Origin of the sequence: Streptomyces sp. NPDC051561 (assembly GCF_044454195.1) — a bacterium.
Classification (GTDB): domain Bacteria; phylum Actinomycetota; class Actinomycetes; order Streptomycetales; family Streptomycetaceae; genus Streptomyces.
Window position 1 is genome coordinate 57,672 of sequence record NZ_JBITDM010000024.1, and the last position, 57,671, is coordinate 115,342.

The following is a 57,671-nucleotide window of genomic DNA, read 5'->3' on the forward strand; positions in this document are numbered from 1 at the left end:
GGGCGCCCCTGCCGAGCCGGGGTCCGGCGAGCCAGGTGTGGTCGAGCGGGCCGATCGAGGTGTTCGACACCAGCGCCAGGCGGCCGTTCGACTTCGACATGAACCAGCCGCCGCCGGAAGAACCGCCGGTCATGGAGCAGCCGATGCGGTGCATGGCGGGCGTGTTCGGGCCGACGGACAGACGGTTCGGCCGGTCGACGCACTTGTACATGAGTGCGCCGTTGTAGGGCGGGCCCTGCGGGTAGCCCCAGGCGCCCATCGCGCTGATCCGCCGGGTGTCGGGAGCCTGGAAGTCGACGTCGATGGCCGTGCCGACGGTCTCCTCAAGGGACTTGCCGCTGCCGTTCTCCGGCTTCACATGCAGCACCGCGTAGTCGTACGCCGCACCGGTGCCGCCGGTGGGGCCGCCGTCACGGATCCACTCGCCGGAGGTCGCGGCCCAGTCGGCCCAGTAGGAGCCGTACGGCGCGTGCTCCGGGAACGGGGCCTTCTGGAGCGCCGCGGGCGACTTGCCCTTGTTGTTGTACGCGGGGACGAAGGTGAGGTTGCGGTACCAGCCGCCCTGGGCGCCCGCGTGCACGCAGTGCCCGGCGGTCCACACCAGGTTGGACCTTCCGGGGTTGTTCACGTCCTTGACGACCGTGCCCGAGCAGACCATGTGGCCCTTGGGGGAGTCGAAGAAGAGCTTGCCGACCGGGGCGCCGTGCTTGGTGTACGGAGTCTTCTCGGGCACCGCACGGACCGGCGGAGGTGCCGGGTCGGAGACGCCCTGGCCGCTGGAGAGGTCACTGGCCGTCATCGTCTTGGCCGGCTCGGAAGCGGTGCGCATCCGCTCCGGGTTCCACAGCCCCGCGATGACCGGGTTGACGAAGTCCTTGGCCTCGCGCAGCCACTTGTCCTTGTCCCAGTTCTGCCACTCGCCGTTCTTCCACTTCTCCGGGTCGAAGCCCTTCTCCTTGAGCTTGTCGGCGATGTCCTTGGGCAGCGCCAGGTCGCCCTTGCCCTGGTCACCCGCGGGCTTCGGAGTGGCGGGCGCGGGAGCCGACGGCTTGTCCGCGCCCTTGTCCTCGGTCGGGCCGCAGGCCGTGGCCGTCAGCGCGAGGGCCGCCGCCAGACCGGTGGCGGCCAGCAGTGGTCGTATGGATCGCATGGAAGGTTTCCCCCTGATGTTCGGGTATGTCATGAGCGTGTCATGCAAGAACGTGCGGGCGCGCCCGGCGCAGAAGTGCGGTGCGGACGCGGCGTACAGGAAGTGCGGTGTGCAGTGCGGAACGTAGCAGGGGGCCTTTGGCGAGTGTGCCGAAGGCCCCCTGCCGGGACGCTGGTTACTTCGCGCCGGCCTTGTCGTAGATGGCCTTGGCCTCGGGGCCGAAGCGCGGTCCGGCCAGCCAGCCGGCCGAGATCGGGCCGATCGAGGTGTTGGAGACCAGGGCCGGCTTGCCGTCCTGGCCCAGCGCCACCCAGCCGCCGCCCGACGAACCGCCGGTCATGGTGCAGCCGATGCGGTACATGGTCGGCTGTGCGGCCTTCAGCGAGAGGCGGCCCGGCTTGTCCTTGCACTGGAACATGCGCTCGCCGTCGAACGGCGGAGCCGCCGGGTAGCCGGTCGCCTGCATGCTCGCGATCTTCGGCACGGCCGGAGCGTTGAATTCGACCGGAAGGGCCGAACCAACCGTCTCCTCAAGGGACTTGCCGGTGCTGACCTCGGGCTGCATGTTCATCACCGCGAAGTCGTAGGGCGCGCCGTTACCGCCGGTCTGGGTGCCCTCGGCGATCCACTGGTCCGAGGTGTGCGCGCTCTTGGCCCACCACAGGCCGTACGGGGCGAGCTCCGCGCGCGTCGGCTTCGACGCGGGCGACCTCGCACCGTCGTTGTAGGACGGCACGAAGGTGAGGTTGCGGTACCAGCCGCCCTCCGCGCCCGCGTGCACACAGTGGCCCGCGGTCCACACCAGGTTGGACTTGCCCGGGTGCGCCGGGTCCTTCACCACGGTGGCGGAGCAGGCCGCCGAGCCCTTGGGGGTGTCGAACAGCAGCCGCCCGGACTCGGGTGCGGCGGAGTGGTACGGGGCCTTCACGGCGCGCGCCGGCACACGCGCCGGGGTCGGGTCGGTGACCCCGTTGTCGCCCGAAATGTCATTGTCGACGGGCTGCTTGGGCGGCTTCTCCGCCTCCCGCATCCGGTCCGGGTTCCACAGGTCCTCGATGATCGGGTTGACGAAGTCCTCGGCCTCGCGCAACCAGTCGTCCTTGTTCCAGTTCTGCCACTCGCCGTTCTTCCACTTGTCCAGATCGATCCCGCGCTCCTTGAGCTTGTCCTTGAGCTCGTCCGGAATCGTGATCTTGCCGTCGTCGGTGCCGCCCGCGGCACCGGCCGAGCCGGCGGCCGGAGCGGACGGGGTCCCCGACGCGCCGTCCTCGGTGGGACCGCAAGCGGTCACGGTCAGGGCGAGTGCGGCGGTGAGCCCGACGACGGAAAGCAGTGGCGCGCTTCTGCGACGTGCGCTCCTCCTACGGGTTGCGGTGCAGGTCGGGCGTATGGGTCGCATGTCTTGATCCCCCTGGGACTTCGAACGTGACGGGTCGGACGGGTCGAGCGGTGACTGCTGGCGCGATACGCGGGCGAGCGCGACCGCCGTTGCGCGGACCCACTATGCCGGTGCCGATGGGGACGGCCAACGGCAGGGCCGCGGTTCCGCCGCCGGAAGGATCTTCTGATTGCCCGTGATCCTTCGGGGTCAAAGTCGTTGATACGTACGAGGGATGTCGGGACGTCGTTCAGTCCTGCGGGGCAATGCGCACACACGTACCTGCAACCAGGGCTTTCACAGGGGGAGGACCAGCAGTCGTGGCCGTGACCGAACCTGCTCCGGCGGTGGCGTCGGCTACGCAGCCGACCGTCGCGCACGAGGGCATTCTGCGTCGACAGTCGCTGCGCGAGTCCGCGGCGAGAACGTACGCGCGATCGCTGCCGATCGTTCCGGTACGCGCGCGGGGCCTGACCATCGAGGGCGCGGACGGGCGGCGCTACCTCGACTGTCTGTCGGGGGCCGGGACGCTGGCGCTCGGCCACAACCACCCGGTGGTGCTCGAAGCGATCAAGAAGGTGATCGACTCGGGGGCGCCGCTGCACGTCCTGGACCTGGCCACTCCGGTCAAGGACGCCTTCACCACCGAACTGTTCGCCACCCTGCCGCGCGAACTCGCGGACAACGCCCGGGTGCAGTTCTGCGGCCCGGCCGGGACCGATGCCGTCGAGGCCGCGCTGAAGCTGGTCCGCACCGCCACCGGCCGCAGCGGGCTGCTGGCCTTCACCGGTGCGTACCACGGCATGACCTCCGGAGCGCTGGACGCCTCGGGCGGGGCGCCGGACGTGCGGGTGACCCGGCTGCCCTACCCGTACGACTACCGCTGCCCCTTCGGGACCGGCGGGGAGCAGGGCGCCGAACTCTCCGCGCGCTGGACGGCGAATCTGCTCGACGACCCCAAGGGCGGAGTGCCGCAGCCTGCCGGGATGATCCTCGAACCGGTACAGGGGGAGGGCGGGGTGATTCCCGCCCCGGACGCCTGGTTCCGGGGGATGCGGGAGATCACCGCAGCCCGGGACATCCCGCTGATCGTGGACGAGGTGCAGACCGGGGTGGGCAGGACCGGGGCCTTCTGGGCGGTCGAGCACAGCGGGACCGTGCCCGATGTGATGGTCATGTCCAAGGCGATCGGCGGCAGTCTGCCGCTGGCGGTGATCGTCTACCGGTCGGAACTGGACGCCTGGCGCCCGGGCGCCCATGCCGGGACCTTCCGCGGCAATCAGCTCGCCATGGCGGCGGGTGCGGCGACCCTGGCCTTCGTACGGGAGAACGGGCTCTCCCAGCGGGCCGGGGCGCTCGGGGAGCGGATGCTCGGGCAGTTGCGGCAACTGACCGCCGGGCACCCGGTGATCGGGGACGTCCGCGGGCGAGGGCTCATGATCGGGGTCGAACTGGTGGACCCGGAGAGGGCACCGAGCGGCGGCCCGGCCGACGGACCTTTGCCCGCGGCCCCCGCGCTGGCCGCCGCAGTGCAGCAGGAGTGCCTGCGGCGCGGGCTCATCGTCGAGGTCGGAGGGCGGCACTCCGCCGTCGTACGGCTGCTGCCCCCGCTCACCCTCACCGACGAACAGGCGGACGCCGTGCTGGACCGGCTCGCCGACGCGTTGGCGGCCGCGGAACGTTCGTCCTTCCGGGACGAGCATCGCCGTCCCGGGCCGCCCCGTCAGGAGCAGCACCACCAGGAACCGACAGGGACGCCGTGCTGATCCCGGCCGGCACCGGAACCACCTCACAAGGAAGCCCTCCGTGAACCCCACACCCGCACCCGACACGTATGAGAGCAGCGCAGTCGAGGCCAGTGCAGTCGAGGCAGCGGCGGTCGAGGCCGGCGCGGTCGGGACAGCCGGCTCCCGGGCCGGCGCCACCACCGGGACGACCGCCGCACGGGACCACACCCGGGCCGGAGCGCCGGCCGAAGCGATCGGCGGTGCGACCGCCGATATGACCGAACCGGTGACGGTGCCCCGGCAGTTGTGCCACGGGAGCCAACGTGCCCCGGAGGCCGGACTGTTCCAGGGCCTACCCGATCCCCTCGACCACCCGGACCCGCAGAGCGCGGCGGACGCGGCCGGGGTGGAGAACCTGCTGCGCTGCTGGGTGCGCGAGCGGAACCTGCCACGGCCCGCGGGATCCACCCTGCGGATCCCGCTCGACCACAGCGGCACCTCCCTCCTGGTGCCGGTCCGCTACTGGTCGCCCTGCGGCTGGCACCGCTTCGGTATGCCGGTGCTGGCGAGCGGCCCCCGGCTGGCCCCGACCGTCGACGCGGTCACCCTCGCTGCGCTGCTCGGCCGCGAAACGGCCCCCTGCTCCACCTCCGTCCCGGACTCCTCCCCCTTGGCGGCAGATCAGGCACGTCCGGCCGGTGCCGAGCCCACCCGTGGTGAGGGCGCGGACCTGGTGGGCCGGGTCGCCGACTCGGTGCGCCGCACGGCCGACTTCATCTCCGAGCGCAGGCGCAGCCCCGAGCCCGCCGCCGGCAGTGACCTCTTCCTCACCGCAGAGCAGTCCCTCCTGCTCGGGCACCCCACGCACCCCACCCCCAAGAGCCGCGAGGGCCTCTCGGAGGCGGAGGCACACCGTTACTCGCCCGAGACGCGGGGAAGTTTCCCGCTGCACTGGATGGCCGTCGACCGTGCGCTGCTAGCCCAGGACTCCGCCTGGACCGAGCGCGGCCGCACTCTTCCGGCCGAACAGATCGCCTCCCGCCTGGCCGGCGACCTCGAACTCCCCGACGGTACGGCCGCCCTGCCCGTCCACCCCTGGCAGGCACGCGAGTTGGCACTGCGACCGGGTGTCGCGGACCTCCTCGACGAAGGGCTCCTGCACGACCTCGGCCCGTCCGGCGCCCCCTGGTACCCCACCTCCTCGGTGCGTACGGTGCACCGGCCGGGTGCCGCCGCGATGCTCAAGCTCTCCCTCGGCGTACGTATCACCAACTCCCGCCGGGAGAACCTCCGCAAGGAACTCCACCGGGGCGTCGAGGTGCAACGTCTGCTGCGGGGCGGCCTCGCCGAGGAATGGCACGCCGCCCACCCGGGCTTCGACATCGTCCGCGACCCGGCCTGGCTCGCCGTCGACGCCCCGGACGGCACACCCGTCCCCGGCCTGGACGTCGTCCTGCGGCACAACCCCTTCGGGCCCGACGACGACGCCGTCTGCATCGCCGGCCTCACCGCGCCGCGCCCCTGGCAGGGACGTACCGCAATGCACTCGCGCCTCGCCGACCTGGTGGCCAGGCTGGCCGCCCGCACCGGAAGGCCCACCGGGGCGGTCGCGGCCGAATGGTTCCTGCGCTATCTCGATCAGGTCGTCCGCCCGGTTCTCTGGCTCGACGGACAGGCGGGCATCGCCCTGGAGGCCCACCAGCAGAACACCCTGGTTCTGCTCGACCACGACGGCTGGCCGGTCGGCGGCCGCTACCGCGACAACCAGGGCTACTACTTCCGCGAGTCCCACCGCGAAGCCCTGGAAGCACGACTGCCCGGCCTCGGTGTCCGCAGCGACACCTTCGTCGCCGACGACGTCACCGACGAACGCTTCGCCTACTACCTCGGCATCAACAACATCCTCGGTCTGATCGGGGCGTTCGGCGCCCAGCGTCTCGCCGACGAACGCGTCCTGATCGCCGCACTCCGCCAGTTCCTCGCCAAGTCCACCGGGCTCGGGTCGGCCCTCCCTGCCCAGCTCCTCGAAACCCCGACCCTGCGCTGCAAGGCCAATCTGCTGACCCGGCTGCACGGCCTGGACGAGCTGGTGGGCCCGGTCGACACCCAGTCCGTCTACGTCACCATCGCGAACCCCCTTCGCCCCTGATGTTCCGCCCTGTCACCCCACGTCCCGTTTCCCTCTGAACGTCCCTGCCGTACCCGGAAGTTCCCGCCGGGCCGAACCGGCCCACCGAACTGCTGAGAGGAGAGCACCGACCGTGCCTCCCACCGATGCGAGCACCGAAGCCGAAGCCGAAGCCGAAGCAGAGAACCGGACCGAAGGCCGAGCCGGGACCGAAGGCCGAGCCGGGACCGAAGGCCGAGCCGGGACCAAGGCACCCCCCGCGCCCCTGTCGGCCTGCGAAGAGACCCTGGAGCTCCGCCTTCCCGACGAGTTCGTCGCGCGCTTCCGGACCGAGGAGGCCGGGCCGGCCACCGGGACCGGGCAGGCTGCGGAGACCAGACCGCCCACGGGGGGCGCGGAGGCCGCAGGGTCCAGGTACGCCAGAGACCTCCTGGACGCACTCGCCGACTGGCCCTCCACCCCCACCGCCGCCGGTGAATTCCGCCTCGTCCCCGTGCACCCCGTACACGACCTGGCACTCCTCACCCGCTGGATGAACGACCCCGCCGTCGCCGAATTCTGGGAACTGCCGGGGGACGAGGACGTCACCGCCGCCCATCTGCGCCCCCAACTCGAAGGCGACGGCCGCAGCGTCCCCTGTCTGGGCGTGCTCGACGGCACCCCCATGAGCTATTGGGAGATCTACCGCGCCGACCTCGACCCGCTCGCCCTTCACTACCCGGCCCGCCCGCACGACACCGGCATCCACCTCCTGCTCGGCGACGCCGCCGATCGCGGACGAGGCCTCGGCACCACTCTCCTGCGGGCCGTCGCCGATCTCGTACTGGACCAACGCCCTTCCTGCGCCCGGGTCGTCGCCGAACCGGACCTGCGCAACGCCCCGTCCGTCGCCGCCTTCCGCAGCGCGGGATTCCGTCTCAGTGCCGAAGTCGAACTCCCCGACAAACGCGCCGCGTTGATGATGCGCGAGCGCACCCACCACCGCCGCCCGTAACCACGCCTGGCCCCAGGTAGACCCACCTGCCACAGCAGACCCACCTGCCACAGCAGGGCCCACCTGTCGCACCGAGCCCCAAAGCCTCGAAGTCCCGAAGGTTCGAAGCCCCAAAGGCTCTAAGTCCCAAAGGCTCGAAGTCCCAAAGTCGCACCCGCTTCAACCGTCCCACCCGCCGCCCCACTCGTCCCGCACCGGTCCCACTTCGAGGAGTCACCGTGTCGAACCCGGCCCCGACACCCGTCCCCGCCTCTGCACCCGTCCCCGCCCAGGCGCCCGTCCCCGCGCAAGGCTCCGCCACCCACGGCCGCCTCCCTGTCCCGCCGGTCCTCGCCGACCCACCCGAACTCACCGCCTACGGCTGGGAACGGGCCTCCCGCCGCCTGCTCGCCAAGACCCTCGCCGAGTTCGCGTACGAGGAGATCATCACGCCCACCCCGCAGCCCGAATCCCCGCAGCCCGAATCCCAGCAGCCCGAAACCCCGCAGCCCGAATCCAGCCGGTCCGAACCCCCGGAACCGGGCATCGGCACCCTCCACACCCCCTGCACCCTCCACACCCTCCGCCTCGACAACGGCGAAATACTGTCCTTCCGCGCCCGCCGCGGCTCCTACGACAGCTGGCAGATCGCCCCGGACACCCTGGAGATCCAGGGCCACGACGACACCGCCCGCCGCCCCTTCCACGATCCGGTCCAGTTCCTGGTCCTCGCCCGCCGCCTGCTCGACCTCGACGGCGCCACCCTCGGTCACCTGGTGCGCGAGCTCACCGCCACCCTCGCCGCCGACGTCCGTCTCGATCACACCGCCCGCACCGCCGCCGAACTCGCCGACCTCGGTTACGCGGAGCTGGAGGGCCACCAGACCGGACACCCCTGGCTGGTCCTCAACAAGGGCCGCGTCGGCTTCTCCGCCCAGGACGCCACCAGCTGGGCCCCCGAGGCCCGCACCCCCACCGCACTTCCCTGGATCGCCGTCAGCACCGCCCTCGCCCGCTACCAGGGCGTCCCCTCCCTGGCGGTCCCGGAGCAGCTGTACGACCGCGAGATCGACCCCACCACCCGCGCCCGCTTCGACGCCGCCCTACGCGAGCGCGGGCTGGCCCCGGCCTCGTACCTCTATCTGCCTGTGCACCCCTGGCAGTGGGACGAGTCGATCCTGCCGCTCTTCGCGCCCGCGATCGCCCGCGCCGAGATCGTCCCGCTGCCCGCCGACGGCGACCTGCGACTGCCCCAGCAGTCCATCCGCACCTTCCTCAACGTCAGCCGCCCCGAGCGGCTGACCGTGAAACTGCCGCTGTCGGTGCTGAACACCCTGGTCTGGCGCGGCCTGCCCACCGAGCGCACCGTGGCCGCTCCCGCCGTCACCTCCTGGGTCCAAGGGCTCTACGCGGCCGACGAGTTCCTCCGGGACGAGTGCCGGGTCGTACTGCTCGGCGAGGTCGCCTCCGTGGCGGTCGAGCACCCCGTCTACGACCACCTGCCGGAAGCCCCGTACCAGTACAAGGAACTCCTCGGCGCGATCTGGCGCGAACCTCTCGACACCCGTCTCTCCCCCGGCGAACGCGGGCGGACCCTGGCCGCCCTGCTGCACACCGACCCACAGGGCCGCGCCTTCACCGCCGAACTGGTCGCCCGCTCGCAACTGGCGCCCACCGCCTGGCTCCGCCACCTCTTCGAGGCATTACTGCCGCCCCTGCTGCACTTCCTCTACCGGTACGGCACGGTCTTCTCCCCGCACGGCGAGAACGCCATCGTGATCTACGACGAGAGGGACATCCCGGTCCGTCTGGCGATCAAGGACTTCGTCGACGACGTCAACATCAGCTCCGAGCCGCTGCCGGAGCACGACGGCATGCCCGAGGACGTCCGCCGCACCCTGCTCACCGAACCCCCCTCGTTCCTCACCCAGTTCATCCAGTCCGGCCTCTTCATCGGCGTGTTCCGCTATCTCGCGCCGCTCTGCGAGACCCAACTGGGGGTACCGGAGGCAGAGTTCTGGTCACTCGTACGGGCCGAGATCCTCCGGTACCACGCGCGCTTCCCCGAGCTGAAGGACCGCTTCGAGACCTTCGACCTGCTGGTACCCCGGCTGGAGCGGCTCTGCCTCAACCGCAACCGGCTGCACACCGATGGATACCGCGACCGCCCGCACCGCCCGCACGCCACCGTGCACGGCACCGTGCCGAACCCGCTGCACCGGCCGTGACCGCCGTTGTCAGTGGTGCGTCGTAGGGTGGTCGGGCTATGACGAAGCCCTCACTCCCCGAACTCCTCCACGCCGCTGTCGCCTCCGTCGGCGGCGTGGAAAGGCCAGGCCAGGTCACCATGGCCCAGGCCGTCGCCGACGCGGTCGACGACAACTCCCACCTGCTCGTCCAGGCGGGCACCGGCACCGGAAAGTCCCTCGGCTATCTGGTGCCGGCTCTCGCGCACGGCGAGCGGGTGGTGGTCGCCACGGCGACGCTGGCCCTGCAGCGCCAGCTCGTGGAGCGGGACCTGCCGCGCACGGTGGAGGCGCTGAAGCCTCTGCTGCGCCGCACCCCGCAGTTCGCCATGCTCAAGGGCCGCTCCAACTACCTCTGCCTGCACCGGCTGCACGAGGGCGCCCCGCAGGACGAGGAGGACGGCCTCTTCAACCCGATCGAGAGCTACGAGGCCTCGGGGCCCAGCAGCAAGCTCGGCAAGGACCTGCTGCGGATGCGCGACTGGGCCGACGAGACCGAGACGGGTGACCGCGACGACCTCACCCCCGGCGTCTCCGACAAGGCGTGGGGGCAGGTCTCCGTCTCCTCGCGCGAGTGCCTGGGCGCGAGCAAGTGCGCGTACGGCGCGGAGTGCTTCGCGGAGGCGGCGCGGGAGCGGGCGAAGCTCGCCGACGTCGTGGTGACCAACCACGCACTCCTTGCCATCGACGCCATCGAGGGAGCCCCGGTCCTTCCCTCGCACGAGGTACTGATCGTCGACGAGGGACACGAACTGGTCTCGCGGGTCACCGGTGTCGCCACCGGCGAACTCACTCCGGGCCAGGTCAACCGAGCCGTCAAGCGCGCCTCGAAGATCGTCAACGAGAAGGCCGCGGACGCGCTGATGACCGCGTCCGAGACCTTCGAGCGGCTGATGGAGCTGGCCCTGCCCGGCCGCCTGGAGGAGATCCCCGAGGACATGGGGTACTGCCTCATGGCGCTGCGCGACGCCGCACGCACGGTGATCTCCGCGCTCGGCTCCACCAAGGACAAGTCCGTCACCGACGAGGACGCCGTCCGCAAACAGGCCCTCGCCATGATCGAGAACATCCACTCCGTCGCCGAGCGCATCGCCAACGGCTCCGAGTACGACGTCGTCTGGTACGAGCGCAACGACCGCTACGGCACGGCCTCCCTGCGCGTCGCCCCGCTCTCGGTCTCCGGCCTGCTGCGCGAAAAGCTCTTCACCGAGCGTTCCGTGATCCTCACCTCGGCCACCCTCAAGCTCGGCGGTGACTTCAACGGTGTCGGCGCCTCACTGGGCCTGGCCCCCGAGGGCACCCAGGGCGAGGACCTGCCGGTCTGGAAGGGCCTCGACGTCGGTTCGCCCTTCGACTACCCCAAGCAGGGAATCCTGTACGTCGCCAAGCACCTGGCCCGCCCCACCCGGGACGCCGGACGCGAGGACATGCTCGATGAACTGGCCGAGCTGATCGAGGCCGCGGGTGGCCGCACCCTCGGGCTCTTCTCTTCCATGAAGGCCGCCCAGACCGCCGCGGAGACCCTGCGCGAGCGGCTCGACATGCCGATCCTGCTCCAGGGCGAGGACACCCTCGGCGAGCTGATCAAGAACTTCGCCGCCGACCCGCAGACCTGCCTGTTCGGCACGCTGTCGCTCTGGCAGGGCGTCGACGTGCCGGGAGCGAGCTGTCAGCTGGTCGTCATGGACAAGATCCCGTTCCCCCGCCCCGACGATCCGCTGATGAGCGCCCGCCAGAAGGCCGTCGAGGAGCACGGCGGCAATGGCTTCATGGCCGTCGCCGCCACCCACGCGGCCCTGCTGATGGCCCAGGGCGCCGGCCGTCTGGTCCGCGCCTCGGGTGACAAGGGCGTCGTCGCGGTCCTCGACCAGCGCCTCGCCACCGCCCGCTACGGCAGCTACCTCAAGGCCTCCATGCCCGACTTCTGGTTCACCACCGACCGCAATCAGGTGCGCCGCTCGCTGGCCGCGATCGACGCCGCCGCGAAGGCCGCGGACGCGGGCTGAGACTGCGCCAGGCACTGCTCGCACCCCGCCCCCGCAAGGCCCGGCCTCGTGGGGGGCCGGGCCGAGCCCGCGAAAAGGGCAGGGCTCCGGAACCGTGGTTCCGGAGCCCTGCCCAGGCCGGCGGGCATGGTCAGACCCGCCGGAGCACCGCGACGACCTTGCCGAGAATGGTCGCGTCGTCTCCGGGGATCGGCTGGTACGCCGCGTTGTGCGGCAGCAGCCAGATGTGATGGTCCTCGCGCTTGAAGCGCTTCACGGTGGCCTCGCCGTCCAGCATCGCGGCCACGATGTCGCCGTTCTCCGCGACCGGCTGGCGGCGGACCGTGACCCAGTCGCCGTCACAGATCGCGGCCTCGATCATCGAGTCGCCGACCACTTTGAGTACGAACAGCTCTCCGTCGCCCACCAGCTGCCTCGGCAGCGGGAAGACGTCCTCCACGGACTCCTCCGCGAGGATCGGCCCGCCGGCGGCGATCCGGCCCACCAGCGGCACGTACGAGGCGGCGGGCTTGCCCGTGGTGTCGGTGGTCTGGGTGCTCGGCTGGTCGGAGCCGCGCACCTCGTACGCCCGGGGGCGGTGCGGGTCGCGGCGCAGGAAGCCCTTCCGCTCCAGCGCCATCAGCTGATGGGCCACGGAGGAGGTGCTGGAGAGGCCGACCGCCTGACCGATCTCGCGCATGGACGGCGGGTAACCCCGGCGCTGCACGGAGTCCCGAATGACCTCGATGACCCGCCGCTGCCGGTCCGTGAGCCCGGAGCTGTCCGCCCTGATCCCCGGAGGTCGGCCGGGCAGCGAGCGTGCGGGCTTGGCCCCGTCGGCGTTCTGGCTCGCTTCGTTCATGGCATGCCCCGGCTCAATTCGGCCCAGGGAGCGGTCCTGGGCTGCGATCGTTGCACTGTCTGCGGTGGTCGTCATGGTCGGCCCCTCTCGAATGGTCTCCCTGACCGCATAACGGTAGTAGCTTTCGAAAGGTTGCGCCAAACACACGTTCGAGTGAAAAACTGCAGAGTGCCTGCCGTATTCGTACGGATGGGTGTATGGGGCGGGCTTGAGGTGCCTTCGCGCGAGATCTCGCCGAACGGCAATTCGACTCATTACGGTAGCCTTCTCCGTCGGGTCGAAAGTTGCTCGAAGGTACCCCGCGGGGCCTTTCCCGGAAGTTCCGGGACCCTCCGCGTATCTCCCGATGCTCCGTTGGAGGGACCGGAATCCCGGTCGCGTCCCCGCGTCCCGTACCCTCGTGGACGACTCGCCGCCCACCCCTTCCGCCGCGACACGCGCGTAGGGGTGATGACTCGGCCAAACCCCAGATCTAGTGGTTGAATCTCCGCAGCTGCCCACAAGTTGTGGTTCGCGGTCCATCGGGCCTCGGTCATCGCTTATGCTGGGTGCTGCTTCCAAGGCCCGTTCCGCGGCCTGGTGAAGCTCTTCAGTCGTGCCGCGAAGGAGGCCTTGGAACCATGCACTGCCCCTTCTGCAGGCACCCCGACAGCCGAGTGGTCGACAGTCGCACCACGGACGACGGGACGTCGATCCGCAGGCGCCGTCAGTGCCCCGACTGCTCCCGCCGTTTCACGACGGTGGAGACGGCCTCGCTGATGGTGGTCAAGCGCAGCGGGGTGACGGAACCCTTCAGTCGTACGAAGGTCATCTCCGGCGTGCGCAAGGCGTGCCAGGGGCGTCCGGTGACCGAGGACGCCCTCGCCAAGCTCGGCCAGCAGGTCGAAGAGGCGGTGCGGGCCACCGGCAGTGCCGAGCTGACCACCCACGACGTGGGCCTGGCGATCCTCGGACCGCTCCAGGAGCTCGACGTCGTCGCCTACCTGCGCTTCGCGTCCGTCTACCGGGCGTTCGACTCGCTGGAGGACTTCGAGGCCGCGATCACGGAACTCCGTGACCAGCGGCCCCCCGCTCGGCAGAGCGGGTCCGGCGCACCCCCCGGGGTGCCCGTGCCCGCGTCGGCCGCCGAATAGCGGCTCGCGAGCAGATCGGCCCTCCTGCCGATCAGCCGCCGGACACCATGCCGACGGCACCAAAACCCGTCACGGTCGAAGCGCTGCGCGCGGCGGCCGGGACATCAGACACACACCGTGCCTCAGGAAGAACTGGGCACTTCTGGGCGTTTTAGCCCGATATGGGAGGCGGCATGACCGAGACGACGAGCGGCCCGGCACGAGGTTCCCGCAACAAGGGATCCAAGGCCAAGGGACTGCGTATCGATCGCATCCACACCACTCCGGGCGTGCACCCGTACGACGAGGTGGCCTGGGAGCATCGTGACGTCGTCATGACCAACTGGCGCGACGGCTCGATCAACTTCGAGCAGCGTGGCGTCGAGTTCCCCGACTTCTGGTCGGTGAACGCGGTCAACATCGTCACCAGCAAGTACTTCCGCGGCGCTGTCGGCACCCCGCAGCGCGAGACGGGCCTGCGCCAGCTGATCGACCGGATCGTCAAGACGTACCGGAAGGCCGGCGAGGACTACAACTACTTCGCCTCCCCTGCGGACGCCGAGATCTTCGAGCACGAGCTCGCGTACGCCCTGCTGCACCAGATCTTCAGCTTCAACAGCCCCGTCTGGTTCAACGTCGGCACCCCGCAGCCGCAGCAGGTCTCCGCCTGCTTCATCCTGGCCGTCGACGACTCCATGGAGTCGATCCTCGACTGGTACAAGGAAGAGGGAATGATCTTCAAGGGCGGCTCCGGCGCCGGCCTGAACCTCTCCCGCATCCGCTCCTCCAAGGAGCTCCTGTCCTCCGGCGGCAACGCCTCCGGTCCGGTCTCCTTCATGCGCGGTGCCGACGCCTCCGCCGGAACCATCAAGTCCGGTGGCGCCACCCGCCGCGCGGCCAAGATGGTCATCCTCGACGTCGACCACCCCGACATCGAGAACTTCATCGAGACCAAGGTGAAGGAGGAGGAGAAGATCCGCGCCCTGCGCGACGCGGGCTTCGACATGGACCTGGGCGGCGACGACATCACGTCCGTCCAGTACCAGAACGCCAACAACTCGGTCCGCGTGAACGACGAGTTCATGAAGGCCGTCGAGGCCGGCGGCAAGTTCGGCCTGCGCGCCCGGATGACCGGCGACGTCATCGAAGAGGTCGAGGCCAAGTCCCTCTTCCGCAAGATGGCCGAGGCCGCCTGGGCCTGCGCCGACCCCGGCATCCAGTACGACGACACCATCAACAAGTGGCACACCTGCCCGGAGTCCGGCCGCATCAACGGCTCGAACCCGTGCAGCGAGTACATGCACCTGGACAACACCTCGTGCAACCTCGCCTCGCTGAACCTGATGAAGTTCCTCAAGGACGACGGCAAGGGCAACCAGTCCTTCGAGTCCGAGCGCTTCGCCAAGGTCGTCGAGCTGGTCATCACCGCGATGGACATCTCGATCTGCTTCGCGGACTTCCCCACCGAGAAGATCGGTGAGAACACCCGGGCCTTCCGCCAGCTGGGCATCGGCTACGCCAACCTGGGCGCCCTCCTGATGGCGACCGGCCACGCGTACGACTCCGACGGCGGCCGTGCGCTCGCCGGCGCCATCACCTCGCTGATGACCGGTACGTCGTACAAGCGCAGCGCCGAGCTGGCCGCGGTCGTCGGCCCGTACGACGGCTACGCCCGCAACGCGCAGCCGCACCAGGACGTCATGAAGCAGCACGCCGACGCCAACGCCTCGGCCGTGCACGTCGACGACCTGGACAACCCGATCTGGGCCGCCGCCACGGAGGCCTGGCAGGACGTCCTGCGCCTCGGCGCGAAGAACGGTTTCCGTAACTCGCAGGCCTCGGTCATCGCCCCCACCGGCACCATCGGTCTCGCGATGTCCTGCGACACCACCGGCCTTGAGCCTGACCTCGCCCTGGTCAAGTTCAAGAAGCTGGTCGGCGGCGGCTCGATGCAGATCGTCAACGGCACCGTCCCGCAGGCCCTGCGCCGCCTGGGTTACCAGGAGGAGCAGATCGAGGCGGTCGTCGCCCACATCGCCGAGAACGGCAATGTGATCGACGCCCCCGGTCTGAAGACCGAGCACTACGAGGTCTTCGACTGCGCCATGGGCGAGCGTTCCATCTCCGCGATGGGCCACGTCCGGATGATGGCCGCGATCCAGCCGTGGATCTCCGGCGCCCTGTCCAAGACGGTCAACCTGCCGGAGACGGCGACCGTTGAGGACGTCGAGGAGGTCTACTTCGAGGCCTGGAAGCTCGGCGTCAAGGCGCTCGCGATCTACCGCGACAACTGCAAGGTCGGCCAGCCCCTCTCCGCCAAGACCAAGGAGAAGGAGAAGACCGAGGTCACCGCGAAGGCCGAGACGGAGATCCGCAAGGCCGTCGAGAAGGTCATCGAGTACCGCCCGGTCCGCAAGCGCCTGCCCAAGGGCCGCCCGGGGATCACCACCTCCTTCACGGTCGGTGGCGCCGAGGGTTACATGACCGCCAACTCCTACCCGGACGACGGTCTCGGCGAGGTCTTCCTCAAGATGTCCAAGCAGGGCTCGACCCTCGCGGGCATGATGGACGCCTTCTCCATCGCGGTCTCGGTCGGCCTCCAGTACGGCGTGCCGCTGGAGACGTACGTCTCGAAGTTCACCAACATGCGCTTCGAGCCGGCCGGTATGACGGACGACCCGGACGTGCGGATGGCGCAGTCGATCGTCGACTACATCTTCCGCCGCCTGGCGCTGGACTTCCTGCCCTTCGAGACGCGTTCCGCGCTCGGCATCCACTCCGCCGAGGAGCGTCAGCGCCACCTCGACACCGGTTCGTACGAGCCGATGGAGGAGGACGAGCTCGACGTCGAGGGCCTGTCCCAGTCGGCGCCGCTCGCGGCAGCCGTCGTCGCCCCCAAGGCGGAGGCCGTCGTTCCGGCCCCGAAGCAGGCGCACAACTCGGCGGAGCTCGTCGAGATGCAGCTCGGCGTCAGCGCCGATGCCCCGCTCTGCTTCTCCTGCGGTACGAAGATGCAGCGCGCCGGCAGCTGCTACATCTGCGAGGGCTGCGGCTCGACCAGCGGTTGCAGCTGACATCTGCCGGTGCCTGAACCGTCCGTAAGGGCGTGACGGGCCCGCGACAACGGAAGGGCGGCGATCCCCTGAGGGGGTCGCCGCCCTTTTGCGCGTTCTTCTCGTACGTGTTCGCACGTTCCTCTTGTGCGTGGTGTTTGCGCGTTTCTCTTGTGCGTGGTGCTTCTTCTCGTACGTCGGTCCAGGTGCTCCCGGAGTGACGACGATCAGGCCGGGCGGGCACCCATCAGCTGGGCGAATTCCTCCGGGTCGGCGTCGAAACCCCGTACCGATTCACGGAGTTCCCAGGTGCCGTCGTCGTCTCGGACGAATTCGCCGATGGTCGCGGCGGTCGCGGCCGAAAGGGCGGTGAAGTCGTTGCTGACGAGTTCGGTGTGGCCTTCGAGAATCCGGATCAGGGTGCTCTCTATGTCACCGAATTCCTTTCTGCCGTCGCGCTGCTGGATCGCGACGCCCAGTACCACCCGCACGTACTCCTCACTGAGACGGTCGAGTTCGAGCGTCATCTGCTCGTCCGTACCGAAGCCCTGGCCGGTCTTGCTGTCCCGGTTGAGGGTGATGGTGCCGTCGGGCGACCGGCTGCCGAAGTGCACCAGATAGGCCGGGCTGCCGTAGGGATCCGCGGCCCGGTAGGTGGCGGCGACGATGTCGAGGTCGCTGGCCGCCGTACCGAGCGGGCTCGGATCCCACTTCAGGGTGACCACGGCTTTGGCGATCCCCTTGTTGAAACTGCTCAACGTGCTTGCCTCCGCTTCCTGTTGTACGACGATCCTCACAGGGGGGATGGAGGCGGACAAGTCGTTCCGGCTCTCAGTGCGGGATGGTGCGGGGCGGGCGGGTGGTGATCTCGTCGCGGAACTCGGCCACCAGGGTGCTGACTTGGCGCATGAGGTGGGTGTTCTCGATGCGGTCGAGGTAGCGGCAGTGGCGGGCGATGCCGTCGAGTTCGAAGGTGAAGCAGAGAGACATGAGGGGGTTGACGAACAGTTCGCTGCCGCGTGTGCGGGAGGTGAACTGCACGTTCCCGAAGGCGCCCTGCATGGCGGCGGCGATCGAGCCGTTGACGATGCTGGGGTGGTCGGGGGTGTGCTGCTGGGCGTGCGCCACCGCGTCCAGGTAAAGGGCGCCCTCCCTGGTCGACCGGGAGAGGGAGAAAGCGCCGAGGTAGGTGCCGTCGCGTTCGAGGGCGGCGATGTTCTCCAGTACGAGGCCGTGGCTGACTCCGTGGTACGCGTCGACTCCGAACCCGACCGAGACGACCAGGAGTTCAGGCACCAGATCGGCAAGCCCGGCCAGCGCGGCGACGCTGGTCAGATCCTCCTCGGGGGTGCCGAGGCCGGATTCGTCACCGTGCATCAGGATGTCGGTCCCGCCGTCGACGAGGACGACCGCATCGATCTCGTACCGCTCGATCAGTGCGCGGTACGCGGCGCGCAGCGGCTGCACACCGGTCCGTGCGAGGGCGTGCACGGTGCTCGGGTAGCCGTGCAGTTCCAGCCACTGGGCGAGGGTGCGTTCGGGGAAGTACGCCTGGTGGAGGGCGGATCCGGGGGTGACGGCCGCGACGTCGGGGGCGAGCCAGTCGTCCAGCGGCAGGCCCTCGATCGCGGCGAAGGTGAGGTTGGCGAGGTGGACGTCCTTGCCCTGGTGGAGCAGGGAGAGGGCGAGGGGGAGCCCGGAGTAGATGTCGAAGCCGCCGCCCGCTCCGGCGACCAGTACGTGGCGGGCGGAGTCGAGGCGGTCGAAGAGAGGGTGGTGACGCAGTGCCGACATGGCGGCCATTGTGACCCGTGAACCGCCGTACGGGTCGAACTGGCACTCGGGGAGAGGGGCTTGGCGGAGGGTGCCCGCCGCAGAGGGTGACCTGCGCCATCCGTTCGGCCGTACGATGGCGCGGTGCTGGTCAAGTGGATTCGCTGCACCGTGACCGACCGTCGCGGTTTTGAACGGGGACAGCGGAAGTGGGCGGGGCTGCTCGGCGAACCGGGATTCCGGGGCCAGAGCGGCGGTTGGAGCCGAGGGCGGGACGGGGTGGCCCATGTCTTCGCCTTCTGGGAGAGCCGTGCCTTCTACGACTCCTTCATGGCGCGCTCGCACGACCGGCTCGCGGCCGGCCAGTCAGGAACGTACAAGGACATCCAGGTCAGACTCTTCGACCACCGCTTCGACATCAAGACGGGTTTCGAGCCCCGTTTCACCGATGCCGATGTGGTGCGGATCGCGCACTGCAAGGTGCGCGAGGACCGGGTCGAGCACTTTGCGCTGATGCAGGAGAAGGTCTGGAATCCGGCCATGGCCGGGTCGCCCGGGATGCTGCGGGGGGTGTTCGGGGAGGCGCCGGGGAGCGAGTTCCTGGTGCTGTCGATGTGGCAGTCGGCGGCCGAGCACGGGAAGTACCGGGCGGAGCGGGTGGAACGGCTGGCACTGCGGGCGCAGACGGAGGCGGATGTGGCGGCGCTGGCGGGGGACGTGGTGGCGCTGGAGCCGGGTTGGACGGTGTGAGGTTGCCGCGCGGTTGATCCCGGTCGGGGTGCGCCGGCCTGATCACCGGGTGATCCCGGTCGGGGTGCGCCGGCCTGATCACCGGGCGGGTTGGTTCCGGCGGTACGCCCCGGAGTCGACGGCGGCGAGTACTGCTGCGGCGGTCTGGTCGCAGAGCGCTTCGTCGACCGGTTCGCGGGTGATGAACAGCCGCAGGAAGAGCGGTGCGGAGAGGGCGCGGACAACGGCCCCCGCATCGGTGCCGGGCGCCGCCTCGCCGCGGGCGACGGCGCGGGTGACCAGGGCCTCGCAGCGGCTGAAGCGCTCGGTGTAGAAGGCGCGGAGGGCCTCTGCCGCCTGGGGCGACTGGAACGCGGCGGCGACGAACGCGGTGGGGGCGGCGGCCTGGGCGGGGTCGGCGAAGGATTCGGCCGTGCCGCGGGCCAGGGCGCGCAGGTCGCCTTCCAGGCTGCCGGTGTCGGGCGGGGTCCAGTTGTCCTCGCCCGCCATGTCGAGGGCGTCGGCGACCATGCCTTCGAGGCTGCCCCAGCGGCGGTAGAGGGTCGTCTTGTGTACGCCGGAGTGCTCGGCGACGTACTCGACGGTGAGTCCCGGGTAGCCGTGTTCGGAGAGGCCGGTGAGGACCGCGTCGCGGACTGCGGTGCGGGTGCGGGCGGTGCGACCGCCGGGGCGGCGGGTGCCGGGGGCCGTGGCCGTGGCCGTCGGCGCGGGTTGGGGAGGCGCCTGGGTGGGGTCGGAGGGCGCCTGGGCGGGTTCGGAGGGTGTCTGAGCGGGTCCGAGAGGCGTCTGGGCAGGTTCGGAAGACGTCTGGGAATTCAATTGCTACTCCTGTTGCGTTAAGGGGCTGGGCTGTGTCATGGTGAGCGTAACGCAACATCCATCGCGTTAGCGGTCGCTCGCCGGCCGTATCCTGACCCCTGACTCACGGAGGCGCCCTTGTCCGCACGAACCCAGATCTCGCTGCGCGGTGTGACCGTCTCCCGCGGCGACCGACTGCTCCTCGATGACGTCTCGCTGACCGTCCGCCCCGGTGAGCGGATAGGCATCGTGGGGGAGAACGGCGCAGGCAAGTCCACACTGCTGAGACTGCTCGCCGGTCTCGAACTGCCCGACGAGGGTGAGGTGGTGACGCTCGCCGAGCGCGGTGCGGGGCTGCTCGCCCAGACTCCGCAACTGCCCCAGGACCGCACGGTCGACGACGCGGTGGACGCCGCACTCGCCGAACTGCGGGCCGTCGAGGACCGGCTGCGTGTGCTGGAGGCGGACCTCGGCTCCGCGGACGAGTCGGTGCTCACCGAGTACGGCGATCTGCTCACCGTCTTCGAACTGCGCGGCGGGTACGAGGCGGACGCCCGGGTCGACAAGGCCCTGCACGGTCTCGGTCTCGCCCACATAGGACGGGAGCGGCTGCTCGGCAGTCTGTCCGGCGGTGAGCAGGCGAGGCTCGGGATCGCCTGCCTGATCGCGGCGGCTCCCGAGGTGATGCTGCTCGACGAGCCCACCAACCACCTCGACGAATCCGCGCTGGACTGGCTGGAGAGCGCACTGCTCGCCCACGGCGGGACGGTCGTCGCCGTCTCCCACGACCGGCTGTTCCTGGAGCGGATCGCCACCTCCGTCCTGGAGGTGGACGCCGACCGGCACACCGTCGTGCGGTACGGCGACGGGTATGCGGGCTTCCGCGCCGAGCAGGCCGCCGCCAGGGCCCGCTGGGAGCAGGCGTACTCCCAGTGGTGCGAGGAACGGGAGCGCCTGGAGGAGTACACCGGCACCACCGCCCACGCGGTCTCCCAGGGCCGCGCCATGCAGGACCGGAACAAGATGGCGTACGGCAGGGCGGGCAACCGGGTGCAGGCCTCGGTCTCCTCCCGGGTGCGCAACGCCCAGGAGCGGCTGCGCCGGATGGACGAGGAGCCGGTGGCCAGACCGCCGGAGCCGATACGGTTCCGGGCCCGGCCGGTGGCGGGGGCGGCCGAGGGGACGCTGGTCGCGCTCGACGGGGTGCGGGTCGCGGGTCGTCTCTCGGTCGACTCGCTCACCGTCGACGCGGGGCAGCGGCTGCTCATCCACGGCGGCAACGGGGCGGGCAAGAGCACGCTGCTGCGGCTGATGGTGGGAGTGGCGGAGCCGGACGAGGGGACGGTGACCCGGCGGGGACGCATCGGCTATCTCGCCCAGGAGATCGCGGTGCACCGCCCGGCGGAGAGCGTGCTCGCCGTGTTCGGGCGCGGGCTGCCGCTCGCCGTGGACGAGCAGGAGGAGTTGCTGCTGTCGTTCGGGCTCTTCCGCCCCCGGGACCTGCGCGTGCCGGCCGGCGCGCTCTCCGCCGGGCAGCGGCGACGGCTCGCGCTGGCCCGGCTGCTGGCGAGGCCCGCCGATCTGCTGCTGCTCGACGAGCCCGCCAACCATCTGGCGCTCGCCCTGGTGGAGGAGCTGGAAGAGGCACTCGCCGAGTGGACAGGGGCGCTGGTGGTGGTCTCGCACGACCGGCTGCTGCGCCGCCGCTTCACCGGTGAGATACGCCGGATGGAGGCCGGAAGGCTGGCCGGTTGAGCCCGCGCCACCCATGCGAACTAGGGTTTCGGCATGGCACGACCGCGACGCATCGTCCTCGTCCGGCACGGCGAATCCGAGGGCAACGCCGATGACACCGTGTACGAACGTGAGCCCGACCATGCACTGAGGCTCACCGACAAGGGCTGGCAGCAGGCCCGGCAAGCGGGGGAGCGACTGAGGGAACTGTTCGGCGAGGAGGGGATCAGCGCCTATGTCTCCCCCTACCGGCGCACCCACGAGACCTTCCGCGCCTTCGACCTCGACCCCGCGCAGGTGCGGGTCAGGGAGGAGCCGCGGCTGCGCGAGCAGGACTGGGGGAACTGGCAGGACCGGGACGACGTACGACTGCAGAAGGCGTACCGGGACGCGTACGGGCACTTCTTCTACCGCTTCGCGCAGGGAGAGTCGGGGGCCGACGTCTACGACCGGGTGGGTGCTTTCCTGGAGAGCCTCTACCGGAGCTTCGAGGCGGCCGACCACCCCGAGAACGTACTGATCGTCACGCACGGGCTGACCATGCGGCTGTTCTGCATGCGGTGGTTCCACTGGCAGGTGGACGAGTTCGAGGTGCTGTCCAACCCGGAGAACGCGGAGATGCGGGTGCTGGAACTGGGGGAGGAGGGGCGCTACACGATGGACCGGCCGTTCGCGCGCTGGCGGGCCCCGGAGCCGTACGGGCTCACGGGGGAGAGGTCGAGGATCACCGGCTGATCGCCGGGGAGGCTTCCCCGACCTGCGTCAAATCCTTTGGGGAGGGGTTTACGGTCACCGGTTAGAGTGCACAGCAATGACCGCTGACTCCGCTTCCGACCCGCGCTACGCGCGCGCCCTGGCCAGCCTTCGAGGGCTGTCCGTGGGAGACGCACTGGGCTCCCAGTTCTTCGTCCCCGCCAACTACCCCCTGCTCAAGCGCCGCGAACTGCCCGCCGGCGACTGGCAGTGGACCGACGACACCGAGATGGCCGCCTCCGTACTGGCCGTACTCGCCGAGCACGGCCGGATCGACCAGGATGCCCTCGCGCACTCCTTCGCCGACCACCACGACTTCGACCGCGGCTACGGCCCCGCCGTGAACCGCATGCTGCGGCTGGTCCGCGAGGGCGGCGACTGGCGCGAGCTGGCCTCCGCGCTGTTCGACGGCCGCGGCTCCTGGGGCAACGGCGCCGCCATGCGCATCGCCCCGCTCGGCGCCTGGTACGCCGACGACCCCGAGCAGGCGACCCACCAGGCCGAGATCTCCGCGTACGTCACCCACCAGCACCGGGAAGCCGTGATGGGGGCGATGGCGGTCGCCGCCGCTGCCGCACTGGTCGCCTCGCCGGCAGGCCCGCCGACCCCGGCCGGGCTGCTCGACGCGGTGATCGCACTCGTCCCGCGCAGCGCGGTCGCCGCCGGACTGCGCCGGGCCCGCAACATGCTCGACTACGACGACGCCACCACGGTCGCCGCCGTACTCGGCTGTGGACGGCGCACCAGCGCGCACGACACGGTGCCGTTCGCGATCTGGTCCGCGGCCCGGGGTCTGGGCGACTACGAGCGGGCGTTCTGGACGACCGCGCAGGTCGGCGGCGATGTCGACACCAATTGCGCCATCGTCGGCGGAGTACTCGCGGGCGCCAAGGTGGCCGCCCCGCCGGACGCCTGGCTGGAGCGGACCGAGACGCTGCCGGAGTGGATGCCCGCGGCGGCGGTCTGAGCCGCAGGCCGCCCACACAGCGGGTGGGGCGCGCCCCCTCGTCGGCGTGGGCGGCCGGGCCGCCTGTGACGGTGACGCCGTTCGTACGGCCCGTGGACGCCTGCCGTGCCGTTCCTTCATGCCGTGAGTCCGGTGGGAAGGCAACCCCGATACCCATCAGCCGGTCGCCGCAGTGCCATGCGCTGTCACGGTTGTGTCCCTATCCCGGGGCGAGCGACCGGCCGTTCACCCTTCGGGCTACTCTGACGGCCACGCCGCCCCGTTGATCATCACGGGCGCGCGCCGATCGAGATGCCGGGCCCTGGCCGCCACGCCTTGCGCGAAGCGCGAAGCGCCTGGTCGGGAGGGGGTCCCGTGCCTGAAGACGCAGTTCCGTCCGAGTCGTCCGCAGCCGCACCGTCCGCAGCCGCACCGTCCACCGCCAAGGGGGTGGACAAGCCTGCGGGGGCGGCCGCCGGTCCTGGCGACGCCACAGTCGTGCCGCCCGCCGTGCCGGCGTACCTGCACAACCAGCTGCCCGAGCACCTGCGCCGCCAGCAGTGGGAGCAGTGGCAGGCCCACCAGCAGCGCCAGCGGCAGAATGCCCAGCCACCCGCCTGGCGCGCCGGTGTCCGGCCGGCTGCCCCCGCGCGGGCGCGCGCCGCGTCGCTCTGGGCGGTCCTGGCCACCGCCCTGGTCAGCGGCCTGTTCCTCGGCGAGGGGCTCGGCGCGAACCTGCTGATCGTGGCGGTGCCGGCTGCCCTGGCCGCGTTCTTCGCCGCCCAGGCGGCAGGCCGCCGCGTCCGCCCCTGGACACTGGTCTGGGGCCTCGGCGGGCTCGCCCTCCTCGCGATACCCGCGCTGCGGGACGCGGGCTGGCCGACCTTCCTCGCCCTGGTCTCCGCGCTCGCACTGGGGTCGCTCGCGCTGCACGGCAGCCGGACCTGGACCGGTGTCCTGATCGGCTCACTGGGCATCGTCGGCTCGGTGATCCCCGGCATCGCATGGGGCTGGCGCAGCCTGCGTGAACGGGCCGACGGGTCGCGGGACCGGTGGGGCCCGGCGGTGCGCACCGCGGCGATCGCCGCCGCCCTGCTGGTGGTGTTCGGCGCGCTGTTCGCCAGCGCGGACGCCGCCTTCGCCGAACTCCTCGGCAAGCTGGTCCCCGAGGCCGAGGTGTCCGACGGGCCGTGGCGGATCCTGCTGTTCGCCCTCGGACTCATCGGCGCACTGGCGGCCGCCCGTACCGCCGCCGCACCGCACCAGTGGGACAAGGCCAAGATCGCCCCGGGCCGGGAACGCGGGCGCATGGAATGGGCGCTTCCGCTCATTGTGCTCAATCTGCTCTTCGCGGCCTTCATCGCGGTCCAGCTGACCGTCCTGCTCGGCGGCTACGAGAAGGTGCTTGAGGTGACCGGCCTGGAGCGTGCCGAATACGCCCGGCAGGGATTCTGGCAGCTGCTGTGGGCCACCCTGCTGACCCTCGTCGTGATCACTTTCGCCAAGCGCTGGGCGCCGCGTTCCAGCGCCCGCGACACGGTGCTGGTGCGCTCCGTGCTCGGAGTTCTGTGCCTGCTCACGCTGGTCGTCGTCGCCTCGGCGCTGCGCCGGATGGACCTCTACGTCGAGCACTACGGCCTGACCCGGCTGCGGGTCTCCGTGACCGCCATGGAGATCTGGCTCGGTGTGGTGATCGTCCTGATCATGGCCGCCGGAGTGTTCGGCGGACGGTGGCTGCCCCGCGCCGTCGCGGGCAGCGCCGCGATCGCCGTACTGGCCTTCGGATTCCTCTCGCCGGACGCCCTGGTCGCGGACCGCAATGTCGCCCGCTTCGAGGAGCAGAAGGTGATCGACGTCGCGTACTTCCAGGACCTCTCCGCCGACGCCGTGCCCGCCCTCAACACCCTCCCCGAGCCGCAACGCACCTGCGCGCTGCGCGGCATCGCGAAGGACCTGGACGAGAAGAGCCCCTGGTACGCCACCAGTCGCAGCGAGCAGCGCGCCGTAGACATCCTCGCCGCGCACCCGCTCGACCCCGCGGTGCTCAGCTGCGGCGGCCTCGACCCGGGCGACAGCGGCGAGTACGGCCGTTAGGCCAGCGGATACGGCCGCTGGAACAGCGGGTGCGAGTGGTCGTACCCGCGGGACCAGCGGGTACGACCACTGGAACAGCGAGACCTGCCACTGGCCCCCGGGCCATTTCAGCAGGTCAGGGGTTACGTCGGTGAAGCCGCGCCCCGCCCCGTCGGCGAACGTGTGCGCCAACGGGGCGGGGTGGGTGTTGCGGCCCGCCCCCGGCGGCGTACCCTGACTGGCGCCATGCCGTACGAACCTCCCACTCACACCGTCGAGCGCTCACTGCGCGCCACCACCGGTGCCAAGACCGTCGCCGGAGTCGACGAGGTCGGACGCGGAGCGTGGGCCGGACCCGTCACCGTGTGTGCCGCGGTCACCGGACTGCGTCGCCCGCCCGACGGACTCACCGACTCCAAGCTCCTCAGCCCCAAGCGCCGCGACGAAATCGTGCTGCTCCTGGAGGACTGGGTCACGTCGTACGCGCTCGGCCACTCGACTCCCGAGGAGATCGACGAACTCGGGATGACGGCGGCCCTGCGGCTCGCCGCCGAACGTGCGCTAAATGCCTTGCCGGTACGGCCCGATGCGGTCATCCTCGACGGGAAACACGACTACCTCGGGGCACCCTGGAAGGTCCGTACGGTGATCAAGGGCGACCAGTCCTGCATCGCGGTCGCGGCCGCCTCGGTGATCGCCAAGGTGCGCAGGGACGCGATGATGGCGGAGTTGGAATCGGAGTCCGGGGGCTGTGCGCCCTACGGCTTCGCGGCCAACGCCGGTTATCCGTCCCCCGTGCACCAGGCGGCCCTCGCGGAACTCGGGCCGACCGCGCACCACCGCCTCTCCTGGTCCTATCTCGACGGGCTCCCGCAGTGGCGGCACCTCAAGAAACACCGGATCTCGGCAGCCGCCGCAGCACTGGAAAGCGGGGGCCAACTCGGCTTCGAATTCTGAGCGTTCACCGCTCGGCACAGCTCTGCCGGACGTGCGGCCAGCGCCGCACGTCGCAGGAAGCACCACCTCATGCACCACTCGCCGGCGCCTGCCGCGTCGGCGGCCGAAAGATTTCCACTCATGCCTCTCATTCCACAGGAGCCTCAGATTCACGAGAGCGCCCAGGGTCCCCGCACCACTCCGGCCGCCGGCCGGACCGTGCCGACCCCTCGCCCCGTACCCGGCCCGCGTCCCGCGGCGGTGCCGCGCCCCGGTCCCCATGTCCGCCCCGGGCCGCCGGCCCAGCGGACCCGCGTCTCGGCCGACAGGCCGCAGGCCCCCGTTGCGGAGAATCGTTCCGCTTCCCCTGCCGCCGCTGCCGCTCCGGCTGCGGACCGGCCCCAGATCCAGCTGATCCCGGCTCCTGCGAACGGTGCGCTCGATGCCGCCGAGGAGGCCGTGGACCTGCTGCTCGACTCCGGCCGCGCGCCGGGCGACGTGCTGGTGCTGACCACGGGTGAGCACCACCCGTGGGCCGCCCACGAGCTGTCGTTCGGCGAGGCGTCCTACTGGGCGCAGCAGGACGCCGGTGACGACGTCTTCTACGCGGACATCGGCGCCGCGGAGCGGGCTGCCACCCGCCCGGTGGTGGTTGTCGCGGTCAACGACGAGGCGGCGGAGACGCTGGCCAGGACACTGCCCGGGGCGCGGGAACGCGCCGGGGTGCTGCTGATCGTCTGCGGCGACCCGGAGCGCATCAACTCCGGTCTCGGCGCCGGAGTCTGAGGCCGTCGCGTGCTGCGCTGATCCGGCAGTGACACTGCCGGATCAGCGGGCCGCCGCCCGGCGCAGGGCGTCAGCCGCCCCGCCGCCGGTGCGCTGCGGGGTGGGGTCGGACTCGGCCAGCGAGTCAGCGAGCCCGAACGGCCGCGACCCCGCGTAGGGCCGGCGCCCGCCGCGCCCCTCCCCGAGCACCTGCCAACCGCCGCGGGTCAGCGTGATGTACGCCCCGCAGCGCAGCCCGTGCAGAGTGCAGGCATCGCGCAGCCCCCACATCCACGCGCCGTCCTCCTCCGTCCAACGCTCGTCGCCGTCACGGCAGTAGAGCAGTACGGCGGTCCTGACCGGCGTACGGCGGCGGAGGTCGTGCGGAATGACCCTGCGCAGATGGGCGAGGAGCGCGTTGCGCAACTCCCAGCCGTCCGCGGGGGACGACCTGCGGACGAACGAGGCGCTGGCGGTGAGCCGTTCCTCGGGATCCAGTACGGCGACGACGGCGGTGGCCGGGGTCGGCTGATGACGGGCGTGCAGACCGCTGACGACCTCACGCGGGTTGCGCAGCAGGGGAATTCCCGCCGAGGCCCACTCGGCAGGCTCCAGCGTCCGGCCCAGGCGACTGGCCGGATCGGCGGACGACGGGCTGAGCGGACTTTGCGACGGAGCGAATCCGAAGGTCACGGTCCTCCCTTCGCATACGCGCCCACGGCTGCGGGCAAGGTCGAGTGGGGGCGCGCCACGGCACAGCCCTTGCGGACCACAGGAGCCGTGCGGGAGCGCTTCCAATTCTTCCTGGCGCGAGGGAATGCGGCAACGAGCAATTGAGGCGGCCGACCGGATTCTGTGGGTATGACACCGATATCTCTGCCCAGTCGGACCGCTCCCGATGCCTCTCGTCACCCCTGAACGGCGAGGACCAGCGGAAACACCCCTTCCGCTCCGGCCCGGCGCAGCAGCCGTGCCGCCATGGCGAGCGTCCACCCGGTGTCCGAGAGATCGTCCACCAGCAGCACCGGGCCCTCCGCCGCGGCCAGCGCCTGCGCCAACTGCGTCGGAACGGTCAGCACTTGGTGCAGGGAGCGGACCCGCTGGGCACTGTTGGCCTGCGGCAACGGCGCCCCTGCGGCCTCCGGGGCGTACTCCAGCGAACCGAGGAACGGCATCCGGCCCACCTCGGCGACCCGCGCCCCCAGCGAAGAGACCAGCTCCCGCCGCCGGAACGACGGGACGGTGACCACGCCCACCGGACGCGGCGGCGCTTCCTCCCCGCCGGACGCCCAACCGCCGGACCCCTTCGCCCAGTCGGCCAGCACGGTCACCACCGCCTGGAACACATCGTCCGGAACCGGGCCGTCCGCGGCCTGGGCGGCCAGCATCGGGCGTAGCCGGTTGCCCCAGCCGATGTCCGAGAGGCGGCCGAGCGCACGCCCCGGCAGGGCGATCTCGTCCTGCGGGATGCGCCCCTTCAGATCGATGCCCACCGCAGGCAGCCCGGTCGGCCACATCTTGCGCGGCTCCACCTCCACACCGGGGCGCCCGAGTTCACCACGGGCCGCGTCCAGTGATGTACCGGAGACCTCGCCGTCGAACCTCGGCCCCGCGCAGTTGTCGCACCGGCCGCACGGCGCGGCCTCCTCGTCGTCGAGCTGGCGGCGGAGGAACTCCATCCGGCAGCCCGTTGTCGACGCGTACTCCCGCATCGCCTGCTGCTCGGCGTCACGCTGCCTGGCCACCCATGCGTACCGCTCGGCGTCGTACACCCAGGGCTGTCCGGTGGAGGTCCAGCCGCCCTTCTCCCGGTGCACCGCGCCGTCCACGTCCAGGACCTTGAGCATCGCTTCGAGGCGGGTGCGCCGCAGGTCCACCATCGGTTCGAGGGCGGGCAGCGACAGCGGCTTCGACGACTGCGCGAGCGCGTCGAGGGTGCGCCGTACGAGCTCCTCGGGCGGGAAGGACACCGAGGCGAAGTACTTCCAGATCGCCTCGTCCTCCTTGCCGGGAAGCAGCAGTACCTCCGCGTGCTCCACCCCGCGCCCCGCGCGGCCCACCTGCTGGTAGTAGGCGATCGGGGACGACGGCGAGCCCAGGTGCACCACGAACCCGAGGTCGGGCTTGTCGAAGCCCATGCCGAGCGCGGAGGTGGCGACCAATGCCTTGACCCGGTTGCCCAGGAGGTCCTCCTCCGCCTGCATCCGGTCGGCGTTCTCGGTGCGTCCGGTGTACGAGGAGACTGTGTGCCCGCGACGGCGCAGATAGGTGGTGACCTCCTCGGCGGCCGCCACGGTCAGCGTGTAGATGATCCCCGAGCCCGGCAGGTCGTCGAGATGGTCGGCGAGCCACGCCAACCTGCTTGCCGCGTCCGGGAGCTGAAGGACGCTCAGGCTGAGGCTCTCCCGGTCCAGCGGGCCGCGCAGCACCAGCGCGTCCGTGCCGGCGCCCGTGCCGAGCTGCTCGGCGACATCGGCGGTCACCCGGGAGTTGGCCGTCGCGGTGGTGGCCAGTACCGGAACGCCCGGCGGCAACTCGGCCAGCATGGTGCGCAGCCGGCGGTAGTCGGGCCGGAAGTCGTGCCCCCAGTCGGAGATGCAGTGTGCCTCGTCGACCACGAGGAGGCCGGTCGCGGCGGACAGTTTGGGCAGGACGTTGTCGCGGAAGTCCGGGTTGTTCAGCCGCTCCGGCGAGACCAGCAGCACGTCGACCTCGCCCGCGGCCACCTCGGCCTGGACGGACTCCCACTCCTCCTGGTTGGACGAATTGATGGTGCGGGCGCGGATGCCGGCCCGCGCGGCGGCCTCCACCTGGTTGCGCATGAGGGCGAGCAGCGGGGAGACGATCACGGTCGGGCCGTTGCCCTGCGCCCGCAGCAGGGAGGTCGCCACGAAGTAGACGGCGGACTTGCCCCACCCGGTCCGCTGCACGACCAGCGCCCTGCGCTTGTCCGCGACGAGAGCCTCGATGGCCCGCCACTGGTCCTCGCGCAGCCGGGCCTCTCCGGTGGGGTCCCCGACGAGGCGGGACAGTACGGAGTCTGCTGATGCCCTGAGATCTGCGTTGGTCATGCCCCCATGCAACCCGATGGCACCGACAAAGCACCAAACGACTCCTCGCTTCCTGTGGACAACGTTATCCACAGGGGTGGCGGAGATCGCGGAAGCTGATGCACGGTAACGACATGAACACGAACAGTGAACAGCATGGGCCCGGCGACCTCACCGAAGCGACCGAAGAGCAGCAGATCACCCTGCGAGGCCCGGCCCAACTGGCCGACGCCCTGCCGTACTTGATGGGCTACTTCCCCAGTGACTCCGTGGTCATGGTCGCCCTGCACGGGCGCCGCGGCCGGTTCGGCGGACGGCTGCGACTCGGCATCCCGAAGTCCCCGCAGGAATGGGCCCCGGTGGCCGGCCAGCTCGCCGACTCGCTGGTGACCAACAGCGAGCGGCGCGGCGACCGCCCGGACGGCATCGTCGTCTTCCTCTGCCAGGACCCGCAGGACGGCGAGAGCGGCAGGCAGGTGATGGAGCGACTGCGCACCTTCGCCCAGCGGCTGCGCACCGCCTGCGGAGCCCTGGACGTCCCCGTTCTGGAGGCGCTGTGCATTTCGGGCGGCCGCTTCTGGTCCTACTGCTGCCCGGACGGCCGGTGCTGCCCGTCCGAAGGTACGGGGCTGGCACTGCCCGGGACGTCGGTGATGGCGGCGGCCGCGGCGTACGCGGGCATCCAAGTGCGCGGAACGCTGCGGGAGATGGAGGACCGGCTCACGCCCCGCCCGGGCGATCCGTCCCTGCTCCGGGAGCGGGTGCGGGCGATGGACACCGTGGGCGGCCGGGTGGTCCCGCGGATCCTGAGTGCCTCCGGCCGAGCCGAGGTCGCGCAGGAGACGCTCGACCTGGCCCACGTCCTGATCAAGCGGCTCTCGCTGGCACCGGCGCCCCGGGGCTCCTGGGCGGCGGCGGACATCGCCGACGACGAACTGGTCAGCGACGAGGAAGCGGCCACCGTCGTAATCGGCCTCCAGGACCGGGAGACCAGGGACCGCGCGGCGGAGTGGATGGAGGGCCCCGAGGCCGCGCCCGCGCTGCGGCTCTGGCGACTCCTCGCCAGGCGATGCGCCGGGCCGTACGACACCTATGCCGCGCCACCCCTGACCCTCGCGGGCTGGGTCGCCTGGTCCACGGGCGACGAACCGGAGGCCCGGGCCGCCCTGGGCCTCGCCCTGCGCACCGACCGCGAGTACACCTTCGCCCAACTCCTGCACCAGGCCTGCAACGAGGGCCTCGACCCCGAGCGGCTGCGTACCTGCCTGCGCAGGGACCGGGCCGCGCGCACCGGACGACCCGGCGCCGGAGTGGGCCGACCGGACCGGAACACGGCCCGGCGTCGCAGGGTGGCCGCGAGCAGCAGGGGCGGACGGGGCGGCCGGGCGCGGACCGTTCGCGAGGTGCGGGCCGCGGGACGAGGCGGGAGCGGGCGGCCGGCTCGTGGGGTGAGGCGGGGGAGGCCGACGGGTGGCCCCGCAGCAGGGGCGGCAGGGGGACGGGCGGCGGGAGTACGTCCGGCGGGAGTACGTCCGGCCGGAGTGCGCGGCGCTCAGGCGGCGACGCGAGAGGGAGTGCGGCGACGGGAGACGCCGCTCCGGGCCCGGCGTGGGGCGAGGAGCGGGCGATGAGGTGGAGAGCGGGTACGGGTGTTGGGGCAGTGGGGGCGAGTGAGGCGACCGGGCGGTCGGGGCGCGTGACACGACCCGTGTGGGGGTGGCCGGGGTGCGCGACACGGCGGGTGGTGGGGCAGCCGGGGCGTGCGACACGGCGGGTGGTGGGGCAGCCGGATCCAGCGGCAGCGAAGTGGCCGACGGCGCACCTGTCGTGGCCGGAAGTCCACCCTGCCTGCCCGGTGTCCGGTTTCCCCGGGCCTCACGGCCGTGACCCAGCCGCCCGCGCCGCCGTTCACCTGTGTGGCGGCACCGCGCGCACGGGACCGTCACATCCGTCGCCATCCTTCGGAGCGCAGAGAAGGCATCCCATGGCCATAACCGTCCCGCCGTCCTCCGCGGCCCGCGGCACTCCGTCGTCGCCCCGCCGCCCCGCACCGGCCACCGGCCACGCCCGGGGGAGTACCCCTGGAGGTGGCCCGCCCGCGGAACTGCCCGCCGTGCACACGATGCTCGTCTGCGTGGACCTGCCCTCGCTCGCCGTCTCGGCGGAGCACGGTCAACTCACGGGACGCGGACTCGAAGGCTTCTACCAGGCCGGCCGCCGACTGCTCTCGCGCTGTGTACTGCGGATCGCAGGACGTGAACCAGTCTCCGTACAGGGCAGGTTGACCGGCGCGGACCGGGCCAGGTTCATGGCCGTGGTCCGCACCCCCGGCGACGGAGGACCCGACCCGGCGGTCGCGGTCGAACGGGTCAGGACCGCCGACGGCGTCGAGCGCATCACTCTGCGCAACTCGGTACCCCGCCCGCTCCGGGTCCCGGTGGAGATCACCCTGGGCACCGACCTCGCGGACCTCGGATCCATCGGAGCGGGCCGCCCCGGACCCGAACTGCCCGCCAGCGTCCACGACTCCGGACTGCGCTGGTCCGCGGCGGGTGCCATGGCCGTGGTGACGGCCGACCCGCCGCCCGGGGACGCACTCGCCTCCGCCGGTTTGCTGCGCTGGGACATGGAGCTGCCGGCCGGTGGCTCCCGGACCATCGAACTGCGGGTCAGGACCGACCGGATGGTCCGCTCCGCGGGCCGGGCCGGAAGCTGCCCACTGCCCGAAGCGACCGCGGAGGGCGACGACCCGAGGGTGCGGGACCTGCTCCGTACCAGCGTCGACGACCTGCGCTCCCTGCTGATGCGCGACCCGGCCCACCCCGCGGACGTGTACCCGGCGGCCGGAGTTCCCTGGCGCTGCGGGCTCGCCCCGGCCGAGGCGCTCTGGGCGGTCAGGATGGCACTGCCGCTCGGCACCCGGCTGGCGGCTACCACACTGCGTACCCTCGCGCGCTCCCAGGCGGGCGGCAACGGCCAGATCCCCGGCCCCTTCAGGGACGCAGGCCCTCATCTGCCCCCGGGCTGCACCGGAGTGGAGGCGACCCTGGCCTTCCCCGCCGTGCTCGCCGAAGCCCGGCGTTGGGGACTGCCCGAGCAGGACCTCGCGGAACTGCTTCCCGCCGCCGAGCGCTGCCTCGACTGGCTGCGCATGGCCACGGACAGCGGGGTCTACCTCACGGATCCCGGCCCCGGCGGCCTGTGCCGGGCGGAGACTCAGGCCCACGCGCACCGCGCCGCCCTGCTCGGCGCAGATCTCCTGGACGCCTGCGGCCGGCCGGGCGGGGACGGCTGGCGCGAATGGGCGGCGGCCCTGCGCCGCGCGTTCCGCCAGGAATTCTGGATCGAGGACCGCGCAGGAGGACGGCCGGCAGCGGCCAGGACGCCCGACGGAAGGCTGGTACCCCACCTCGGCGCCGGTTCCGTGCACCTGCTGGACACCGGACTGCTCGGAGCGGGGGAACTCGCTCCCGGACTGCTGGGCAGGGTACAGACCGAGCAGTTGGCCAGGCTGCTCGGCGGCCCGTCCATGGACTCGGGCTGGGGGCTGCGTGGGCTCGGCGCCAAGGAGGCCGCCCACAATCCGTTCGGCCACCGCAGCGGCGCCGTGCGGGTCCACGAAACGGCCGTCGCGGTCTCCGGACTGGCAGCGGCGGGCTACGAGAAGGAGGCGGGATCGCTGCTGCGCGGACTGATCGACGCGGCGGCGGCCTTCGGGTACCGGCTGCCCGAGATGTACGCGGGGGAGCAGCGCACCGCCGACAGCCTCCCGCTGCCGCATCCGGCGGCATGCCGTCCGGCAGCGGTATCGGCCGCCGCCGGAATCCATCTGCTCTCCACTCTGGTGGGCATCCGTCCGGACGCCCCTGCGGGCACGGTCCGGCTGGCCCCGCTCTCCGGCGCCCCGCTCGGAGCCCTGCAGCTCTCCGGGCTGCGGGTCGCCTCCGAGGCCTTCGCCGCACGGGTCAGCAGGCTCGGGCTCGGCATGGTCGAGGAAGCCGCGGACGGGCTTCAGCTGGGTGTCTGACACGAGGCAGCACGACGGGGAGGACGGCGTGCGGAAGAGGGCGGCGGGAGAGAGAAGGAGGCACATGGGGAGCGCTGAGGGGACTGTTTATCGTCAGGAAGACGACTATGATCACGGCATGTCGCCCTACGATCCGTCGGCCTTCCCGCCCTTCGCCGTCACCGTGGATCTGGCGGTGCTCACCGTGCGCCGTCACGCGCTCTGCGCGCTGGTCGTACGGCGCGGAGAGTCCCCCTTCCAGGGGCGGTGGGCGCTGCCCGGTGGCTTCGTCCGCGCCGACGAGGACCTCGCGGGCGCCGCAGCCCGGGAACTCGCCGAGGAGACCGGGCTGGTCGCGGTGTCGGCGCCGACCGCACTGTCCGTGCCCACCGCGCACGCCACCACCGCCGCCGCCCTCGGTAACGGAGCTCACCTGGAGCAGCTCGCGACCTACGGCGACCCCGGGCGCGATCCCCGGATGCGGGTGGTCAGCGTGGCCCACCTCGCTCTCGCCCCGGACCTTCCCGCCCCCCGTGCGGGCGGCGACGCGAACAGCGCCCGCTGGGCCCCGGTGGAGGATCTGCTCGGCCACGACAACGGATTCGACGACGGCATCGGCAGGGAGGGCGAGCAGGCGTCACTCGCCTTCGATCATGCGCAGATCCTCGCGGACGGGGTGGAACGGGCCCGCTCGAAGATCGAGTACTCGTCACTCGCCACCGCTTTCTGCCCCCCGGAGTTCACCGTCGGCGAGCTGCGCCGGGTGTACGAGGCGGTGTGGGGCGTGGTCCTCGACCCGCGCAACTTCCACCGCAAGGTGACCGGCACCCCGGGCTTCCTCGTCCCCTCCGGCGGCACGACGACCCGTCAGGGCGGCCGTCCCGCACAGTTGTTCCGGGCGGGCGGTGCGAACGTACTCAATCCCCCCATGCTCCGCCCCGAGGTCTGACCCACGACGTCGATCGCGACCCCGGTATCGGGCCCGTCCCCGGCGAGGCCTGACACCCGCATTTCCTCTCGCTGCACAAAAAGTCTGAAATGTCGCGTTATGTTGCTGACGTACCCGTCCGGCCGCCGCGCGGTCCCCACCTTCCGCGAAAGAAGGCGGGAGAGGCGGGAGATGCGGGAGACGCAACAGACGCGAGGGAAGCGATGCTCCAGGCCATCGGACTCACCAGCACCGCCCGCCGGGGACGCCCGCCCGTCGTCGACGACCTGACCTTCGAGGCCAGGCCCGGCCAGGTCACCGCCCTCCTGGGCGCCCCGGGCTCCGGCCGGACCACGGCGTTGCGCCTGATGCTCTCCCTCGAACAGGGCCGTGGGGTCACCTACTTCAGAGGTCGTCCGCTCCCACGGATCGCCCACCCCGCCCGGGAGGTGGGCGCCCTCCTCGGCGACGTACCCGGCAACCCCTCCCGCACCGCACGCGGCCAGCTCCGGATGCTGTGCGCCGCGGCCGGGGTCCCCGTCACCCGCGCCGACGAACTCCTCGACGTCGTCGGCCTCACCGGACTAGGACGCCGGCGCCTCGGCTCGCTCTCCCTCGGCATGGACCGCAGGCTCGGCCTCGCCGCCGCCCTGCTGACCGACCCGCACACCCTGCTCCTCGACGAACCCGCCGCCGACCTCTCTCCCCGCGACACCGGCTGGCTGTTCGGACTCCTGCGCGCCCACGCCGCCCACGGTGGCACCGTGCTCTACACCACCGGCGACCCCAAGGAAGCCGCCCGCAACGCCGACCGCGTCGTCACCCTCGACGCGGGACGCCTCGTCGCAGACCAGGCAGCCGCCGACTTCGCCCGCACCCGGCTGCGCCCCCGTGTCGCCGTCCGCACCCCGCAGGCCCTCCGGCTCGGTGCCCTGCTCGGCAAGGAGGCCAGAGTGGGCCGCCGCTCCGTCGAGGTCGTACCGGAAGGCGGCAACCGCCTTTCCGTCTACGGCAGCAGCTGCGCCGTCATCGGCGACACCGCCTTCCGGCACGGCGTACCACTGCATCAACTCGCCGACGAGATTGGCGACATGGGTCCCCGGCCCGCCCCCGGACAACACACCGGAAGCCCCGCCGCCCCGGATCCCACCACCGGGCCCGAAGCGACACAGCCTGCACCACGCCACACCTCAACCCCACCCCATACTTCAACCCCACCCCACACCTCTGCACTATCCACCACTCCCGCACCACTCCACACTTCGGCCCCACCCCGCCCCCTCCGTAGCCCCCTCCGCCCCCTCCGGCCCTTCCGCCTCCTCCGGTACGAGCTGAGCCGTACGTTCGGCACCAGAACCACCTGGGCGGCGATCGCCACCGTCCTGGCCGTCTCAGCCGTTCTCGCCGCCCTCCTCGCACACCGCGGTGACACCCCCCTCCCCGCCGCGCTGGCCGGCTGGCCCGGTCTGCTCCCGCTGCCTCCGGCCGCCTTCGGGGCGGGGCTGCTCGGGGCGTACGCCTTCGGTGACGAGTTCCGCTACCCGGCGCTCTCGGTCTCCCGGGGTACCTCCCCCCGCAGACTCGGGCTCCTCCTCGCCAAGCTCACCGTCACCGGGGGCCTCGCCCTGGCCCTTGCCGCCACGACGGCAATTACCGACTTCCTGGTCCTGCGCTTCCTGTACGGCGTGGAGTTGGCGGATCTCGCGGGGGCAATGCCTGCGCAGGCGGCGAGTTGGGCCGCACTCTGCACGGGCTGCGCCTGGGCAGGGCTGCTCGGTGCGGGCGTCTTCCGGGTCACCGCCGCCGGACTGGCGGCGGTACTCGCCGTACCGGTCCTCGTCGCTCCGGCCGTTCAGCACCTGCTCACCGGACCGGCCGCGCGTTCGATCGCCGGATTTCCGCACAGGCTGCGGGAGCTGATGTGGCTGAGGCTGCCCGCCGACATCGACCAGTGGCTGCTCTCCGGCCTGCGGATCGTCGCCCAACCGGTCGGTGTCGCACTGATGTTGTCGCTCCCTGCACTCCTGTGCGCGTATCTGCTCATCGGGCTTCGCCGCAAGGCCCGTTGGTGACCGCAAGCTGATGTCCGGTTGCCAAACCGGCCACAACTCCCCGTGGAACGCCCATTTCCTGCCGATAAGGCGTCAATTGAAGAGTGGGCGGTGATCACCCTTTCGTGTGCTTTTCACCAAAGACCTCAAGGGGCAGGGAACTCCGGCCGACAACTGATCCGTGAGTACCCTTGCGCACACCATGATGACCGCCGCCCGCACCGTCGACTCAGGTCTTGCCGGGCCTGGCGAACTCGACCGCTACCCGTACGCGGAGACGTCCGCCCCCGACCGGACCGGCCCCCTCGGCTGGGACAGCCCGGAATCCGAACTGGGCCGGGTCGGCCGCCGCTCCGCCGGCAACCGCGGCCGCGGTTTGCACGGCCAACTCGTCCAGCAGCTCGGACAGATGATCGTCTCCGGCGATCTCGGCGCCGACCGCCCGCTCGTGCCCGAGGAGATCGGTCAGCGGTTCGAGGTCTCCCGCACCGTGGTCCGTGAATCCCTGCGCGTCCTGGAGGCCAAGGGCCTCGTCAGCGCCCGTCCCAATGTAGGTACCCGTGTCCGCCCGGTCAGTGACTGGAATCTGCTCGACCCCGACATCATCGAGTGGCGTGCCTTCGGTCCGCAGCGCGACGATCAGCGACGCGAACTCGCCGAACTTCGCTGGACGATCGAGCCGCTCACGGCCAGGCTCGCCGCCGGACACGGGCGCGAGGACGTACAGCAGCGCATCAACGACATGGTCGAGATCATGGGGCACGCGCTCGCCCAGGGCGACTCGCTCACTTTCTCCCGGGCCGATGCCGAATTCCACTCCCTGCTCATCCAGCTCGCGGGCAACCGCATGCTGGAGCACCTTTCCGGCATCGTTTCCTGCGCCCTTCAGGTGTCCGGCGGGCCGATCGTCGGCTGTGACCGCCCCACCGATGCCTCGCTGTCCCACCACGCACGGATCGCCGACGCCCTGGCCGCGGGCGACGGTTCGGGAGCGGAGTCGGCGATGCGTCAACTCCTCACCGTGCACCCCGAAGTGGAGCGCGTGGTTCCTGCGCCGCGCGAGCACTGACAGCGTATCGACCCGAAATCCCCGCCCTGTGCGGGCCGTTGCGCCCCGTGTCGCCGGACCTCTTGGGTTCGGCGACACGATTGCGGGCGCCCTCCCCTTCCGTGGCATTCGCCGCGAATCGCCTGTGACTCGGGCCACGAAGATTGGGCGTAACGCTCCCAGGTATCCCGCGATGACCTAAGAGGTGACAGCCGGAGGGAACGACAGGTGCCGCTCGCGGCGCTGCCCCGCTTTCGGTCTTCGCCCGGTCCGCCGGTGCATCCCCAGCCGGTGGTCGTCGGCTCAGGCCCTCGCGGGCGGGGTCGGACGCCATTTCCATCGTTCCGAGAGGTTGTTCGTGTCGGCCAGCACATTCCGTACGCTCCCGCCGGAGATCGCCGAGTCCGAGTGTGTGTTGGCGCTCATCGAGCGGGGGAAGGCTGATGGGCAGATCGCCGGCGACGACGTGCGTCGGGCATTCGATGCTGACCGGATTCCGCCGACCCAGTGGAAGAACGTCCTGCGCAGCCTCAATCAGATCCTTGAGGAAGAGGGTGTGACGCTGATGGTCACTGCCGCGGAGCCGCCGAAGCGCGCCCGCAAGAGCGTCGCGGCGAAGACCCCGGACAGGAGGGTCGTCGCCCGGACCGTGGCGGCAAGTGCCGCCGCTCCCAGGGCAGTTGCGGCCACTGCAGCCCCCGCGGCGGAGACCGTGGACGCGGCTCTCGACGAGAACGTACCCGCCAAGAAGACCGCCGCGCAGAAGGCGACGGCCAAGAAGGCCACTGCCAGGAAGACGACCGCGAAGAGGACGGCGGCGAAGAAGACCGCCGCGAAGAAGGACGAGACGGCCGGCGCAGAGGAGCCGACCGAGGAGACCCCGGCCAAGGCCGGCGAGGAGGAAGAGGGCACCGAGGGCAAGGGTTTCGTCCTCTCCGACGACGACGAGGACGACGCACCCGCGCAGCAGGTCGCCGTCGCCGGTGCCACCGCCGACCCGGTCAAGGACTACCTCAAGCAGATCGGCAAGGTCCCGCTGCTCAACGCCGAGCAGGAGGTCGAGCTCGCGAAGCGCATCGAGGCCGGTCTCTTCGCCGAGGACAAGCTGGCCAACTCCGACAAGCTCGCGCCGAAGCTCAAGCGCGAACTGGAGATGATCTCCCAGGACGGCGGGCGCGCCAAGAACCACCTCCTGGAGGCCAACCTCCGCCTGGTCGTCTCGCTGGCCAAGCGCTACACCGGCCGCGGCATGCTCTTCCTGGACCTCATCCAGGAGGGCAACCTGGGCCTGATCCGTGCGGTCGAGAAGTTCGACTACACCAAGGGCTACAAGTTCTCGACGTACGCGACCTGGTGGATCCGCCAGGCGATCACCCGCGCGATGGCCGACCAGGCGCGCACCATCCGCATCCCGGTGCACATGGTCGAGGTCATCAACAAGCTGGCCCGTGTGCAGCGCCAGATGCTCCAGGACCTGGGCCGCGAGCCCACCCCGGAGGAGCTGGCCAAGGAACTCGACATGACGCCCGAGAAGGTCGTCGAGGTCCAGAAGTACGGCCGCGAGCCGATCTCTCTGCACACCCCGCTCGGCGAGGACGGCGACAGCGAGTTCGGTGACCTCATCGAGGACTCGGAGGCTGTGGTTCCGGCCGACGCGGTCAGCTTCACGTTGCTCCAGGAGCAGCTGCACTCGGTGCTGGACACCCTCTCCGAGCGCGAGGCCGGTGTGGTCTCGATGCGCTTCGGCCTCACCGACGGCCAGCCCAAGACGCTGGACGAGATCGGCAAGGTCTACGGCGTGACGCGTGAGCGCATCCGCCAGATCGAGTCCAAGACCATGTCCAAGCTGCGCCACCCGTCGCGCTCGCAGGTCCTGCGCGACTATCTCGACTGATCATCCCGGTCGGCCCGAAGTGATCGGCCCGAAGTGATCGGCCCCGAGCGGGCCCGGTTCCTCCGGTACGAGTCCGACGCGTCCCGCACGTGTCGTACGGCGTCCGAGGGCCGGGCCCGCGGCATGCGAGGGTGCGGGGCGGTGGGGGCTGGATGACTCTGGGTGTGCGGAGTTCACCCCTGAGCCAGGAGGACGCATGCGTCGACCCACCAACCGATCACTGACCGGGGCTCTCGCCCTGACCGCTGCCGTGGCCGTGTCACCCCTGGCGGCGCCGGGGCCGGCAGCCGCCGACGACATCGTCATAGGGGGCCAGACGGTGCGGGCCTCGGACAGCCCCTGGGCGGTGGCCGTGTCCAGTCGTGACCGGTTCGGGGGTACGCGGGCGGGACAGTTCTGCGGGGGAGTGGTGGTGGCACCGACCAAAGTGGTGACGGCGGCCCACTGCCTCGGCCAGGACGTGCTCGGCGTACCGCTGGCCGAGGTGCACGATCTGAAGATCATCGCCGGGCGCGGGGAGCTGCGGGGCCAGGGTGGCCGGGAGATTGCGGTGCGCCGGACCTGGGTCAATCCCTCCTACGACCCGCAGTCCAACGCGGGCGACGTGGCCGTACTCACCCTCGCCGAGGCTCTGCCCAAGGACTACACGATCCGGATTGCGGCCGAGGGCTCGCTCGCCACCGAGCCCGGCACCGCCGCCGTGGTCTACGGCTGGGGCGACACCACTGGGGACGGCGCCTACGCGAACGCGCTGCGCGCCGCCCGGGTGCGGGTGCTGCCGGACGAGGCCTGCGCGAAGGCCTACCCCGGGAATCTGGACGGAACGTATCTGCCTGCCACCATGCTCTGCGCCGGTGACCCGGACGGCGGGCACGACGCGTGCCAGGGGGACAGCGGAGGGCCATTGGTGGCCCGGGGGCGGCTGATCGGGTTGGTGTCCTGGGGGAGCGGCTGCGGGGAGGCGGCGAGCCCCGGGGTGTACACCCGGATCCCGGCGCTGGCCGGGCTGATCGCCGAACAGAGCTGAACGGGACGGCCTGCGGCAGGCAGGTGCACGGCGGCCCCGGAGCGCATGGCGTTCCGGGGCCGCCGCACGTGCTGAGTGCACCCCCCTGCGGCGTGCGAGCGCTGCTGTGGCACCGGCGGAGGGGCGCCGGCGCCCGCGGGTTCGGGCGGGTGGCGTACGGCCGGTAGAAGCCCGTAGGCGGGTCCTCAGCGGGTTCTGTACGTCAGGGGCGGCGCTGTGCGTACGTACGAGAACGGGCGGCCCTCCCCGCACACCCGGGGAGGGCCGCCCGTCGACCGGTCAGGACCGGTCCTTGGCTCGTCGTGGACGCTCTGGTGGCGTCAGCGTTCGTCGTCCTCCGAGGACGAAGGCGTGACCGTCAGCCGGTCCGTCTCATCCTGTATTTCCGCGGCGATCTTCTTGAGCTCGGGCTCGAACTTGCGACCGTGGTGGGCGCAGAAGAGCAGTTCGCCGCCGCTGGCCAGGAGAACGCGCAGATATGCCTGGGCGCCGCAGCGGTCGCATCGGTCAGCGGCCGTCAGGGGGCTCGCGGGGGTCAGAACAGTAGTCACGTCGCCTCTTCTCTAGCTCGACGAGCTGTCGTACCAGGGTCAACATCCAACCAGGCCGAAAACGTTCCCGCTCGTGGCTTTTCTTTGAAAGTTCTTCCGAAGGTCGTCCGGAGTGGTTGTCTGTTGCCGGTTGGCGGCGAATGAGCCGTATTGCGTCGCTCTACGGTTTCGCGTTGCTGGCTTGTCTGTGGGCTGGCTTGTTCTCAGTGCGTGTTTGGGGGGTGCGTCCCGCCCGGCCGGATTGCCGGGTTGTTGAAGAGGACGTGCCCGGAGCCTAAATGGTTCATGCCCGGAAGGGAACGTGACATGTGTGTCACTCCATCGAGGGATCGAACATGTGTACGCGTCTGGACTAGCATGAGTTTTCCCGAGGGTGGCGTTACACCCGCTCTACCAGGCCCCGTTACCCTCTGAGCGGCGAACGACGCCGACCCCGTACCCCATCGGGGCCCATTTGAAATTCAGCGAGGAGCGAACCGCGTGACCGCCGATACGACCGTCCCGTCCACCGCACTGCTGAGCGGCGCGGACCGTGACGGTTCCAACTACACCGCGCGGCACCTGCTCGTCCTCGAAGGTCTTGAGGCGGTCCGCAAGCGACCTGGCATGTACATCGGGTCCACCGACAGCCGCGGCCTGATGCACTGCCTCTGGGAGATCATCGACAACTCGGTCGACGAGGCCCTCGGCGGCTACTGCGACCGCATCGACGTGATCCTCCACGAGGACGGCTCCGTCGAGGTCCAGGACAACGGCCGCGGCATCCCGGTCGATGTCGAGCCCAAGACCGGCCTGTCCGGCGTCGAGGTCGTGATGACCAAGCTGCACGCCGGCGGAAAGTTCGGCGGCGGCTCCTACGCGGCCTCCGGCGGCCTGCACGGCGTGGGCGCCTCCGTGGTGAACGCGCTCTCCGCCCGCCTCGACGTCGAGGTCGACCGCAACAGCGCCATCCACGCGATCAGCTTCCGGCGCGGTGTTCCGGGCATCTTCACCGAATCCGGCCCTGACGCCCCCTTCGACCCGGCAAACGGCCTGCTCAAGGGCAAGCGCGTGCCCAAGACCCGTACCGGAACGAGGGTCCGTTACTGGGCCGACCGGCAGATCTTCCTCAAGGACGCCAAGCTCTCCCTCGACCACCTCTACCAGCGCGCCCGCCAGACCGCGTTCCTGGTGCCGGGCCTGACCATCGTCGTGCGCGACGAGCGGGACCTGGAGGGCGTCGGCAAAAGCGAAGAGACGTTCCGCTTCGACGGCGGCATCAGCGAGTTCTGCGAGTACCTCGCGCAGGACAAGGCGATCAGCGACACCAAGCGGCTCACCGGGCAGGGCACCTTCAAGGAGACCGTCCCGGTCCTCGACGAGCGCGGCCACATGACGCCCACCGAGGTCACCCGCGAGCTGGCCGTGGACATCGCGCTGCGCTGGGGCACCGGCTACGACTCCACGGTCAAGTCCTTCGTCAACATCATCGCCACCCCCAAGGGCGGCACCCACGTCTCCGGCTTCGAGCGCTCCCTCACCAAGACGGTGAACGAAGCGCTCCGCTCCGCCAAGGTGCTGCGCGTCGCCGAGGACGACGTCGTCAAGGACGACGCCATGGAGGGCCTCACGGCGGTGGTCACGGTGCGTCTGGCCGAGCCGCAGTTCGAGGGCCAGACCAAGGAGGTCCTCGGTACCTCGGCCGCCAACCGGATCGTCGCCAACGTGGTCGCCAAGGAGCTCAAGGCGTTCCTGACCTCCACCAAGCGCGACGACAAGGCGCAGGCGCGCTCGGTGATGGAGAAGATCGTCGCCGCCGCGCGCACCCGTATCGCCGCCCGCCAGCACAAGGACGCACAGCGCCGTAAGACCGCGCTCGAATCCTCCTCGCTGCCGGCCAAGCTGGCCGACTGCCGCAGCGACGACGTGGAGCGCAGCGAGCTCTTCATCGTCGAGGGGGACTCCGCGCTCGGTACGGCCAAGCTCGCCCGGAACTCCGAGTTCCAGGCACTGCTGCCGATCCGGGGCAAGATCCTCAACGTTCAGAAGGCATCCGTCTCGGACATGCTCAAGAACGCCGAGTGCGGCGCGATCATCCAGGTCATAGGGGCAGGGTCCGGCCGGACCTTCGACATCGACGCGGCGAGGTACGGCAAGATCGTCCTCCTCGTGGACGCCGATGTCGACGGCGCGCACATCCGCATCCTGCTGCTCACGCTCTTCCAGCGGTACATGCGGCCGATGGTCGAGGCGGGACGGGTCTTCGCGGCCGTACCGCCGCTGCACCGGATCGAGCTGGTCCAGCCCAAGAAGGGCCAGGACAAGTACGTCTACACGTACTCGGACAACGAACTGCGCCAGACCCTGCTGGAGTTCCAGCGCAAGAACGTCCGGTACAAGGACGACATCCAGCGCTACAAGGGCCTCGGCGAGATGGACGCGGACCAGCTGGCGGAGACCACGCTGGACCCGCGCTTCCGGACGCTGCGGCGGATCAACATCGGGGACCTGGAGTCCGCCGAGGGGGTCTTCGACCTGCTGATGGGCAACGAGGTGGCACCCCGCAAGGAGTTCATCACCAGTGCGGCGGCCACGCTGGACAGGTCGCGGATCGACGCCTGATCCCGGGATTTCCGATCCGGTACGGGGCCGGGCGCACGATAGGGACCGTGTGCCCGGCCCCGCGGCGTGCGAGCGGGCGCAGAGCTTGTGCCTCGGAGTCGGTGTCTTGGAGCCGGGATCTCGGAGCCGCTATCTCGGAGGCGGTGTCTCAACCCCTGGGTGGAGCGAAAAGCTCCACCCGTGCTCCGATCCGCTGCGGTTGCCGGATCCGTAGTGTCGGCGGCATGGAATCGCAGACGGAGCAGTCGAGCGGCGGATTCACCGCCTGGCCTCCCCGGGAGGCGCTGTCGCGGATCGGGGTCCCCCGGGTGCGGATGGGCATCGACTTCGTCATGTGGATGGGGCTCGGCTTCTGGATCCTCTGGGAGGCCTACGACTCTGGGGCGTTCACCGCGGCGGCCGTAGTGGTGCCGCCGCTCGCGCTGGCCTCCGCGATCGGGGCCGCCCAGCTGTACGACCGGTTCACTCTGCGGCACCGTCTGCTGCCCGCGCTCGGAGTGCTCGGTGCGGTGACCCTGCTGGCCGTGGGGTCCTACGAGGTGAAGGCAGCCACCGCCGGCGCCATCCTGCTGATCGTGTGCGCGGTGCAGGCCATGCAGCGGCTTCCGCTGGTGGTCGGTCTCCCGGCGAGCGGGGCGGTGATGGGGGTGCACGCGCTGATGAGCGAGGTGAGCGTCCGGGAGATGGCCGTCGTGGGCTTCGGAGTCGTGAGTATCGGGTACATGCTGCGGCTCGACGCCCAGGCCAGGGGCTCCGGGTTCCTGCTCCTGGCGCAGGAGCGGGCCGCCCGGGTGGCCGAGGCCGAGTCCGCCGCCCTGGCCGAACGGGCCAGGATCGCCCGAGAGATGCACGACGTCCTCGCCCACAGCCTCTCGGCCCAGATGGTTCATCTGGAGGCGGCCCGCCTGCTGGTCGAACGGGAGCCCCAGGGGCCGTTCCGCGACGCGGTACTGGAACGGGTGGTTGCCGCCCGCACGATGGCCCGCGAGGGGCTCGCAGAAACGCGCCAGGCGCTCTCCGCGCTGCGCGGTGACATGGCGCCCGTCGGGGACTACCTGCGGGAACTGGCGGCCCTCGACCGGGGCGACGTCCAGATCTCCGGTACGCCCCGGAAGCTGACCGGGGACGCCTCGCAGGCCCTGCGCAGGGTGGCCCAGGAGGCCCTCACCAACGTCCGCAAGCACGCACCCGGTGCCGCTCCACGGATCGTGCTGGAGTATCTGCCGGACGAGGTGGCCCTGGAGATACGGGACTCGGGCCGGCCGGGCGCGCCGGGCAGCGCGCCCGGGGTGGACCGGGAGCCGACGGACCGGGAGCCGACGGACCGGGAGCCGACGGACCGTGAGCCGGCGGACCGGGAGCCGGCGGACCAGGAGCCGGCGGACCGGGGGTCGACATGCCGGAAGCCGGGGGCAGCTGCGCGGGGAACGGGCCGAGGGGATGCCGGGTCCGGGTCCGGGAGGGCGGACGCGCGGCGGGAGTTGGCCGCGACCGGCTGTGGGTACGGTCTGCTCGGGATGCGGGAGCGGGCTGAACTACTCGGGGGCACGCTGGAAGCAGGACCGGAGGGGAAGGGGTTCGTGGTGCGACTGCGGATGCCGGTATGAGCGGTGACGGGACGCGGAGGGAGCAAGGGGGCGGCGTGATCCGGGTGTTGGTCGTCGATGACCAGGCGATGGTGCGTGAGGGGATTGTGCTGCTGCTGGGGCTGCTGCCCGGGATCGAGGTGGTCGGGGCGGCGGGGGACGGGGAGGCGGCGGTGGAGCTGGTGGGCACGCACGCACCGGACGTGGTGCTGATGGACCTGCGGATGCCCCGTTGCGACGGGGTGGAGGCGACCCGGAGGATCCGGGCCGGGCATCCTGCGACGCAGGTCGTGGTGCTCACCACCTACGCCGACGACGAGTGGCTGTTCTCGGCGCTGCGGGCGGGGGCCCGCGGGTACCTCACCAAGGACGCGGGCGGTGCGGAGATCCTGCGGGCGGTGAAGGACGTGATGTCGGGGCAGGCGGGGCTGTCGCCCGGCGTGCAGCGCCGACTCCTTGAGCAGGTCACCGCCCCCGAGCCGGAACCGGAGGGGCCGGGAGAGCTGCCCGACGGTCTTACCCCGCGCGAGGCCGAGGTGCTGGTGCTGATCGCCGAAGGGATGGCCAACGCGGAGATCGCGCAGAGGCTGCACATCGGCCCCGCCACCGTGAAGACGCACATCAACAACCTCTTCGGCAAGACCGGAATCCGGGACCGGGCACAGGCGGTGCGGTACGCCTACCGCGAGGGCCTGGCCCGGCCGCCCAGGTCCGGAGCACCGGGGGTGCGGGGCACGGGCTAGGAGCCGTCGGGCGAGAAGTCGGGCGAGAAGGGGAGCGGGGGCGACAGGCAGGGCCGGGGACTGTGCCGGGCGGGCATGCCTTGGATGGCGGTGTCACCTAATGGGGTGAAGAGAGGGGATTGCCGAGCCGAGGATCTTTCCGGTCTGCCCATCCTGGGGCGCGCGGACCAATCCGGCCGCGGACAAGGAGAGTTGTTCGGTGGACAAGCACGAAGGGCGCGATGCCGCAGCGATGCGGTTCGACGACCCGTGGTACGACGCGCTCGCCTCCGGGTGGGGCGAGCTGGACGGCACGGGCGGCGCCCCGGCGCACCCGGTGCCGCCCGCGCGCACCGCCCCGGAGCGTGAGCACAGCGCGGCCGACATCTACCTGGAAGTGCAGCGCAGTGCGGCATTCCGGCAGGTGCGCAGCCGCTACCGGCGGTTCGTCCTCCCCGCGACCCTCGGCTTCCTCGCCTGGTACCTCGCCTACGTCGTCGCCGCGACCACCGCACCGGGGCTGATGGCCCGCCCGGTGGCCGGTGCGGTCAACGTGGCCATGGTCGCCGGGCTCGGCCAGTTCCTCTCCACCTTCCTGCTGACCTGGGCGTACGCCCGGCACGCACGGCTGCGCCGGGACCGGGCCGCACTCGAACTGCGCTGGGACACACAGGAGTTGACCAGGGGGTTCGGCCGGTGAACCACGGTCACCAGACCCTTGCCCTGCTGCTCTTCAGCGCGTTCGTCGCGACCACCCTGGCGATCACCACCTGGGTGAGCCGCAACCGGCACGGCTCGGCGGAGGAGTTCTATGTCGGCGGCCGCCTGTTCTCCCCCATGGAGAACGGTTTCGCCATCGCCGGCGACTACATGTCCGCCGCCTCCTTCCTCGGCATCTCCGGATTGATCGCCCTCTTCGGCTACGACGGCATGCTGTACTCCGTCGGCTTCCTGGTGGCCTGGCTCCTGGTGCTGTTCCTGGTCGCCGAACTGGTCCGCAACTGCGGGCGGTTCACCCTCGCCGACGTCATCGCCGCCCGGATGCGCGAACGGCCGGTTCGGATCGCGGCGGGGACCTCCTCCGTCACCGTGTCGGTTCTCTACCTCGTCGCCCAGATGGTCGGCGCCGGCTCGCTGGTCGGGCTGCTGCTCGGCGGCAGCAGCGGGGCAGCACAGACCTGGACGGTCATCGGTGTCGGCGCACTGATGGTGATCTATGTGACGCTCGGCGGGATGCGGGCCACCACCTGGATCCAGATCGTCAAGGCCGTGCTGCTGATGGCCGGTGCGCTCACCCTGAGCGTGCTCGTACTGGTGCGATTCCAGGGCGACTTCAACCAGTTGCTGACCACCGCCGCCGACCGCAGCGGGCACGGCAAGGACTTCCTCGCACCCGGCCTCAAGTACGGCGGGAACTGGACCGCCCGGCTCGACTTCATCAGTCTGGGCCTCGCCCTGGTCCTCGGCACGGCCGGGCTGCCGCACATCCTCTCCCGCTTCTACACCGTGCCCACCGCCCGCGCCGCCCGCCGGTCCGTCGTCTGGGCGATCGGCCTGATCGGCAGCTTCTATCTGATGACCATCGTGCTGGGCTTCGGTGCCGCGGCCATCCTCGGCTCCGACCGGGTCCGGGCGTCGAACGCGGCGGGGAACACGGCGGTGCCGCTTCTTTCCCTGGACCTGGGCGGCGGTGACGGTTCCGCAGGCGGAACGGTTCTCTTCGCGGTGGTCGCCGCCATCGCCTTCGCGACCATCCTCGCCGTCGTCGCCGGTATCACCCTGGCCTCCTCGGCCTCCGTCGCCCACGACCTCTACGCCTCGCTGCGCAGCCGCAGCAAGCGCGCCAAGCAGTACAGCGAGGTCGCGGTCGCCCGGGTCGCCGCGGGCGGCATCGGGGTGGTGGCCATCGCGCTGGGCCTGCTCGCCCGCGACCTGAACGTGGCCTTCCTGGTCGGTCTCGCCTTCGCGGTCGCCGCCTCGGCCAACCTCCCCGTGCTGCTCTACTCCCTCTTCTGGCGCGGCTTCACCACCCGGGGCGCGGTCTGGTCGGTGTACGGGGGACTGGTCCCGGCCGTCCTTCTGGTGATCGTCTCCCCGGTCGTCTCGGGCAGCCCCGAGTCGCTGTTCCCCGGCGCCGACTTCCAGTTCTTCCCGCTTCAGAACCCCGGCCTGCTCTCGATCCCGCTGGGCTTCCTCGCGGGCTGGCTGGGCACCGTCACCTCGTCCGAGCCGCCGGACGAGGCCAAGCACGCGGAGACCGAGGTCCGTTCCCTCACCGGGGCAGGAGCCGCCTGAGCACGGTGGCGGCCCACGGGCCCACCGGGTCCCGCGCGCCGTTCACGGTCGTACCGCCGAGGCCTCACCAGCCAGGGCTTCCGGCAGTACGACCGTGAACTCGGCGCCCCCGCCCGCCGCTTCGGCCACCCGCACCGTGCCGCCCTCCCGGCCGGCCAGCCGGCGTACCAGAGCGAGCCCCAGACCGCGCTTGCCGTGCGCGGGCAGCTTCTTCGTCGACCACCCCTCCGTGAAGATCGACTCGCGCTGGCCGGCAGGCACTCCGGGCCCGCTGTCCGTCACCCGCAGGACGACCTCACGGCCCCGGGCGTACAGCGAGACCTCCACGAACGCACCGGGCGAACCGGCGGCGGCGTCCAGCGCGTTGTCCACCAGATTGCCCATCACCGTCACCAGAGGGCGTGAATCCACCAGCCGGCCGGGCAGCAGGGTCCCCTCTGCCATCCGCAGCACCACGGCTCGCTCGGCCGCCACTGTCGCCTTTCCCACCAGCAGCGCCGCGAGCAGCGGATCGTGGATGCGCTCGGTGAACTGCTCGGCGGTGGCCCGGTGCACCCCGGCGACCTCGGTGACGAACGCGGCCGCCTCCTCGTACATCTCCAGCTCCAGCAGCCCCAGGAGGGTGTGCATCCGGTTGGCGTGCTCGTGGTCCTGCGCGCGCAGGGCGTCGATCAGGCCCCGGGTGGAATCGAGTTCGCGACCCAGCTCCTCCAGCTCGGTGCGGTCGCGCAGGGTGGCCACGGCGCCGCCGTCGTCGGTGGACATACGGTTGGCGATCAGGACGCGGGGGCCCCGTACCGTCAGCAGGTCCTCACCCGCCACCCGCCCGGTCAGCACATCGGCGGTGCGACCCGCACCGAGGACCTCGTCCAGGGGCCTGCCGACGGCCTCCGGCCCGACCCCGAGCAGGCGCTGCGCCTCGTCGTTGATCAGCCTTACCCGGTCGGTCCCGTCCAGTGCCACCACGCCCTCGCGGATGCCGTGCAGCATCGCCTCGCGCTCGGTGAGCAGCGCCTCGATGTCGGAGAAGGCCAGGTCGTGGGTCTGCCGCTGGAGCCTCCGGGAGATCAGATACGCCGCGAGCGCACCGGCCGCGAGCGCTCCGCCGGCGTACACGAGGAGTTCCGGAATGGCGGCGAACAGCCGGTCCCGCACCCCGTCGTAGGCCAGCCCCACCGACACCGCTCCCACGACGGTGCCGCGGCCGTCACGCAGCGGGACCTTGCCCCGGGCGGAACGGCCGAGCGTGCCGCTGTCGATCTCCATCACCTCGTGCCCGGCGAGCGCACCGCTGGGGTCGGTGGACACGATGCGGCCGATCCGGTCGGTCGCGGTGTGTGACCAGCGGATTCCACGTCCGTCCATGATCACCACGTACTCGGCGCCGGTGGCCTCCCTGACCCGTTCCGCCGAACGCTGCACGGGCCCGTGCGGTGTGGGCGGCGAGGCGGCCAGCGACTCGGCGATCTCGGGTGAGGCGGTGGTCTGGGCGATGGCGAGGGCGCGCCGCATCGCCTCCTCGTCCAGTTGCGCGCCGAGGGGGGCCAGGAACAGCCCGGTGGTGAGCACGGTGACGCCGGTGGCAACGGCCAGTTGCATCAGCAGGACCTGGGAGAAGACGCGCTGGGGCCAGTTGATGCGCATGGAGGGACACGGTAGAGGACGGTGTGGGAGCAACGACGGGGGGTGTCCGCCGGCCTGATGCTGCCGGACACCCCCCGACTCGGAGCACTGCGCGTACTAGGCGTCCGGGATCTCGGCCTTGGCGCGGATGAGCGTCTCCCGTGTGACGACCACGATCCGTTCGTAATCGGCGCGTCCGGCGTCCGCGGGGAGCCCCTTGTCGAGGGCCTCCGTTGCGTCGGTCCCGATGACGGCGAAGTTGCCGTCATCGAGCTCGAAGATGTCCGGGCAGGTCTGCCCGGACATGCTGCCTCGCTCGCGGGGGGATGCGCCAATACGACGAAGGATCTTCACAGGTGCCTCATAGCTGGACGAAATTGGCAAAAAACGTCCACCCATGGTGACCCATTGTGATCCGCTTCACAAAATCCTGCCGCGGACACTTTGCCCCATTGCCGTCGCTCACGGGACGGCGTGCGGAAGTGCGTCAGGGCGCGTGCCGTCCCACGCGCCTCGTTGTGCACCTCAGGCGATCCACCACCGGTCCTGCGCCTCGCTCGCCCGGGCGACGATCTCGTCGACCTGCGCGGCGAGCAGTCGCTCCTGCGAACCCGCGGGCAGGCTCTCACGGTGGTGCCGGGTCGCGTCCCAGTAGTCGCGGAAGATGTGGTTCTGGCAGATGCCGCGCAGGTGACCCAGCGTTTCGTCGAGATTCGTGGTGCCGAGTCTGTAGGCGTGCAGCAGGTTCCCGTAGAGCGCGTTGGCGAACAGGAACTGCCGGTGCTCCTCCGGCCGGACGGAGTCCTCGTACGTGTCCAGCACCTGGGCCAGCACCGGGTCGTCCATGGCCTTGCACAGCACGTCGAACTGCAGACGGTGTTTGGCGGCCATCTCGGTACGACGGTGCAACTGCCGGCGTTGCACCATCAGCGCGACGACCGCGGCCCCGAAGGCGAGTCCCGTCGTGACCCCCCGCTGAGCCCCTTGCTCCTGTGTGCTCATTCCTACCCCCCGAGATCACAGGTGACCGTGCACCGGTTACCGGAGGGACGGACGTGCGGCGCGGTCCGGCGGGCGGTCGTTGACTGCGTGCCGCCCTCCAGGATGCCGAGCTGCTCTGACCGGCGGAAGGCGGAGACAGGGCGCACGGGAGCATCGACAGGGCGTCGCCCCGCGTGGCCTGTTGAATATGTTCCCGTTACGTGCTGCTAACAATCGTTCACCTCGGGCGCGGCCGCTCCGACTCCCCGGGACCGGCCCGGCCGGGCGCGAGCGGTCCGTGTGTCCTCGCCTACGATCGGGAACATGTCCAGGCAACAAATTCCGGTCGTCGTCCTCGCTGGGTTCCTGGGAGCGGGTAAGACGACCCTGCTCAATCACCTCCTGCGGCGGAGCCGGGGAACCCGCATCGGGGCGATCGTCAATGATTTCGGGGCGATCGAGATCGATGCGATGGCGGTGGCGGGGCAGCTCGGTGATGCGACGGTTTCCCTGGGCAATGGCTGCCTCTGCTGTGCCGTGGACGCGAGCGAGCTGGATGTCTACCTGGACAAGCTCGCGCAGCCCGGAGCCGGGATGGACGTGATCGTCATCGAGGCGAGCGGGCTGGCGGAGCCGCAGGAGCTGGTGAAGATGCTCCTCGCCAGTGAGAATCCGCGTGTGGTCTACGGGGGGCTGGTCGAGGTCGTGGACGCGGCCGAGTTCGGGTTCACCCGGGAGCGGCACCCGGAGATCGTGCGTCATCTGACGCTCGCGGACCTCGTGGTGCTCAACAAGGCCGACCGGGTGGAGGCTGGGGAACTCGCTTCGCTGCGGGACGAACTGCGTCTGCTGGGTGGCGGAGCGGTACTTCCGGTGCAGTACGGCCGGATCGACCCGGACGTACTCTTCGAGCGCCGGACGGACGAGGAACACCGGGCGGACGGCTGGCAGTTGAGCTTCGAGGACCTGCGGGCGGAGATCGACGTCCGGGACGAGGACGCTCGGAGCGACGACGGGTGTGGGAACGCGTGCGTGGCCGGCTGCGGTCACGGTGGGCATCTGCACGCGGCGTACGAGAGCGTGGACTTCGTCTCCGGGGTGGCGATGGACCCGGGGCGGCTGATGCAGTTCCTCGACGGGCGGCCCGAGGGGCTCTACCGGATCAAGGGGTACGTCGACTTCGGCGCGGCGGACCCGCGGAACCGGTACGCGGTGCACGCGGTGGGCCGGTTTCTGCGGTTCTACCCGGAGCCGTGGGGGAGCGGGGAGGAACGGCTCACCCAGCTGGTGCTGATCGGCTCGGGGACGGACGGGGCGGCCCTGCACTCCGGGTTGACGGCGTGCAGGACGGACGCGGGGGTCGCCCGGGGCGAGGACGAGGGGGAGGGGGAGGACCAGGACCCGGGCAGGCGGGAGCGCGCCATGTGGGGTGTGCTGCGGTACGTACAGCAGCCGGAGGACCCGGAGGGGGACGATCCGGTTGCTGGCGATCCGGAAGTGGACGGCCCAGGGCGATAGGCCGATAGGCCGGTAGGTCGTACAGCGGTAGGGCCGTTACGGCGACAGACCGATCCGGCGGCAACGGTGGCCGGGCGCGCCGCGGCGGTGGCCGGGACGGGTGGCGCGGTAGCTCGGCGGCCGGCGCGCCACCCGTCCCGGGGGATGAGGGGCTACACCGCCCCTGCCAGTGCGGCCACCGGCTTGGCCAAGGGGGTGCCCGAGCCGTCGCGGCGCGGGTCGATGTCCGGAAGGTCGGCCGGGGTGCCGTTCTGCTGGGCGGCCCTGGCCGGGGCCGCGCCCGCCCAGGCGAGCATCAGGGCGTCCTCGCCGCGCAGGAAGCGCTGACAGCGGACGCCGCCGGTGGCCCGGCCCTTGCGGGGGTACTGGTCGAACGGGGTGAGCTTGGCGGAGGACTCCGCGTCGCCCATCAGTGTGCCCTTGGAGCCCGCCACCGTGAACACCACCGCGTCGGCGGCCGGGTCGACCGCGGCGAAGGAGATCACCTTGGCGCCCGCAGCCAGCTTGATGCCGGCCATGCCGCCGGCCGGGCGGCCCTGCGGACGTACCTGCGAGGCCTGGTAGCGCAGCAGTTGGGCGTCGTCGGTGATGAAGACGAGGTCCTCCTCACCGGTACGCAGCTCCCGTGCGCCGACGATGCGGTCGCCGTCCTTGAGGGAGATGACCTCCAACTCGTCCTTGTTGGACGGGTAGTCGGGCACGACCCGCTTGACGACGCCCTGCTCGGTGCCGATCGCGAGGCCGGGGGAGGACTCGTCGAGGGTGGTGAGGCAGATGAGGGTCTCGTCGCCCTCCAAGGAGAGGAACTCGGAGACCGGCGCGCCGCCCGACAGGTTGGGCGCGGAGGCGGTGTCCGGGAGCTGGGGGAGGTCGATGACGGCCAGGCGCAGCAGGCGTCCCGCCGAGGTCACCGCGCCGATGTCGCCGCGGGCCGTCGCGGGGACGGCCGAGACGATCACATCGTGCTTGGTGCGGCGGGCGTCGTCCAGAGCCAGCGGCTCACCGTTGGGGGTGCGGGCGAGCAGGCCGGTGGAGGAGAGCAGCACGCGGCAGGGGTCGTCCGGTACTTCGAGCGGCACGGTCGCCACCGCGGACGCGCCCGACTCCAGCAGGACCGTGCGGCGCTCGGTGCCGAACTTCTTCGCCACGGCGGCCAGTTCGGAGGAGACCAGCTTGCGCAGCTCCGAGTCGGAGTCGAGGATTCCGGTCAGTTCGTCGATCTCGCCGTTGAGCCGGTCGCGCTCGGACTCCAGCTCGATGCGGTCGAACTTGGTCAGACGGCGCAGCGGGGTGTCCAGGATGTACTGGGTCTGGATCTCGGAGAGGCCGAAGCGCTCGATCAGGCGCTGCTTGGCCTGGGCCGAGTTCTCACTGTCACGGATGAGGCGGATGACCTCGTCGATGTCGATCAGCGCGACGAGCAGGCCCTCGACCAGGTGCAGTCGGTCGCGGCGCTTGGTGCGGCGGAACTCACTGCGGCGGCGGACGACCTCGAAGCGGTGGTCGAGGTAGACCTCAAGCAGCTCCTTGAGGCCCAGGGTGAGGGGCTGGCCGTCGACCAGGGCCACGTTGTTGATGCCGAAGGACTCCTCCATCGGCGTCAGCTTGTAGAGCTGTTCGAGGACCGCCTCGGGGACGAAGCCGTTCTTGATCTCGATGACCAGGCGCAGGCCGTGCGAGCGGTCGGTGAGGTCCTTGACGTCGGCGATGCCCTGGATCTTCTTGGAGCCGACCAGGTCCTTGATCTTGGCGATGACCTTCTCGGGGCCGACCGTGAAGGGCAGTTCGGTGACGACCAGGCCCTTGCGGCGGGCCGTGACGTTCTCCACCGCGACCGTGGCGCGGATCTTGAAGCTGCCGCGGCCCTTCTCGTACGCGTCCTTGATGCCGGTCAGACCGACGATCCGGCCACCGGTCGGCAGGTCCGGGCCCGGCACGAAGCGCATCAGCGTGTCGAGATCGGCGGCCGGGTGCTTGATCAGGTGACGGGCGGCGGCGATGACCTCGCCCAGGTTGTGCGGCGGCATATTGGTGGCCATGCCGACCGCGATGCCGGTGGTGCCGTTGACCAGCAGGTTCGGGTACGCCGCCGGGAGGGCTACGGGCTCGCGCTCCTTGCCGTCGTAGTTGGGGCTGAAGTCGACCGTGTTCTCGTCGATCGACTCGGTCATCAGCGACGCGGCGTCGGCCGCCCGGCACTCGGTGTAGCGCATCGCGGCCGGCGGGTCGTCGTTGCCCAGCGAACCGAAGTTGCCGTGGCCGTCGACCAGCGGAACCCGCATCGAGAACGGCTGCGCCATCCGGACCAGCGCGTCGTAGATGGACGCGTCACCGTGCGGGTGCAGCTTGCCCATCACCTCGCCGACCACCCGGGCGCACTTCACGAACCCGCGGTCGGGACGCAGGCCCATCTCGCTCATCTGGTAGACGATGCGCCGGTGCACCGGCTTCAGGCCGTCCCGCGCGTCCGGCAGGGCGCGCGAGTAGATCACCGAGTAGGCGTACTCAAGGAAGGAGCCCTGCATCTCGTCGACGACGTCGACGTCGAGGATCTTCTCCTCGAACGCCTCGTCCGGCTGCGGGGTCTTCGTGCTGCGGCGGGCCATCGCGGCTGCGGCTCCTTCTCACTGTTCAACGGACGGTTACGGATCGCTGGGACAGTACGCGGTGTTGTGACGCGGTGCTGTTCACCGGGATGTCTGACGCCGACCATTGTGGACCGCCCCACTGACAACGCCGACCTCGACCCGTCCGTACCGGCCCGTGGGCCTCTCGCGGGACCTTCCCGGGAAGGTCCCCAAGAAGGGTGCGCCGAACGGGAACTTCGCGGACTGTCCGTGCGCTTGCATAGGGTGGCAGGACTTACTCGCAGGACTTGTCTCATACGCGATCGAAGGGACGTACATGCCCATGGGTCACACGGCCACAGCGCAGGCCGGCTCCGGCGGCCTGACAGCGACCGAGCACCGGCTTGCGAACGGTCTGCGGGTGATCCTCTCCGAGGACCACCTGACCCCGGTCGCCGCGGTCTGCCTCTGGTACGACGTCGGCTCGCGCCACGAGGTCAAGGGCCGTACGGGCCTGGCCCACCTCTTCGAGCACCTGATGTTCCAGGGCTCAGCCCAGGTGCACGGCAACGGGCACTTCGAGCTGGTGCAGGGGGCCGGCGGTTCGCTCAACGGCACCACCAGCTTCGAGCGCACCAACTACTTCGAGACCATGCCCGCGCACCAGCTGGAGCTGGCGCTGTGGCTGGAAGCCGACCGGATGGGCTCGCTGCTCACCGCGCTCGACGACGAGTCCATGGAGAACCAGCGCGACGTCGTCAAGAACGAGCGCCGCCAGCGGTACGACAACGTGCCCTACGGCACCGCGTTCGAGAAGCTCACCGCCCTGATGTACCCCGAGGGCCACCCCTACCACCACACCCCGATCGGCTCCATGGCCGACCTGGACGCGGCCACCCTGGAAGACGCCCGCGCCTTCTTCCGCACGTACTACGCGCCCAACAACGCGGTGCTCTCCGTGGTCGGCGACATCGACCCCGAGGCCACCCTCGCCTGGGTCGAGAAGTACTTCGGCTCGATCCCCTCGCACGACGGCAAGCAGCCGCCGCGCGACGGCTCGCTGCCCGACGTCATCGGCGGCGAACTGCGCGAGGTCGTCGAGGAGGAGGTCCCGGCGCGTGCGCTGATGGCCGCCTACCGGCTGCCCAGCGACGGCACCCGCGAGTCGGACGCCGCCGACCTGGCGCTGACCGTGCTCGGCGGCGGCGAGTCCTCCCGGCTGCACAACCGGCTGGTCCGCCGCGACCAGACGGCCGTGGCCGCCGGCTTCGGCATGCTGCGCCTGGCCGGGGCGCCCTCGCTCGGCTGGCTGGACGTCAAGACGTCCGGCGGCGTGGAGGTGCCGCAGATCGAGGCGGCCGTCGACGAGGAGCTCGCCCGGTTCGCCGAGGAGGGCCCGACGGCCGAGGAGATGGAGCGCGCCCAGGCCCAGCTGGAGCGCGAGTGGCTGGACCGGCTCGGCACGGTGGCCGGCCGCGCCGACGAACTCTGCCGGTACGCCGTGCTGTTCGGCGACCCGCAGCTCGCCCTGAGTGCGGTCGGTCGCGTCCTGGACATCACGGCCGAGGAGGTGCAGGCGGTCGCCAAGGCGCGTCTGCGCCCCGACAACCGGGCGGTCCTGGTGTACGAACCGCTCGCGGCCGCCGAGTCGGACGCGGACAGCGACGCCGACGCCGGCAGCGACACCGAGCGTGGCAACCAGCAGGAAGGGGCGGACAAGTGACGGAGACCGCAGCAGCCGTGACCAGCGAAATGCAGTTCCACCCGCAGCCCCAGGAGGGCCCCGCGACTCCGTGGGCCTTCCCCGCCCCCGAGCGCGGCGCGCTGCCCAACGGGCTGACCCTGCTGCGCTGCCACCGCCCCGGCCAGCAGCTGGTGGCCGTCGAGGTCTTCCTCGCCGCCCCGCTGGAGGCCGAGCCCAAGGACCTCGACGGCGTCGCCACCATCATGTCGCGCGCCTTCACCGAGGGCACCGACAAGCACTCCGCCGAGGAGTTCGCCGCCGAGCTTGAGCGCTGCGGCGCCACCCTCGACGCGTTCGCCGACCACCCCGGCGTCCGGGTCTCCCTCGAAGTGCCGGT

General features: G+C 71.0%; 42 protein-coding genes (2 of these 42 cut by a window edge). 29 read left to right on the top strand and 13 right to left on the bottom strand.

The features are described 5' to 3' along the window. Both ACIA73_RS34885 and ACIA73_RS34890 read right to left on the bottom strand, forming a co-directional pair. Positions 1-1,150: the 5' portion of a trypsin-like serine peptidase gene (locus ACIA73_RS34885; RefSeq protein WP_399442951.1), read on the bottom strand. It extends 44 nt beyond the left edge of the window; only the first 1,150 of its 1,194 coding nucleotides appear in the window; its start codon is at positions 1,148-1,150; its stop codon lies beyond the left edge, outside the window. A gap of 175 nt (positions 1,151-1,325) precedes the next feature. Beyond that, a complete protein-coding gene (locus ACIA73_RS34890; RefSeq protein WP_399442952.1) occupies positions 1,326-2,549 on the bottom strand; it encodes a trypsin-like serine peptidase in 1,224 nt (407 codons plus the stop codon). 299 nt (positions 2,550-2,848) lie between these two features. Between ACIA73_RS34890 and ACIA73_RS34895 the strand changes: the two genes are divergently transcribed. The 5 genes from ACIA73_RS34895 (at position 2,849) to ACIA73_RS34915 (ending at position 11,608) form a co-directional block, all read left to right on the top strand. Continuing rightward, positions 2,849-4,294, top strand: a complete 1,446-nt coding sequence (locus ACIA73_RS34895) for a diaminobutyrate--2-oxoglutarate transaminase family protein (protein ID WP_399442953.1) — start codon at positions 2,849-2,851, stop codon at positions 4,292-4,294. A gap of 40 nt (positions 4,295-4,334) precedes the next feature. Beyond that, complete coding sequence (locus ACIA73_RS34900; protein ID WP_399442954.1) at positions 4,335-6,404, top strand: IucA/IucC family protein; 2,070 nt, start codon at positions 4,335-4,337, stop codon at positions 6,402-6,404. A 112-nt stretch (positions 6,405-6,516) separates the two neighbouring features. Then, the gene (locus ACIA73_RS34905) at positions 6,517-7,377 is read left to right on the top strand and encodes a GNAT family N-acetyltransferase (protein WP_399442955.1); all 861 of its coding nucleotides are present in this window, start codon (positions 6,517-6,519) and stop codon (positions 7,375-7,377) included. 218 nt (positions 7,378-7,595) lie between these two features. Beyond that, complete coding sequence (locus tag ACIA73_RS34910) at positions 7,596-9,584, top strand: IucA/IucC family protein (RefSeq protein WP_399442956.1); 1,989 nt, start codon at positions 7,596-7,598, stop codon at positions 9,582-9,584. 38 nt (positions 9,585-9,622) lie between these two features. Then, positions 9,623-11,608 (top strand): ATP-dependent DNA helicase, encoded by a 1,986-nt coding sequence (locus ACIA73_RS34915; protein ID WP_399442957.1) that lies wholly within the window; start codon positions 9,623-9,625, stop codon positions 11,606-11,608. Between the two features lie 130 nt (positions 11,609-11,738). On the opposite strand, the gene lexA is transcribed toward ACIA73_RS34915, so the two are convergent. After that, positions 11,739-12,524 (bottom strand): transcriptional repressor LexA, encoded by a 786-nt coding sequence (gene lexA / locus ACIA73_RS34920; protein ID WP_399442958.1) that lies wholly within the window; start codon positions 12,522-12,524, stop codon positions 11,739-11,741. A gap of 545 nt (positions 12,525-13,069) precedes the next feature. Between lexA and nrdR the strand changes: the two genes are divergently transcribed. Next, entirely contained in the window at positions 13,070-13,582 is a 513-nt protein-coding gene (gene nrdR, locus ACIA73_RS34925; protein ID WP_399442959.1) for a transcriptional regulator NrdR, read from the top strand. A 173-nt stretch (positions 13,583-13,755) separates the two neighbouring features. After that, complete coding sequence (locus tag ACIA73_RS34930; protein ID WP_399442961.1) at positions 13,756-16,635, top strand: vitamin B12-dependent ribonucleotide reductase; 2,880 nt, start codon at positions 13,756-13,758, stop codon at positions 16,633-16,635. A 206-nt stretch (positions 16,636-16,841) separates the two neighbouring features. On the opposite strand, the gene ACIA73_RS34935 is transcribed toward ACIA73_RS34930, so the two are convergent. Further along, positions 16,842-17,372: a TerD family protein gene (locus tag ACIA73_RS34935; protein WP_399442962.1), complete on the bottom strand. Its 531-nt coding sequence runs from the start codon at positions 17,370-17,372 to the stop codon at positions 16,842-16,844. Positions 17,373-17,445: 73 nt separating this feature from the next. Continuing rightward, positions 17,446-18,408, bottom strand: coding sequence for a DUF1152 domain-containing protein (locus ACIA73_RS34940; protein ID WP_399442963.1), 963 nt, complete (start codon positions 18,406-18,408; stop codon positions 17,446-17,448). A gap of 123 nt (positions 18,409-18,531) precedes the next feature. Between ACIA73_RS34940 and ACIA73_RS34945 the strand changes: the two genes are divergently transcribed. Continuing rightward, on the top strand, positions 18,532-19,137 hold the full coding sequence (locus ACIA73_RS34945; protein WP_399442964.1) for a YdbC family protein: 606 nt from the start codon (positions 18,532-18,534) through the stop codon (positions 19,135-19,137). Between the two features lie 78 nt (positions 19,138-19,215). Here the strand turns inward: ACIA73_RS34945 and ACIA73_RS34950 are convergent, their stop codons facing one another. Continuing rightward, positions 19,216-19,956, bottom strand: a complete 741-nt coding sequence (locus ACIA73_RS34950; RefSeq protein ID WP_399442965.1) for a TetR/AcrR family transcriptional regulator — start codon at positions 19,954-19,956, stop codon at positions 19,216-19,218. A gap of 117 nt (positions 19,957-20,073) precedes the next feature. On the opposite strand from ACIA73_RS34950, the gene ACIA73_RS34955 reads away from it, so the two are divergent. The 6 genes from ACIA73_RS34955 to ACIA73_RS34980 all read left to right on the top strand — a co-directional run bounded on the left by ACIA73_RS34955 (position 20,074) and on the right by ACIA73_RS34980 (position 27,163). Then, positions 20,074-21,690 carry an ABC-F family ATP-binding cassette domain-containing protein gene (locus tag ACIA73_RS34955; protein ID WP_399442967.1) on the top strand — a complete coding sequence of 539 codons (1,617 nt, stop codon included), beginning with the start codon at positions 20,074-20,076 and terminating at the stop codon, positions 21,688-21,690. Between the two features lie 33 nt (positions 21,691-21,723). Further along, positions 21,724-22,404: a histidine phosphatase family protein gene (locus tag ACIA73_RS34960; protein ID WP_399442968.1), complete on the top strand. Its 681-nt coding sequence runs from the start codon at positions 21,724-21,726 to the stop codon at positions 22,402-22,404. 76 nt (positions 22,405-22,480) lie between these two features. Continuing rightward, complete coding sequence (locus tag ACIA73_RS34965; protein WP_399442969.1) at positions 22,481-23,389, top strand: ADP-ribosylglycohydrolase family protein; 909 nt, start codon at positions 22,481-22,483, stop codon at positions 23,387-23,389. 291 nt (positions 23,390-23,680) lie between these two features. Next, positions 23,681-25,462 carry a DUF4153 domain-containing protein gene (locus ACIA73_RS34970; protein ID WP_399442970.1) on the top strand — a complete coding sequence of 594 codons (1,782 nt, stop codon included), beginning with the start codon at positions 23,681-23,683 and terminating at the stop codon, positions 25,460-25,462. Between the two features lie 225 nt (positions 25,463-25,687). Beyond that, entirely contained in the window at positions 25,688-26,398 is a 711-nt protein-coding gene (locus ACIA73_RS34975) for a ribonuclease HII (protein WP_399442971.1), read from the top strand. A 120-nt stretch (positions 26,399-26,518) separates the two neighbouring features. After that, positions 26,519-27,163, top strand: coding sequence for a hypothetical protein (locus ACIA73_RS34980; protein WP_399442972.1), 645 nt, complete (start codon positions 26,519-26,521; stop codon positions 27,161-27,163). A 42-nt stretch (positions 27,164-27,205) separates the two neighbouring features. Here the strand turns inward: ACIA73_RS34980 and ACIA73_RS34985 are convergent, their stop codons facing one another. Together ACIA73_RS34985 and ACIA73_RS34990 are read right to left on the bottom strand one after the other, a co-directional pair. Further along, positions 27,206-27,835: a hypothetical protein gene (locus tag ACIA73_RS34985; RefSeq protein ID WP_399442973.1), complete on the bottom strand. Its 630-nt coding sequence runs from the start codon at positions 27,833-27,835 to the stop codon at positions 27,206-27,208. 215 nt (positions 27,836-28,050) lie between these two features. Continuing rightward, positions 28,051-30,213, bottom strand: a complete 2,163-nt coding sequence (locus ACIA73_RS34990) for a RecQ family ATP-dependent DNA helicase (RefSeq protein WP_399442974.1) — start codon at positions 30,211-30,213, stop codon at positions 28,051-28,053. Positions 30,214-30,326: 113 nt separating this feature from the next. Here ACIA73_RS34990 and ACIA73_RS34995 point away from each other — a divergent pair, with 113 nt between their 5' ends. From ACIA73_RS34995 to ACIA73_RS35025, 7 genes are all read left to right on the top strand, one after another. Next, complete coding sequence (locus ACIA73_RS34995; RefSeq protein WP_399442975.1) at positions 30,327-31,823, top strand: DUF4192 domain-containing protein; 1,497 nt, start codon at positions 30,327-30,329, stop codon at positions 31,821-31,823. Positions 31,824-32,176: 353 nt separating this feature from the next. Next, a complete protein-coding gene (locus tag ACIA73_RS35000; RefSeq protein ID WP_399442976.1) occupies positions 32,177-34,219 on the top strand; it encodes a glycogen debranching N-terminal domain-containing protein in 2,043 nt (680 codons plus the stop codon). Between the two features lie 118 nt (positions 34,220-34,337). Next, positions 34,338-35,147 (top strand): NUDIX hydrolase, encoded by an 810-nt coding sequence (locus ACIA73_RS35005; RefSeq protein WP_399442977.1) that lies wholly within the window; start codon positions 34,338-34,340, stop codon positions 35,145-35,147. A 203-nt stretch (positions 35,148-35,350) separates the two neighbouring features. Further along, on the top strand, positions 35,351-37,198 hold the full coding sequence (locus tag ACIA73_RS35010) for an ATP-binding cassette domain-containing protein (protein ID WP_399442978.1): 1,848 nt from the start codon (positions 35,351-35,353) through the stop codon (positions 37,196-37,198). 160 nt (positions 37,199-37,358) lie between these two features. Next, positions 37,359-38,246 (top strand): FadR/GntR family transcriptional regulator, encoded by an 888-nt coding sequence (locus ACIA73_RS35015; protein WP_399442979.1) that lies wholly within the window; start codon positions 37,359-37,361, stop codon positions 38,244-38,246. 337 nt (positions 38,247-38,583) lie between these two features. Next, positions 38,584-40,119, top strand: a complete 1,536-nt coding sequence (locus tag ACIA73_RS35020; protein WP_399442980.1) for an RNA polymerase sigma factor — start codon at positions 38,584-38,586, stop codon at positions 40,117-40,119. 196 nt (positions 40,120-40,315) lie between these two features. Further along, complete coding sequence (locus ACIA73_RS35025) at positions 40,316-41,146, top strand: S1 family peptidase (RefSeq protein WP_399442981.1); 831 nt, start codon at positions 40,316-40,318, stop codon at positions 41,144-41,146. Positions 41,147-41,466: 320 nt separating this feature from the next. Here ACIA73_RS35025 and ACIA73_RS35030 read toward each other — a convergent pair whose 3' ends face one another. Then, positions 41,467-41,697 (bottom strand): hypothetical protein, encoded by a 231-nt coding sequence (locus ACIA73_RS35030; RefSeq protein WP_399442983.1) that lies wholly within the window; start codon positions 41,695-41,697, stop codon positions 41,467-41,469. A gap of 480 nt (positions 41,698-42,177) precedes the next feature. Here ACIA73_RS35030 and ACIA73_RS35035 point away from each other — a divergent pair, with 480 nt between their 5' ends. From ACIA73_RS35035 to ACIA73_RS35055, 5 genes are all read left to right on the top strand, one after another. Next, positions 42,178-44,298, top strand: coding sequence for a type IIA DNA topoisomerase subunit B (locus tag ACIA73_RS35035; RefSeq protein ID WP_399442984.1), 2,121 nt, complete (start codon positions 42,178-42,180; stop codon positions 44,296-44,298). 224 nt (positions 44,299-44,522) lie between these two features. Then, positions 44,523-45,905 (top strand): sensor histidine kinase, encoded by a 1,383-nt coding sequence (locus ACIA73_RS35040; protein WP_399442985.1) that lies wholly within the window; start codon positions 44,523-44,525, stop codon positions 45,903-45,905. Next, the gene (locus ACIA73_RS35045; protein WP_399442986.1) at positions 45,902-46,627 is read left to right on the top strand and encodes a response regulator; all 726 of its coding nucleotides are present in this window, start codon (positions 45,902-45,904) and stop codon (positions 46,625-46,627) included. The genes ACIA73_RS35040 and ACIA73_RS35045 overlap by 4 nt, the downstream gene beginning before the upstream one ends. A 232-nt stretch (positions 46,628-46,859) precedes the next feature. Beyond that, the gene (locus ACIA73_RS35050; RefSeq protein ID WP_399443003.1) at positions 46,860-47,306 is read left to right on the top strand and encodes a DUF485 domain-containing protein; all 447 of its coding nucleotides are present in this window, start codon (positions 46,860-46,862) and stop codon (positions 47,304-47,306) included. Continuing rightward, complete coding sequence (locus ACIA73_RS35055; protein ID WP_399442987.1) at positions 47,303-48,901, top strand: cation acetate symporter; 1,599 nt, start codon at positions 47,303-47,305, stop codon at positions 48,899-48,901. The genes ACIA73_RS35050 and ACIA73_RS35055 overlap by 4 nt, the downstream gene beginning before the upstream one ends. 42 nt (positions 48,902-48,943) lie before the next feature. Here ACIA73_RS35055 and ACIA73_RS35060 read toward each other — a convergent pair whose 3' ends face one another. The 3 genes from ACIA73_RS35060 to ACIA73_RS35070 form a co-directional block, all read right to left on the bottom strand. After that, the gene (locus ACIA73_RS35060) at positions 48,944-50,545 is read right to left on the bottom strand and encodes an ATP-binding protein (protein WP_399442988.1); all 1,602 of its coding nucleotides are present in this window, start codon (positions 50,543-50,545) and stop codon (positions 48,944-48,946) included. A 96-nt stretch (positions 50,546-50,641) separates the two neighbouring features. Then, positions 50,642-50,878 carry a hypothetical protein gene (locus ACIA73_RS35065; RefSeq protein WP_399442989.1) on the bottom strand — a complete coding sequence of 79 codons (237 nt, stop codon included), beginning with the start codon at positions 50,876-50,878 and terminating at the stop codon, positions 50,642-50,644. 171 nt (positions 50,879-51,049) lie between these two features. Next, complete coding sequence (locus ACIA73_RS35070; RefSeq protein ID WP_399442990.1) at positions 51,050-51,526, bottom strand: DUF6082 family protein; 477 nt, start codon at positions 51,524-51,526, stop codon at positions 51,050-51,052. Positions 51,527-51,829: 303 nt separating this feature from the next. Between ACIA73_RS35070 and ACIA73_RS35075 the strand changes: the two genes are divergently transcribed. Continuing rightward, on the top strand, positions 51,830-53,023 hold the full coding sequence (locus ACIA73_RS35075; RefSeq protein ID WP_399442991.1) for a CobW family GTP-binding protein: 1,194 nt from the start codon (positions 51,830-51,832) through the stop codon (positions 53,021-53,023). Between the two features lie 152 nt (positions 53,024-53,175). On the opposite strand, the gene ACIA73_RS35080 is transcribed toward ACIA73_RS35075, so the two are convergent. Continuing rightward, positions 53,176-55,629 (bottom strand): DNA topoisomerase (ATP-hydrolyzing) subunit A, encoded by a 2,454-nt coding sequence (locus ACIA73_RS35080; protein WP_399442992.1) that lies wholly within the window; start codon positions 55,627-55,629, stop codon positions 53,176-53,178. 298 nt (positions 55,630-55,927) lie between these two features. Between ACIA73_RS35080 and ACIA73_RS35085 the strand changes: the two genes are divergently transcribed. Next, complete coding sequence (locus ACIA73_RS35085) at positions 55,928-57,313, top strand: M16 family metallopeptidase (protein ID WP_399442993.1); 1,386 nt, start codon at positions 55,928-55,930, stop codon at positions 57,311-57,313. Between the two features lie 29 nt (positions 57,314-57,342). Beyond that, positions 57,343-57,671 carry the 5' end (the start) of a M16 family metallopeptidase gene (locus tag ACIA73_RS35090; protein WP_399443004.1) on the top strand. It continues 1,039 nt past the right edge of the window, so 329 of the gene's 1,368 nt are visible here — the first part of the coding sequence; the start codon lies at positions 57,343-57,345; its stop codon lies off the right edge, out of view.

Coding starts and splice junctions, on each gene's coding strand:
- ACIA73_RS35010 (WP_399442978.1), top strand. CDS start 35,351: ATGCTCCAGGCCATCGGACTCACCAGCACCGCCCGCCGGGGACGCCCG.
- ACIA73_RS34890 (WP_399442952.1), bottom strand. CDS start 2,549: ATGCGACCCATACGCCCGACCTGCACCGCAACCCGTAGGAGGAGCGCA.
- ACIA73_RS34970 (WP_399442970.1), top strand. CDS start 23,681: ATGCCGGGCCCTGGCCGCCACGCCTTGCGCGAAGCGCGAAGCGCCTGG.
- ACIA73_RS35070 (WP_399442990.1), bottom strand. CDS start 51,526: ATGAGCACACAGGAGCAAGGGGCTCAGCGGGGGGTCACGACGGGACTC.
- ACIA73_RS35050 (WP_399443003.1), top strand. CDS start 46,860: ATGCGGTTCGACGACCCGTGGTACGACGCGCTCGCCTCCGGGTGGGGC.
- ACIA73_RS34995 (WP_399442975.1), top strand. CDS start 30,327: ATGAACACGAACAGTGAACAGCATGGGCCCGGCGACCTCACCGAAGCG.
- ACIA73_RS35005 (WP_399442977.1), top strand. CDS start 34,338: ATGTCGCCCTACGATCCGTCGGCCTTCCCGCCCTTCGCCGTCACCGTG.
- ACIA73_RS35000 (WP_399442976.1), top strand. CDS start 32,177: ATGGCCATAACCGTCCCGCCGTCCTCCGCGGCCCGCGGCACTCCGTCG.
- ACIA73_RS34975 (WP_399442971.1), top strand. CDS start 25,688: ATGCCGTACGAACCTCCCACTCACACCGTCGAGCGCTCACTGCGCGCC.
- ACIA73_RS35085 (WP_399442993.1), top strand. CDS start 55,928: ATGCCCATGGGTCACACGGCCACAGCGCAGGCCGGCTCCGGCGGCCTG.
- ACIA73_RS35040 (WP_399442985.1), top strand. CDS start 44,523: ATGGAATCGCAGACGGAGCAGTCGAGCGGCGGATTCACCGCCTGGCCT.
- ACIA73_RS34960 (WP_399442968.1), top strand. CDS start 21,724: ATGGCACGACCGCGACGCATCGTCCTCGTCCGGCACGGCGAATCCGAG.
- ACIA73_RS35045 (WP_399442986.1), top strand. CDS start 45,902: ATGAGCGGTGACGGGACGCGGAGGGAGCAAGGGGGCGGCGTGATCCGG.
- ACIA73_RS34930 (WP_399442961.1), top strand. CDS start 13,756: ATGACCGAGACGACGAGCGGCCCGGCACGAGGTTCCCGCAACAAGGGA.
- ACIA73_RS35025 (WP_399442981.1), top strand. CDS start 40,316: ATGCGTCGACCCACCAACCGATCACTGACCGGGGCTCTCGCCCTGACC.
- ACIA73_RS34965 (WP_399442969.1), top strand. CDS start 22,481: ATGACCGCTGACTCCGCTTCCGACCCGCGCTACGCGCGCGCCCTGGCC.
- nrdR (WP_399442959.1), top strand. CDS start 13,070: ATGCACTGCCCCTTCTGCAGGCACCCCGACAGCCGAGTGGTCGACAGT.
- ACIA73_RS35075 (WP_399442991.1), top strand. CDS start 51,830: ATGTCCAGGCAACAAATTCCGGTCGTCGTCCTCGCTGGGTTCCTGGGA.
- ACIA73_RS34990 (WP_399442974.1), bottom strand. CDS start 30,213: ATGACCAACGCAGATCTCAGGGCATCAGCAGACTCCGTACTGTCCCGC.
- ACIA73_RS35080 (WP_399442992.1), bottom strand. CDS start 55,629: ATGGCCCGCCGCAGCACGAAGACCCCGCAGCCGGACGAGGCGTTCGAG.
- ACIA73_RS34980 (WP_399442972.1), top strand. CDS start 26,519: ATGCCTCTCATTCCACAGGAGCCTCAGATTCACGAGAGCGCCCAGGGT.
- ACIA73_RS35060 (WP_399442988.1), bottom strand. CDS start 50,545: ATGCGCATCAACTGGCCCCAGCGCGTCTTCTCCCAGGTCCTGCTGATG.
- lexA (WP_399442958.1), bottom strand. CDS start 12,524: ATGACGACCACCGCAGACAGTGCAACGATCGCAGCCCAGGACCGCTCC.
- ACIA73_RS34915 (WP_399442957.1), top strand. CDS start 9,623: ATGACGAAGCCCTCACTCCCCGAACTCCTCCACGCCGCTGTCGCCTCC.
- ACIA73_RS34940 (WP_399442963.1), bottom strand. CDS start 18,408: ATGTCGGCACTGCGTCACCACCCTCTCTTCGACCGCCTCGACTCCGCC.